This window comes from Nonomuraea sp. MG754425 (assembly GCF_021699195.1).
Taxonomy (GTDB): domain Bacteria; phylum Actinomycetota; class Actinomycetes; order Streptosporangiales; family Streptosporangiaceae; genus Nonomuraea.
This window is the reverse complement of the sequence record NZ_SSXE01000054.1, coordinates 1-49,324: the sequence shown is the minus strand read 5'-3', so window position 1 is coordinate 49,324 and position 49,324 is coordinate 1. Positions and strand designations below refer to the sequence as shown.

Genomic DNA, 49,324 nt, shown 5'->3' with positions numbered 1-49,324 from the left:
TCCCCGCCCCGCCCCGGCTCAGCGCCGGCGGCGGTTCCGGGCGGCGTTCCCGGGCCGCTCACCCTCGGGCCCGGCTCATGCGCCGGCGGCGCGCCCCGGCCGCTCACCCGCCCGGCACTTCCCGCCACGGTCCCGCCCGGCGTCCGCCGGGCCGGTCACCCGTCCAGGTGGACGACGGTTCGCTCGGTCGCCGACCGGCGGGCCGCCTCGATGACCGCCAGCACGCCGACCGCGCTCCCCGGATCGACCGGCGGCGGCGCGCCCTCGCGCAGCGCCGCCGCCACGCCCCGGTAGAAGTCGAGGTAGGCCCCCGGCTCGGTCCGGACGATCTCCCGCTCGCCCTCCGCGCCCAGCGCGCCCCAGCGGTCCTCCTCGTCGTCGCCGAAGCCCGGCGAATCGGGCGTCATCCCGGCCCGCAGCCGCTCCTCCTGCACGTCCATCCCGTACTTCACGAAGCCGGAGGTGGAGCCCAGCACGCGGAAGCGGGGGCCGAGCCGGGCGGCCATCGCGCTGACCCACAGGTGCGACCGCGCGCCGCCCGCGTGCGTGAGCGCCACGAACGTGTCGTCGTCGGACGCCACCCCCTCGCGCCGCACGTCGCTCTCGCAGTAGACCTCGCGCACCGGCCCGAGCAGTTGCACGGCCTGGTCGATGAGGTGGCTGCCCAGGTCGTACAGCAGCCCGCCGACCTCCTCGGGGCCGCCGGCCTCCCGCCAGCCGCCCTTCGGCACCGGCCGCCAGCGCTCGAAGCGCGACTCGAAGCGCAGCACCTCGCCCAGCCGTCCTTCGCCGACCAGCCGTCGCACGGTGCGGAAGTCGCCGTCCCAGCGCCGGTTGTGGAAGACGGTCAGCAGCAGCCCCCGCTCCCCGGCCAGCCGCACCAGCTCGCGCCCCTCCTCGGCGGTCCTGGCCAGCGGCTTGTCCACGACGACGGGCAGGCCCTGGTCGAGCGCGGCGGCGGCGGTGGCCACGTGGGTCCTGTTGGGCGAGGCGACCACGACGAGGTCGCACCGTTCCCACAGGCTCCGCACGTCGCCCACCGCCGCGGCGCCGTACCGGCCGGACACCTCGGCCTGGCGATCGGGATTCCGGGTGACGACGGCCGCCAGGGACAGGCCCGGGGTGGCGTGGATGAGCGGGGCGTGGAAGTAGGCCCCCGCGGGGCCGTAACCGACGAGGCCCACCCGGATCTCACTCATCGGCCCAGCGTAGCGGGACCGCCCGGCGGGGCCGCCTATTCGTCGTCGCGTTCGGCGAGGAAGCGCTCGAACTGGGCGGCCAGTTCGTCGCCCGTCGGCATCGGGGTGGTCTCGGCCATCAGGTTCTCCCGCTCCGAGCCCGCGGCGAACGCGTCGTACTGCTGCTCCAGGCCGGTGATCGCGGTGGACAGCTCGCTGGAGGCGCGGATCTGCTCCTCGATCTCGGTCGTGGTGCGCCGGGCGGCCTCGCGCAGCGCGTCCATCGGGAACACCAGCCCCGTGGCGCGCGTGACGGCCTCCAGCCCGGTCACCGCGGCGGTCGGGTACTCGGCCTGCGAGAGGTAGTGCGGCACGTGCACCGCGTAGCCCAGCGCGTCGTGCCCCTGCGCCCCGAGCCGCAGCTCCAGCAGCGCGGCGACGCTCCCGGGCACCTGGACCCGGCCGAACACGCTGCTCTGCGTGTTGACCAGCTCCGGCCTGCTGGCGTGCATCGTGATGCCGAGCGGACGGGTGTGCGGGACCGCCATGGGGATGCCGTGCAGCGTCACCATCCTGCTCACCTTCAGCCGCTCCACCAGCGCCGCCACGGCCTTGGAGAACAACTCCCACTCCCGGTCGGGCTCGGGCCCGCTCATCACCAGGAACGGCGTCCCCGTCGAGTCCTTCGCGGCGTGGACGGCCAGCTCCGGGCTCTCGCACTCCACCCACTTGTCGGTGTCGAACGTCATGATGGGCCGTCGCGACCGGTAGTCGAGCAGCCGGTCCACGTCGAACGTCGCCACGACCCGGTGCTCCAGCTCGGCCAGCAGGTGGCCAAGCGCGAGACGTCCGGCCGAGCCCGCGTCGACGAAACCATCGAAGTGGTACAGCAACACCGGATCGGGCAGCTCGGGCGCGTCGTCTGCGAGCTCGTAGAGATCCTTCGGGTCGAACACGGTTGAAAGCCTTTCCCTAGGTACTCTTCACCAGAACCTACGGCGCGTCGCAACGATTCCGTGCACGGCACCTTATCGAGGCGCGCGGCGCTCCATGGAGCGGATCCGGGGCTCCGGGCGCCCGCCGCCACGGTATCCGGCCTGGCAGGAGTGGGTGTGGGCGGCCCACGGCGGGCCCGGGACACCGGTGCGCCCGTCCGGCGGCGAAGGTGACAGTTTGCTGAGGCCGGCGGCTCATTGCCCTTGACGCCCGGACCGCACGCGGGCGGGCGGCAGGCGGCGGCGGTCCCGGCCGCCCGGATGATCACTGCCGGGCCCCACGCGCGGGCGCCGGTGTTCGAAAACAAGTCCGCCATGGTCAGAGGGCTGCCGGACGTCCGGCGGCGGCCCGTCCGCCGGATGGCCCGCCGCCGTGGCCCGCGCGTGAATGTTCGCGATGGACTAGTTCTCCGGCGCTTGCCGCAAAGTGCTTCATAGTCTGAAATAAGTATTAAAGGGATGGAAGTTGCCGAGTGTGGCCTTTCAGTCACTCCATCGTCATGCTGGGATACGTGGCTACTTCTGCGCACTCCTTCAGTAGGCGACCGCTCCACATCCCTCCGCTGCCATGTCCGTTCCCGAATGAGATCAACGTTCATGCCTCGGAGGTCGACGCGGAGAGCCACGCATGGCTGGCCGCCTCGAACATGCTCCAGAGCGCCGAGACCGTCGAGCACTTCCGGCGCTCGAAGATCGGCCTGCTCGCGGCACGGACCAACCCCACCGTGCCGCGTGACAGCCTCCGCCTGATCAACGACTGGTACAACTGGCTCTTCGCCTTCGACGACGCGTTCTGCGAAGGCGAGCTGATGGGGCACCGGGCCTCCGCGCTCGCCCGCGCCCTGCCGCCGCTGCTCGACATCCTGGAAGGGCGCAGGGAGCCGGGGGCCGGCGACCCGTTCGGCCTCGCGCTCAAGGAAGTGCTGTCCCGCATCTCCGCGTCCGCCACCCCCGCGCAGGTGGACCGGTGGCGGATCACCGTGAAGGAATACCTGTTCGCCCAGATCTGGGAGGCCGCCAACCGCGAGGTCGATCTCATCCCGACCCCCGAGGACTACACCCTGATGCGCCGCATCACCGGGGCCACCTACACCTGCTTCGCCCTCATCGACGCCGGCGGCGGCTACCGCCTGGAAGCCGAGGAGTGGCACCACCCCGACGTCCGCGCCCTGTCCGACCTGGCCTGCGACCTCATCGGCTGGGACAACGACCTCCTGTCGTACGCCAAGGAGCGCGACAACGACAAAGCCCGTCACAACCTGGTCACCGTGCTGGCCACGCACCGCCCCCTCACCCTGCAGAGCGCGCTGCGCGAGGTCGCGCGGATGCACAACGACTCGATGGCGGCCTTCGTCGCCCGGCGCGCGGCGCTGGAGCAGTGGGCGCCGCTCCCGGTCCGCAAGTACGTGCGCGGCCTCGAACACTGGGTACGGGGCCACATCGAGTTCTCCCTCGGCAGCGCGCGTTACGTGCACGCCTGGCCTGACGGCACCCAGTGGCCCCAGGCCGTGTGACGCCGCCGCGTCATCAGCTCTCGTCAGGGGCGTCCGGGTCGTCGAGCGCGAGCCCGGACGCCTCGTCGAGGTCGAGCCTGGCGCCCTCCTCGAAGGCGTTCTTGTAGGCCAGCTCGCCCAGCCGCTGCCGGCAGTCGCGCATGCACAGGTCGTGATCCTCGGTCAGCCAGGGCGCGCCGAGCTGCGGCAGCCCCGCCGTCTTCCAGTTCTGCTGCAACGCCCCGAGCAACTGGGCGGCCAGCATGGGCCGCTCGGACCTGACGAAGATGCGCACCGCGGTCTCCAGCGCCAGCAGCGTGCCGAGCGTGTCGTGGAAGTGCCGCTTGATCCGCAGCGCCTCCCGGACGTTCTGCAGCGCCTCGTCGGTGCGGCCGGTCACGAGCCGGGTGTCCGCCAGCGCCCACTGCGCGTGGGAGCTGACCCACAGCTCGCCGCGCTCCTTGCACACCTGCAGGCAGTCCTGCAGCAGCGACTCGGCCTCGTACAGCTCGCCCTGCGCCGTCAGCACGATCGACAACTCGACGATCGCGGGCAGCAGGCCGGGGTTGAGCTCACGGTTCTCGGTGTTGAACTCGATCGCCACGCCCAGCAGCGCGCTGGCCTTCTGCAGGTCGCCCTGGAGCAGCGCCGCCGTGCCCTGCATCTTGGAGGCCAGGATGACGGCCCGGGAGTCGCCCACCCTGACCGCCTCGTTGCTGCACTTCTCGGCCGCCTGCAACGCGCCCGCGCTGTCGCCCTGGGCGCTCCTGACGTAGGACAGCACCCACAGCGCCTTGCAGCGCTCCTTGCTCACGGTGGGGTTGGCCTCCAGCGCCCGTTCGAGGTACAGCCGCCCCTCACGGGCGAACCCGCAGCACACCCACATGAACCAGAGCGACGACAGCAGGGTCAGCGCGAGCGCCGACCTGCCCGGCGCGGCGAGCGCGTGCTCCAGCGCCTGCCGGACGTTGTCGTGCTCCTGCCGCATCCGGACGAACCAGTAGATCTGCCGCGGCCCCGACCAGGCGTCCTCGCTGCGCTGGGCCAGGCTCAGGTAGTACTCCAGGTGCCGCTGGCGCATCTGCTCCTTCTGGCCGAGCTTCTCCAGCCACTCCTCGCCGTACTCGGCCAGGGTGTCGATCAGCTTGTAGCGCACGCCCGCGTGGTTGCTCCTGATCAGCAGGATCGACTTCTCCACCAGCCCCGTGACGAGGTCGGTGATGTCCTCGGACGGCAGCCGCCCGTCGGAGCAGACGAACCGGGCCGCGTCGAGCTCGAAGTCGCCCGCGAACACCGACAACCGCGCCCACAACAACCGCTCGGCGGGCTCGCACAGCTCGTGGCTCCAGCCGATGGCCGCCCGCAGTGTCTGGTGACGGGGCAGCGCCGTACGGCTGGCGCCGGCCAGCAGGCTGAACCGGTCGGCCAGTAACCCGAGGATCTGCTCCACCGACAGCGCCCGCAGCCGCACCGCGGCCAGCTCGATCGCCAGCGGGATGCCGTCGAGCCTGCGGCACAGCTCGGCCACGGGCTCGATGTTGCTCTCGTCGAGGACGAAGTCGGGCACGCTGGCCCCGGCCCTGGCCGCGAAGAGCTGCACGGACTCGTTGGTGAACAGGCTCTCGGCCGGATCGTCGCCGGGCACCTGCAGCGGCGGCACGGGCACCACGTGCTCGTACGGCAGGTGCAGCGACTGGCGGCTGGTGGCCAGCACCTTCAGGTTGGGCGCCGCCTCCAGCAACTCGTGCACCAGCTCGGCGCAGCCCTGCACGAGGTGCTCGCAGGTGTCGATGATGAGCAGCATGTCGCGCTCGCCCACCCACTCCGACAAGGACTCCGACTCGGTCCGCGAGGACTGGTCGGCGATGCCGAGCGCGGCGGCGATGGTGTGCTTGACCATGCCCGCGTCCTGGAGGCGGGCCAGATCGGCGAACCAGACGCCGTCGGGGTAGTGGACGCGCACCTGGTGCGCCAGCCGCAGCACGGTGCGCGACTTCCCCACGCCGCCGATGCCGGTGACCGTCACCAGGCGCGACTCGGCGAGGTGCCGTTTGAGGTTGGCGAGCAGACGCGTACGGCCGACGAAGCTGGTCAGCTCCGCCGGCAGATTGCCTTCTCGCCGCCAGCCTGTCGGGGTGGGCATGAGCGGCCTCACGGGGGGTAGGCGACATCTGCCTTCGTATCGTACCGCCGTGGTCGCAGCCTGTCCTCGGTCCGGCGGACACGCTCGATGCGGGTTCGCCCGGCTGGGTACCATGGTCGTCGTGGATGACTTGCTGCCCGAACAGAGCGCCGACGACACCGACCTCGCCTGGGGCGACTGGCGCGAGGCCGACGCCGACTCCTTCTACCTGGAGAACCGGCCGCCGCACTGGGACTAGCCGCCCGGAGCACCGGCTTAAGATCCCCGCATGGCCGACCTCGAACCCGTGCTGCGTCCAGCCACCCCAGCCGACTACGACGCCGTCGCCGCCGTGATCGACGACTGGTGGGGCCGGCCGATCCTGGCGTCCCTGCCCAGGCTCTTCCTCGACCACTTCCACCGCACGAGCCTGATCGCCGAAGGGCCCGGCGGCCATCTGGCGGGCTTTTTGATCGGGATCCTGTCGCCGTCGCTGCCGCACGAGGCGTACATCCACTTCGTCGGCGTCTCGCCGGGCGCCAGGAAGAGCGGGCTGGCCCGCACCATGTACGAGCGCTTCTTCGACCTGGCCCGGGACGACGGCCGCCGCGTCGTCAAGGCCGTCACCGCGCCGGTGAACGCCACCTCCATCGCCTTCCACAGCCGCATGGGCTTCGAGGCGGACGGCCCGCTGCCCGGCTACAACGGCCCCGGCACGACCCTGGTCACCTTCACGCGGACGTTGTGACCTCGGCCGCGGCCGTCCGCGCCCGCGTCAGCGCGGTGCGCTCGGCCGCCACGAGGCGCTGGCAGCGCGCGACCTCCGCCTCCACCCGCTCCGCGTCCCAGTCCAGCACGTCGGCCATCAGCCGGGCGATCATCGGGGCCGCCGCGTGCGCCAGCTCGCCCGACTCGATGAGCATCCTGGTCCTGCGGGCCACGATGTCCTCGGCGTGCAGGGCGCCCTCGTGGGTGACGGCGTAGCGGACCTCCGCCTTCAGCCACGGGCCCGGCGCGATCAGCGGCTCCCCGAGCGCCGGGTCCGCGCGGACCAGCGCCAGCACCTCCAGGGCCAGGTTCCCGTAGCGGCGCACCAGGTAGGCCACGGTCTCCACGTCGAGGTCGTGGTCCTCGGCGATGCGGCGTACGGACCGTTCGAACGCGGGCAGCCCGTCGGCGCCCAGCAGCGGCAGCCGCTCGGTGACCGACTCCGGCACGTCGTAGCCCTCCAGCGCGGCGTCCACCACGTCCTTGGCCATGATCCGGTACGTGGTGTACTTCCCGCCCGCGATCGCGGCCAGGCCCGGCAGCGGCACGTCCACCACGTGCTCACGCGACAACTTCGTGGTGGACGAGGTCTCGTCGGCCGCCACCAGCGGACGCAGCCCCACATAGAGCCCGACCACGTCATCCCTGGTCAGCGGCCTGGCCAGGACCGAGTTGGCGCGGTCGAGCAGGTAGTCGACGTCCTCGCCCGTTGCTCTCGGCTCGGCGCGGTCGCCGTCCCAGTCGGTGTCCGTCGTGCCGACGATCCACCGCTTCCCGGTCCACGGGATGATGAACAGCACGCTCTTCTCCGTACGGATGATCATGCCGGTCCGCGAGTCGATCGCCTCGCCCGGCACCATGATGTGCACGCCCTTCGACATCCGCACCTTGAAGCCCGGCTCCGCCGCCCCCGGCAGCGCGGTCACCGGGTCGGTCCAGACCCCGGCGCAGACCACCACCGTGTCCGCGGCGACGTCCAGTTCGTGGCCGCTCTCCTCGTCGCGCACCCGCGCGCCGACCACCCGTTCGCCGAGCTCGTCCCGCAACATCGCCACCGCCGTGGCCCTGGTCGCGATCACCGCGCCGTGCGCGGCGGCCGTGCGGGCCAGGGTGAGGGTGAAGCGGGCGTCGTCCACCTGCGCGTCGTAGTAGATCATCGCGCCCGTCAGCACGTCGGTACGCAGGCCCGGCGCCATCCGGCGGGCCTCCTTGATCGACAGGTTGCGGTGCCTCGGCATCGGGCGGCGCATGCCTTCCAGGGCGTCGTACAGGGTGAGCCCGGCGGCCACGTACGGCTGCTCGACCACCTTGCGGCGCAGCGGATACAGGAACGTGACCGGCCTGACCAGGTGCGGCGCCAGCCGTGAGACCAGCAGGTCGCGCTCCTTGAGCGCCTCCCTGACCAGCTTGAAGTCGAACTGTTCCAGATAGCGCAGCCCGCCGTGGATCAGCTTGCTGGACCTGCTCGACGTGCCCGACGCCAGGTCGCGGCTCTCCACGAGCGCCACCCGCAGCCCGCGCGAGGCGGCGTCCAGCGCGGCGCCCGCCCCCGTCACGCCCCCGCCGATCACCAGCACGTCGAAAGTCTGCCCGCGCAGCCGCTCGACGGTCCCGCGGCGGTCCCTGGCGTCGAGCGCGCCGTTCAGCCCCACGCCATTACTTTCCGCAACATATGACACACAATCCGTGTTCGTTCCCTGGATGGGGGAATGCACACAACGCTGCGCATCAAGGAGGTGGCCGGTGGCCGTAAGTCCCGAACGGAGAAGACTGAACGGCGAACTCATCGCCGAATTCGCGGGAACCATGGTGCTCGTCCTGTTCGGCGCCGGGGTCGTCGCGCAGGTCATCGCGGGCGGGCTCGGCGACCACGACAGCATCGCCTGGGCCTGGGGCATCGGCGTGATGCTCGGCGTCTACGTCGCCGGACGCACCACCGGAGCGCACCTCAACCCCGCCGTCACGCTCGGGTTCGCCCTCTTCAGGGGCTTCCCGTGGCCCAAGGTCCTCCCGTACGTGGTCGCGCAGACCGCCGGAGCCTTCGTCGCCGCCCTCCTGGTGCGCTGGAACTACACCGAGGTGCTGGCCATGGCCGACCCCGGGCACACCATCAAGACCCAGATCGTCTTCTCCACCCTGCCCGGCAACGGCACCCTGCCGGTGGACATGTGGGGCGGGCTGCGCGACCAGATCATCGGCACCGCGATCCTGCTCTTCGTCATCTTCGCCCTGTCCGACACGGCCAACATGGCGCCCAGCGCGAACCTCGGGCCGTTCATCATCGGCCTGCTCGTCGTCGGGATCGGCATGTCCTTCGGCACCGACGCCGGCTACGCCATCAACCCGGCGCGCGACTTCGGGCCGCGCCTGGCCAGCTTCTTCACCGGCTACAGCGGCGCGTGGCGCGACCAGTACGGCGATCTGTACTGGTGGGTCCCCATCGTCGGCCCGCTGATCGGCGGCGCCCTCGGGGCCGGCCTCTACCAGGCGTGCATCGCCCGCTTCCTTCCGCAGGGCGAGGACCGCGACACCGTGAAGCCGTCCGACTGAGGACGCCGAGGAGAGAGCAGAGCGCCATGCCGGACTTCGTCGGAGCCGTCGACCAGGGCACCACCAGCACCCGCTTCATGATCTTCGATCACGACGGCGCCGAGATCGCCAAGTTCCAGCTCGAACACCAGCAGATCCTGCCCAGGGCCGGCTGGGTCGAGCACAACCCGATCGAGATCTGGACCAGGACCACCGCCGTCATCGAGACCACGCTGCAACGCGCCGGCCTCCACGACAGCGACCTCGCCGCCATCGGCCTCACCAACCAGCGCGAGACCACGGTGGTGTGGAACCCGCGCACCGGACGTCCGTACTGCAACGCGATCGTGTGGCAGGACACCCGCACCGACCGCATCGCCGCCGCCCTCGACCAGGACGGCCGCGGCCAGGTCATCCGCGACCGGACCGGGCTGCGTCCCGACGCCTACTTCTCCGGCGGCAAGATCCAGTGGATCCTCGAGAACGTCCCCGGCGTCCGCGAGGCCGTGGACCGCGGCGAGGCCGTCTTCGGCAACACCGACACCTGGACCCTGTGGAACCTCACCGGCGGCGTCAACGGCGGCGTGCACATCACCGACGTCACCAACGCCAGCCGCACCATGCTGATGAACCTCGACACCCTCGACTGGGACGACGAACTGCTGTCCTTCTTCGACATCCCCCGCGCCATGCTCCCCGAGATCCGCCCCTCGGCCGACCCCGCCGGCTACGGACTCACCCGTCGGCAGGGGCCGTTCGGCGGCGAGGTGCCCATCACCGCCATCCTGGGCGACCAGCAGGCCGCCACCGTCGGCCAGGTCTGCTTCGCGCCCGGCGAGGCCAAGAACACCTACGGCACCGGCAACTTCCTGCTGCTCAACACCGGCACCGACCGCGTACGCTCCGAGAGCGGCCTGCTCACCACCGTGGCCTACAAGTTCGGCGACCAGCCCGCGGTCTTCGCCCTGGAGGGCTCCATCGCCGTCACCGGCTCCGCCGTGCAGTGGCTGCGCGACCAGCTCCACCTCATCACCTCCGCCCCGCAGAGCGAGACCCTGGCCCGGCAGGTGACCGACTCCGGAGGCATCTACTTCGTGCCCGCCTTCTCCGGGCTGTTCGCTCCGTACTGGCGTGCCGACGCGCGCGGCGCCATCGTCGGGCTGTCCCGCTACAACACCGACGCCCACCTCGCCCGCGCCGCGCTGGAGGCCATCTGCTACCAGAGCCGCGACGTGGTCGAGGCGATGCAGCGCGACTCGGGGGTCGTCCTGGACGTGCTCAAGGTGGACGGCGGGGTCACCTCGAACGACCTGTGCATGCAACTCCAGTCCGACATCCTCGGTGTCCCGGTCAGCCGCCCGGTCGTCGCGGAGACCACCGCGCTCGGGGCCGCCTACGCCGCCGGGCTCGCCGTCGGCTACTGGAAGGACACCGCCGAACTCCGCGCCCACTGGGCCGAGTCGCACCGCTGGAACCCCACGTGGGACGAGGAACGGCGGGAGAAGGGGTATGCGGGCTGGAAAAAGGCCGTCACCAAGTCCTTCGACTGGATCACCGCCTGACCGCCACCCCACACGCCCCGCGACCGGCCCGGTAAGTGCCCTCCACCCGACATGACGGGCGGAGGAGGGACGGGTCGTTCCTCCCTCCACCCTCAAGCGACGGCACCGTGTCGGCGGGGCGGCTGCTCCCTCACCATGCGCAGCGGGGCGGGAGGCGGTTCTTCCCTCCACCCCCAAAAAAGGACAGCACCACGTGCGATGGGGGAGGGGCGGGCGTTCGTGCCCACCCCTCAAGGACGGCACCAGGTGCGGTGCGGGGTCAGCTCACCACGTCCTTTCGGCGGAAGCGTCGGAAGGCGATCGCGATCAGGATCGCCGCATACGTGACCGACACCGACGCGCCCTTGGCCATCCCGCTCCAGTCCAGTTCGGGAGCCAGGGCGTCCAGCCAGGCGTTGTTCCAGAACGTCGGCAGGAACTCCCGCAGCACCCCCAGCGCCTCCACCGCCTGCAGGATGCTGCACACGATCCACAGCCCGACCGCCCCGCCCACGGCCCCGAGCGGGGAGTCGGTCATGGTGGAGACGAGGAAGGCCAGCGCCGCGACCACGAGCTGGCTGACCAGCGCGTACCCGATCACGATCCCGAAGCGCGGCAACACGTCGAGAGCGGGGATGGTCTCACCCGTGCCGGGCACCGTGATGTCGTCCCAGCCGAACGCCAGCGTGCCCGCGAGCAGCGCCATCAGCGGCAGGCAGATCACCGCCGCCGCCGAGTAGCCGAGCGCCACGATCAGCTTCTGCCGCAGCAGCCGGTCACGCGGGACCGGCGCGGCCAGCAGGTAACGCAGCGACGACCAGTTGGCCTCGCTCGCCACGGTGTCGCCGCAGAAGAGCGCGACCGCCACCACGAGCAGGAAACTCGCCGACACCGACAGGGCGAACGCGGCGAAGTTCAGGCCGCTCTGCGTGGCCAGGTCGGAGATCCGCAGCGTGGCCTGCCCCTGCCCGCTCGACTGCGGCCCGATCTGGAACGCGATCACCAGCACCCACGGCAACGCCAGCAGCAGCGCGAACATGCCCAGCGTGCGCCGCCGCTTGAACTGCCTGACGATCTCCACCCGCAACGGCAGCGTACGGTGCGGCGCGTAGCCGGTCGCGGTGCTCATGCCTTCTCTCCGATGAGGTCGAGGAACACGTCTTCCAGGCGCGGCCCCTGCCCGTTGCCGGGCGCGGCCGAGCCGAGCAGCAGCGACACGGGGCCGGTCGAGACCAGCCGACCGCGCTGCATGACCACGACATGGCTGCACGCCTGTTCCACCTCGGCCAGCATGTGGCTGGACACGATCACGGTACGGCCGTCGCGCGCGTACCGTTTGAGCACCTCGCGCATCTCCCGGATCTGGGGCGGGTCGAGCCCGTTGGTGGGCTCGTCGAGCACGAGCAGGTCGGGCAGCCCGAGCATGGCCTGGGCGATGGCCAGCCGCTGGCGCATACCCTGCGAGTACGTGCGGACGGCCCGTTCGAGCGCCTTGCCCAGATTCGCGATCTTCAGCGCCTCGTCGAAGTGCGCGTCCTCCCGGGGACGGCCCGTCGCGGCCCAGTACAGCTCGATGTTGTCGTGCCCGGACAGGTGCGGCAGGAACCCCGGCCCCTCGACGAACGACCCGAGCCTCGACAACACGGGCGCGCCCGGGGTCACCGGCTCGCCGAAGATGCGGATCTCCCCGGCGTCCGGCTGGATGAGGCCCATCATCATCCGCATCGTCGTCGTCTTGCCCGCGCCGTTGGGGCCGAGCAGCCCCAGGACCTGGCCCCGCTCGACCCGGAACGACAGGTCGTCGACGGCCAGTTCGCCGTTCCGGTACGCCTTCGTCAGGCCGCTGATCTCCAGCGGCACCTCCGCGCCGCCGCTCTCACCGGTGCGCTTCGGGCCGCCGTTGACGCCACCGGTGGTGCTCGTGGAGACGCCGTCGGGGGACGCGGGCGCGGGCCCACCACCCACCGGCAGCGGTTCGGCGGCCGTGAGCTCGGCGACGCCTCCCGGCGACAGAGCTCCGGCATCACCGTTCGCGACAGCGCCCTCCACCGGCCGGGGTTCGGCGGCGACCCCGGCAACGCCTCCGGCCGACCCCGAGCCGGTGGCGATCTCGGCGGCGATCTCCGCGACGCCTCCGACCAGCCGGGGTTCGACGGCGACCCCGGCGACGCCTCCGACCAGCCGGGGTTCGGTGGCGTTCGCCGACGTGCCCGCCCCCGGCTCGGGGTCGGCGGTGCTTGCCGACGTGCCTGCCACCGGCCCTGGGTCGGCGGCGTTCCTGGCGCCTGCGCTCGCCACGTCGTGGACCCTGGTGGCCGGGGCGGTGCGCAGGCGGGGGCGGGCCGAAGTGCGGCCCGTGGCGAGCAGGACGGCGGCGATCAGCACGGCGGCCAGCGGCATCGCCCACACCCACCACGCCACCCCGGTCGGCGCGGCGGCCAGCGTCGAGACGACGGGCACGGTCAGGGCGGAGGAGGCCAGCGAGACCTGGTACGCGGCAGACTCCGCAGGAGTGGCGAAGCCCATGTCGGTCGTGGTCACGACCAGGCGGAGCCGGTGCCCCACGGCGAAGCGGTGGTCGACGGCGGGCAGGCTGACCGTAGCCTCCGCGCTGCCCACGCCGTCGGGGATCGTCACCCGGAAGGGTGCCACCAGCCCGGCGGGCAACGTGGGCATCTGGGTGTCGTCGGCGACGTCGTAGAGCTTCGCGAACAGCGTCGCCTCGCCCTTGCCTGACACCTTGACCTTGACGGTGGAACTGCCCGTGAGCTGCAGCGGCGTGGTGAGCGGGCCGGACTCGAAGGTGGCCCCCTGGCCCGGCATGTCGATCGAGACCCCGGGGCTGTTCTGGCCGCCCAGCAGCCCGCCGATGCCCGGCACGGTGGAGATCGAGGCCGGGGCGCCGCCGGGCGGGTTGACGATGTTCTGCTCGGGGCCGCCGAGTTCGACGGTGCTGGTGCCGGTGCCCGCCAGGCCGGGGTAGGAGTCGGCCTCCGGGTGGAGCTGGATGCGCTGGCGGGTGCCGGGGTCGCGCCCGCCGTCGCGTGTCACGGTGAACGCGCTCACCGGCGGCGCGGCCTGCCCGGAGCCCTCGCCGTCGAGGTAGCGGGCGAACCAGGCCGCGGTCTGGTCGAAGAGCCAGTCGGCCTCGCCGTTGCCGCCGTCGTGCCCGCCGTCGAACCAGGCCAGGCTGACCGGCGTGCCCGCCGCGGCGATCGCCTTGGCGTTGGCGTCGGCGTGGCCGAGCGGGAACAGCGAGTCGCGCTGGCCCTGGATGAGCAGGGTCGGAGCCTTGATCCGGTTCGCCACGGTGATCGGGCTGGACGCGCGCAGCAGCGCGATGGCCTCCGGCGTGGCCCGGCCGTTTTCGGCGACCTGCTGGTACATGTCGCAGATCGCGGGCAGGAACCTGCCGCACCGCGCCTGCTGCGCCGTCGGCGGGCCCGCCTGCGCCGCCTCCCCGCGGCCCAGCAGCGACGCGACGTCGAGGGACGCGCCCCGCCCGAAGAAGATGCCGGCCCACATGCGCTTGAAGACCCCGCTCGCGGCGGCGCCGGAGCCGCCGTCGGTGGCGGCGTCGGTGGGAGTGGCAGTGGCAGTGGCGTCGGTGGTGGCGGCGTTGGGGAACAGGGCGTCCGCCAGGTCGGACCAGGTGATCTGCGGGACGATCGCGTCGACCCGCTGGTCGAAGGCCGCCGTCAGCAACGCGATGGCCCCGCCGTACGAGCCGCCCGCGATGCCCACGCGCGGGTCGCCGGGGGCGTCGAGCCGGACCTCGGGGCGCTTGGCCAGCCAGTCGATGAGCTGCTTGACGTCCTTGACCTCGTAGTCGGGCGAGTTGAGCGCGATCTGCCCGGTGGAGCGGCCGAAGCCGCGAGCCGACCAGGTCAGCACGGCGTAACCCTGCTGGGCGAGGCGGACCGCCTGGTCGCGCACGCTCTGCTTGCTGCCGCCGAAACCGTGGGCGAGCAACACGGCCGGCGCCTGCCCGCCGTCGGGCGGCGGGAAGAAGGTCGTATCGAGCTCAACCCGTTGGTCGTCGGCTGGTCCGTCGACGACGGTTATCTGCTGGTCCTGGCCCCGCACCTCCGGAGCCGACGGCCACACGAGCCACGTCGTCACCCCGATGAGGACGAGTGCCGCAACCAGGGCGGCCACACGCTTCATGCGGTGAGCCTACTTTCCGCACCTGAGAGATCGCTGAGACGGCACTCACGCCGGGACCTGCTGAAAGGTGCTCGTCGAGGTGAACTGGTGGATCATGGGATCGCCGCGCCGGGCGGAGCCCGCCGATCATGAGGCGACCCGGTGCGCGGCGGGGGCGCCGGAGAGCGCCCGAGCCACGGTGAGGCTGTCCTCGTAGATGTGGTAGCGCGTGATCAGGCCGTCGGTGACCGTGAGATGCAGGGCGAACGGCGAGGCGTAGGACCGCCCGGTGGCCGCGACGGTCTGCGCGAGGTCGCCGAGCACCACGGCGTCGTCGCCGTCGACCAGGATCCGGGCGACGGTGGTGCCGTTGAGCTCGGGTACGTGGTGCGCGGCCAGCATGCCGAAGTGCTCCGCCACGTCATGACGGCTCGAACGGGGCCGGATCCACGGCACCGACGGATGCCCCTCGGCGGGCCAGTTGAAGCGCCACTCGCTCTCCTCGGCGAACAACTCGGCGATGCGCTCGACGTCGCCCGCACCGATCCGGCGCAGCAACTCGTGCACGGTGTCGTAAGTCGTCATGACCTGTCCTCGAAGTCGGGTTCGGGTGCACAGGTGAGTCTCCTCGAGTCGGTGTGCGCTTGGCGATTACCTCTGAGATAGGGCGGCCAGGTCAGGCCAGCAGGGCGTAGACCGTGGTGGCGTGCGCGGCGGCCTCGGCGCTGCCCTCGGCCGTGAGGGTGATCTCGGTGAAGGCCAGCGACCTGCCCAGCTTCGTGATGCGTACGTCGAGCAGGACATCCTTGCCCACCACCGGCCGCTGGAACGTCGTGGACTGCTGCACCGTGGTCATCGGGACGAACCCGCCGCGCGCCGAGGACACGGCCAGCACCGTGGCGGTGTCGGCCGCCGCCATCATGGCCTGGCCGCACAACCCGCCGCCCGCTCTGGCCAGGTCGTCGGACCAGGGGAGCCGCACGATCGCGTGGCGTTCGCCCACCTCCTCCACCCGGAGGCCGAGCTGTTTGATCCAGGGGGCGAAGTATTCCTGGAGAATCGCCTCTGCTTCTTCTGGGGTCACGCGCTCATGATGCACGCTGGGCACAGCGGGAAACGGCCGCGCGAAGAGTCTGTGGACAACTCGCCGCGACCCGCCCCCGGCTGTGGAAAACCCCGGGCATGCGTCCTGAGCAACCGCCCAAGGCAACCGCCCTGGGCAGACGCTCCGGGCGAATTGCCCGGTCACCAGAAGGCGGGAGACGGCATGACGACGACGGACGGCGACGCCCACCGCGCGGCCGTGGAGATCTTCTTCCCGTCCACCTACGACACGGCCGTCCCGTACGACCTGTTCGCCCGGCTCAGGGCAGAGTCGCCGGTCCGCTGGATCCCCGAGCCGCCCGTCGGCCCGTGGCGGGCCGGCCCCGGCTACTGGGCGGTGTTCCGGCACGCCGACGTCAAGCACGTGCTCCGCACCCCGGAGGACTTCTCCTCCCACCTCGGCGCCACCCAGATCCGCGACCCCGACACCCCTGCCGACCTGGGCTTCGTCCAGGTCCAGATGCTGAACATGGACCCGCCGGACCATTCGCGGCTGCGCCGGATCGTCGCGGCGGCGTTCACCCCGCGCGCCGTCCGGGCGCTGGAGCGGACGATCGCGGAGCGGGCGGCGGCGCTGTTCGAGGAGGGCGCGTGCGACTTCGTCGAGGTGGCCGCCGACCTGCCCGTCTGGACGCTGGCCCACGTCATGGGCGTGCCCGCGCAGGACAAACGGCTGCTGTACGACTGGGCGTCACGCGTGATCGGCTACCAGGACGACGACTACGCGGGCCTGTCCACGGCGGACGTCGAGCAGCTCACCCCCGCCGGCCGGCTGGCGCTCGCCGTCAGGCCCGATCCGGGGCCGGGCGTCAACCCGCGATCGAGGGCCGCGCTGTCGGACATGTTCGCCTATGCCCACGCACTGGCCGAGACCCCCGCGGACGGCGAGTCGATCATGACGGCCATGCGCGCGGGCGGCCTGACGGAGGCCGAGTTCGAGAACATGTTCTTCCTCTTCGCCGTCGCCGGGAACGAGACCCTGCGCAACGGCATCCCCGGCGGCCTGCTCACCCTCCTCCAGCACCCGGACGAGCTGGCCCGCCTGCGCGCCGACCCGTCCCTGCTGGACTCCGCGATCGAGGAGATGCTCCGCTTCTGGCCGCCGGTCATGCACTTCAGGCGGACGGCGACGCGTGACCTCACCCTCGCCGGCCGGCCGGTCCGCGCGGGCGACAAGGTCGTGGTCTACCACGCCTCCGCCAACCGCGACCCGTCCGTCTTCCCCGGCCCGGACCGCTTCGACATCGCCCGCACCCCGAACGACCACGTCAGCTTCGGCTTCGGCCCGCACGTCTGCCTCGGCGCCCACCTGGCCAGGGCTCAGTTCCGCGCCCTGTTCGGGGAACTGCTGGCCTGGGACGTCGAGCTCGCCGGCAGCCCCCGGCGGCTCACCTCCAACTTCCAGAACGGCCTCAAGCACCTGCCGGTACGCCTGCGCCGCCGGTCCTGACCGCGCCACGCGGGACGGAAACGTCGATGCGCCGCCGCCGGCCGCCTGTCTACGATCACCCGCATGAACGACTACCTGCGGATCAACCAGGCGAACTGGAACGCGCGCGTCCCCATCCACGTCGCCAGCGACTTCTACGACGTGGCGGGTTTCCAGGCGGGCCGCTGCTCGCTGCGCGCGTTCGAGCTCGAAGAGGTGGGCGACGTGGCCGGCCGCAGCCTGGCGCATCTGCAGTGTCACTTCGGCCTCGACACGCTCTCGTGGGCCAGGCTCGGCGCCGAGGTGACCGGCCTCGACTTCTCCGGGGCCGCCGTCGAGCAGGCCGGGGCCATCGCCGCCGACTGCGGGATCCCGGCCAGGTTCGTGGCGGCCGACGTGTACGACGCGCCCGAGGCGCTCGGCGGGACGTACGACATCGTCTACACCGGCCTCGGCGCGCTGGTCTGGCTGCCCGACCTCGACCGCTGGGCCCGCACGGTCGCCGCCCTGCTGAACCCGGGAGGCTTCCTCTACCTCGCGGAGTTCCACCCGTTCGCCGACCTGCTCGACGACGAGACCGGCACCAGGGTCGTCCACGACTACTTCGACCGCGACCCTCAGGTCTGGACCCTCCCGTACACCTACACCGGCGGCGACGTCCTGGAGCACCAGACCTCCGTGGAGTTCCGGCACGGGCTCGGCGACATCGTCACCGCGATCGCGGCGGCCGGGCTGCGCGTCGAGTTCCTGCACGAGCACGATCACACGCTGTTCCGCCGCTTCGACACCATGACCGACGAGGAGGAACGCGGCACGTATCGCATGCCCGCGGGGCAGCCCCGCAGACCTCTCATGTTCTCGCTGCGGGCTTCGGCCGGGCAGGATGCCATCCCGATCACGGGCCGGTGGCGTGGATGACCGTAAGATTCTCTGCCGTGAAGTCTCCAGCATCGTTCAAGAGGGCCACCGCCTGGGCCCTGCCCTACTGGACCCGCGGCGAGGCGGGCCGCGAGACGCCGCAGGACCTGTTCCGGGTGCTCTACTTCGGCTGGCTGGCGGCGTTCACGCTCAAGGTGCTCGGCTCGGCCTGGGACGTCTCGTGGCACTTCAAGTGGCTGCGCGACGACCTCGCCCCGCCCCACCTGCTCAACTCCGCGGGCACGGCCATCGTCGTCGCCCTGGTCGTCATCCACGGCTACACCGGCTACGGCGTGGACAGGGCCGCGCTGCGGCTCATCCAGTGGGGCACCGGGATCTTCCTCGTCGCGGTGCCGCTCGACCTGATCAACCACCGCGTCAACGGGCTCGACATCACCTCGTGGAGCCCGTCGCACATCATGCTCTACCTTGGAACGTTCTTCATGATCGCGGGCGTGGTCCGCGGCTGGTTCATGGGAGCGCCGCCGGGACGCGAGCGGACGGTCGTGCTCGGCGCGTTCCTCGCCTTCTTCCTGGAGAACATGCACTTCCCCGAGCAGCACCAGGAGTACGGCATCCTGTCGCTCGGCGCGTACGACAACGGCGCGACGTACGCCGAGCCGATCCTGCTGCGGTTCGCGGCCGACCAGATGCAGCAGCCCATCGACCGGACGATGATGGCCGCGTTCACCCTGCCCGTGCCCGACTACCTCTACCCGGTCTACGCGGTGGTGGCGGTGCTGTCGGTGCTGGTCGCGGCCCGGTTGCTGATCGGCAGGTTCGGGGCGGCCACCCTGGTCGCCGGCTCGTACGTGGCCTTCAGGGTGCTGATCTGGCCGCTGCTGACCTTCACCGGGTTCCCGCCGTCGGCGGTGCCGCTCTTCATGGTGGTCGCCGGGCTGCTGGTGGACGTGGCCTTCCTGGTGCGGGTGCCGGTCGTGCGCGCGCTGCTCGGGGCCGCCGCGGTTACGGCCGCCACGTACGGGGCCCTGGCGCTCCAGAGCGCGGTCATGGGGTCCGTGTACGGCGCGATCAAGGGCCAGGACGGCCTGCTGGGAGCGCCCCCGCAGGTCATGGCGTCCGCGGTGTGGGCCGGGATCGGCCTGCTGGCGGTCTGGCTGGCGATCGAGTGGGCCGTGGGCCGGCGCGCGCGCCGGCCGGTCGAGGAGCCCGCGCCGCTTCCCGTGGCCGCCCCCGCCACGCCGTAGGCCCTCTCAGGCGATCGAGGCGCGGGTGATCGCCACCGCCACCCCGTACGCCAGTCCCATCACGGCGACCTCGGCCACCGCCCAGCCCACCAGGGCGGTGGCCGCGCCGCGGCGGATGACGGGCAGCAGCCGGAACCGGATGTGCGCCGCCAGCGGCACCAGCAGCGCGACCAGCGCCGTCTTGACCACGACCAGCACGCCGTAGTGGCTGGTCACGATCGCCTCCGGCAGGCTCACGCCGGGTGTCAGCGCCATCGTGCCCAGCCCGGTGATCAGGCCGGACAGCGCCACCAGCAGCAGGCACACGGTGGCGATCCTGGAGAAGCGCGGCAGCGCCACGGCCAGCAGGTGGCGGTGCGGCGCCACGAAGACGGCGGTGGCCATCAGCCCGCCGGTCCACGCCGCCGCGCCCATGACGTGGATCTCCATCGAGATCATGATGGGGTCGTGCCAGACCGAGTTCACCGCGTGCCCGGTGACGGGGATCGGCAGCAGCCCGAACAGCGCCACGATCACCCGCAGCTCGGCCGGGACCTTCTCGCCGAACCGCACCGCCATCAGCCCGATCCCGGCCGCCGCCAGCGCGCACGCCGCGCTGAACAGCAGCCCCTGACCGGTGCCGACGCTCCCGACGTAGCCGGCGATCATCCCGAACGTCGGCACGGCGCCGGGGTTCAGCTCGGCGGTCTGGAAGACGATCGTGAGCAGCGCGCAGATCGCCCAGGCCCAGGCGGCCAGCACGGCCAGCGGGCGCACCCTGAGCAGCACCGGCTCCGTACGCTCGGGACGGTCGAAGCCGAGCAGCTTGGGCAGCAGGCTGAGCCCGACGACCGCGACGGCGGCCACGTCGAGCAGCACCCGTACGATCGGCAGGCCGACCGACACGACCACCCCCGGCATGGGGACGCCGGGCACGGACTCCTGGGCGGTGAACGAACTGGCCGCCACGGCCGCGACGACCGCGCACACCCCGAACGCACCGGCGACCAGCCGCCCCCCGACACGCGGACGGGCGAGGGGCGGGGCGACGACGGTCACGCGCGGGTCCCCTCGCCACGAACCACTGACCCCTCGTCGGCGTCGTCCTCGGCCGCCTCCGGAGCCCCCGCCGCCGCGGCGTTCCCGCCGGGGGCGGTGCGGCGCAGGGCGACCGCCGTGCCCGCGGCGAGCACCAGCAGCGCCCCCACGATCCACACCACGGCCATCCCGGCCCCGCCGTTGGCCGCCGCCTCGGCGGCGTCGGCGCTGGAGCCGTCCGCCGCCTCCGCCGTCGCGGACGCGGACTGGGCCGCCACCCCGGACGCGCCCGCGGCCAGGCTGAAGCCGATCTTCCCCGTGACGGGATGCCCGTCGGCCGACAGGATCCGGTACCCGACCACGTACGACCCGCCCGCCGGCAGCGGCTTGACCTGCACCGAGACCCGCTCGGCCGCCACCACGGCGCTTCCGTCGGCCCAGGACGACCCGTCGGCCCCGGTCACGCCCACCTGCGCGTACCCCTGCCGCACCGCCTGGTCGAACACCAGCGTCACCTGCGAGGGCGAGGCCGTCAGCGTGGCCCCGTCCTGCGGGTCGCTGCTGATCAGCACGTTGTGCGCCTGGGCCGGGGAGTACGAGACCCCCACCACGGCGAACGCGAGCAGCAGGACCGTGAGTAGCCGCCTCACAGAGCAGAACCTTCCGTAAAACCCGTTGTGAACCCCTACATGGTGCCACTCGTGGCTGCCCGGCCGGCAGGCGGCATCAGGGTCATCGAGGGGCTGACGGCGCGGCGGCCTCCCAGATGCCCATGATCCGCCAGATCCACCGGGTGAACGGGTTGACCAGCCCGATCTCGGCGCACAGCTCGCGCGTCTTGCCGACCGCGTCGCGGATCTCCTGGCGCGCGGCGGGGTGGCGCAGGTAGACCTCGGCCACCACGTTCGCGGGGATCCGGAAGCGGCGGATCATCGGGCCGGGCGGCGCGAGCATGATGCGGGCCATGACGCCGAGGATGATCGGTGAGGCGATCCCGAGCAGCAGCCGGCGGTGGGCGGGCATGCGCGGGACCCGGTTGCGCAGGTAGTGCCGGGCGAAGGAGATGTGCCTGGCCTCCTCCGCGATGTGGATGCGCATGATCGTCTCTTCCAGCGGGTGGTGCACCCGGCCGTCCCTGAGCAGCCTGCGCTGGACGTGGTCGATCGGGTCCTCGCCGCCCAGCACGAACACGAAGAACAGCTCGGTCGAGATCAGCGGGATCCAGGGGGCCACCTGCGCGACCGCGGACAGCGGCCCCGGCATACCGCGGATGGGCAGCCCGGTGCGGTTGACGAACTCCTGGAACATCATCCCGTGATGTCCCTCTTCGATGGTCTCGTGGTAGACGTACCGGAACTCGGGGGAGCCGTTCGGCAAGCGGTAGGCGTAGTTGAGCAGCCCGCGCTTGAGCAGGTTCTCGAACTGCAGCCCGATCTTCATGGCCGTGGCCACCCGCCACAGCCCGATCCGGGCGCGTACCTCGGGCGGGCGGCTGAGGTACCAGGGGTGGCCGCCCAGCCGGTCCACCCCGGACAGCTCCCAGCGCGGGTCGGCCGGGTCGACCTGGAATTCCGGGTCGTCCCACGGGATGTCGCGGTACGGCTCCCAGTGCTTGTCCACCGACGCCTTCGAGAGGCGTTCGATGACCGCGCGGTACGCGCTCCGGTTCGCGACCCGCTCGTCGCGTTCTCTGGCGGCGGTAGAGCTCGGTGCGGTCGTCATCGCGTGCGCTCCTCTCCTCGCCCAGTAATTGTACGAAGAATCCAATAAGACTGGGAAGAGGGAGAGGCGCGGCTTTCAGAGCTTGTCCGCGGGCACCCCCAGTTCGTTCGCCGCCGCCGAGCGGATCAGCACGTTGACCCTGCGCCGTGACAACACCTTGGGATGCGCGTGCGTCTGGACCGCCAGCCCGTCGATGAGCGCGAACAGCCGCCACGTCGTCGAGTCGGGGTCGGGGCACTCGAACTCGCCGCAGGCCACGCCGGCCTCGATGATGCCGCGCATGAGCGTGCGGCCTCTGGCGTCGATCCGCCGCGAGGTCTCCTCCAGTTCCGGGGTGCGCATCGCCTCGGACCAGGCGTCGATCCACAGCCGCCAGCCCTCGGTGGGGATCGCGGGCGAGCAGAGCCGCAGCAGCGAGCGCAGGCGCTCGATCGGGGTGCCCCCCGCGTGCTCGACGTCCGTCAGCGCGTTCAAGTGCAGCCGGGCCGCGTAGCCGAACGCCTGCGCGAACAGTCGCTCCTTGGTCTCGAAGTGGTAGAAGAGCAGCGCCTGGCTCACCCCGGCGGCCCTGGCGATGTCCAGGGTCCTGGTGTGGCCGAAGCCCTGCTCCGCGATCACCTCGCAGGCCGTTCTGAGCAAATCTTCGCGCCGTAATCGGCTGAAACCTGTTGTCACAGCGAGTAACTCTAACTTCTGATCACTATTATTTATCGGACAAAACGGACGTGAGCTGTTCTGGTATGAGGAACGCCGTACGATCCCGTTCCTGTCTTTACCGACAGTCACGTTGATCATGGTAACTCGGCGACCGAACGCGCTTCGGTGGGGGTTCCTCGAATCCGCCGCAGTAATCCCTTACCGGTATCTGAACGGACGAAACGGGCGGTGTGCGTACAGAGCAATGCTCTGTACGTCCCCGGGCGCGCTGACTAGAGTAAGTGAGCACTGATTGCCGAGGAGTCGATGTGAACCTGGATGAGTATCGGCGTGCGGCCGGAGAGTGGCTGCGGGAGAACGTTCCGACCGACGACTACCCGGAGGCCGACGCGATCGCCCGGGCCAAGGAATTCATGGCCAAGCTCCACGACGCCGGCTACTCCGGCATCACGTGGGCGAAACAGTGGGGCGGCCAGGGGCTGACCCAGGCGGAGGATCGCGCGTTCGCCGAGGCGGCCCGCGACTACACCCTGCCCACCTACGTCTTCTCGATCGGCCTGGGCATGACCGGGCCCACGATCGCCGACAGGGGCACCGACGCCCAGCGCGAGCGGTTCCTGCGCCCGCTGCTGCGCGGCGAGGAGATCTGGTGCCAGCTCTTCTCCGAACCCGGCGCCGGCAGCGACGTGGCCAGCCTCCAGACCAGGGCGGTGCCCGACGGCGACCACTGGGTGATCAACGGCCAGAAGGTGTGGACCTCCGTCGCCCACCACGCCGACTGGGGCCTGCTGCTGACCCGCACCGACGTGGACGTGCCCAAGCACAAGGGCCTGACCATGTTCGTGGTGGACATGCACCACCCCGGCGTGACCGTCAGGCCGTTGCGGGACATGTCCGGCAAGGCCAACTTCAACGAGGTCTTCTTCGACAACGTCACCATCCCCGACGAGCACCGCGTGGGCGAGGTCAACGACGGCTGGAGCGTGGCCGTCACGACGCTGCTGCACGAGCGGCTGTCGATCTCGGCGGGCGTCGGCATGGGCGGCCAGAAGGACAACCCGGCCTCGCTGGAGGCGCTGCGCCGGGTGCTCGACACCGACGACCCGCTGGTCCGCGACGAACTCGTCGAACTGCACATCCGCAGCCGCGCGCTGGCGCTGTTCAACCAGCGGCTGGCCCAGGAGACCAAGGCCGGCATCTTCCCCGGCGCGCGCGGCAGCGCCGCCAAGCTGCTGCTGGCCGAGCTGACCCTCTACCAGGCCGACCTGGCCACCCGGCTGGTCGGCCCCGAAGCCGTGCTGGCCGACCAGCCCCTCGCCCGCGCGATCTCGATGGCCCCCGGCATGGCGCTGGGCGGCGGCACCAACGAGATCATGCGCAACATCGTCGGCGACCGCGTGCTCGGCCTGCCGCCGGAGCCCCGGGTGGACAAGACCGTGCCGTTCAAGGACCTGAAGGTGGGGACGCAGGCGTGAAGCTCGTACTCAGCCAGGAACAGCAGGAGCTGCGCGCCGCCGTGCGTGACTTCCTGCGCACCGCCTCGCCGCTGCCCAAGGCCCGCGACGGCTACGACCCGCAGGTGTACGCCCGCCTCAACGGCGAACTCGGCCTGTCGGGCCTGGTCGTCCCCGAGGAGTACGGCGGCGCGGGCGCCGGGATGTCCGAGCTGGCCGTCGCGCTGGAGGAGACCGGCGCCGCGCTGCTGCCGGGACCGTTCCTGGCCACCGCGTTCACCGCGCTCGCGCTGAGCCTGGTGCCCGACAAGGAGCTGCAGACCGGCATCGCCGAGGGCCGGATCACGGCCACGCTCGACGACACCGAGCTGACCCACGACGGCGGCACGGCGAGCGGCACGCTGACGCAGGTGCTGTCCGGCGCGGACGCCGACGTCCTGGTGGCCCCCGCGCGCGGCGACGGGAGCACGGTCATGGTGGCCGTCGAGCTGGCCGGGCCCGGCGTGACCAGGACCGCGCTGGAGACGCTCGACGTCACCCGGGGCCAGGCCACGATCGTGCTGGACGGCGCGCCCGCGCGCGTGCTCGGCCCCGCCCCGGAGACGGGGATCTTCGACCGGCTGTGCGTGGCGCTGGCCGCCGAGCAGCTCGGCGTCATGCGGGCCGCGCTCGACGCCATCGTCGCCTACGCCAAGATCCGGGTGGCCTTCGGCCGCTACATCGGCTCCTACCAGGGCGTCAAGCACAAGCTGGCCGACATGCACCTCAAGCTCGAACAGGCCGAGTCCATCGTCAGGTACGCCGCCTGGGCCGCCGACGAGTCGCCCGGCGAACTGCCCGAGGCCGCCGCGCTCGCCCAGGCGTACGTCGGCCGCGCCTGCTTCGAAGTGGCCCGCGACCACTTGCTCCTGCACGGCGGTATCGGTTACACCTGGGAGCACGACGCTCATCTGTTCTACAAGAGGGCCAAGGCGGACGAAGTGCTGCTGGGCCCGCCGCGGATCCACCGCGCCAGACTCGCCCAACTGCTGGAGTTGTGATGGACATCAGCGAGCTGCCGAGTTTCTACGCCATCGCCGCCGCCGACCCCGGCCGTCTCGCGGTGATCGACACCGACGGCGCCCGTGTCTCGTACGGCGACCTGCTCACCCGCGTCAACCAGGTCTCGCACGGGCTTCGCGCCCGCGGGCTCGGCACCGGCGACGTGGCGGCGGGCGTGCTGCCCAACGGGGTGGACGCGCTGGTCATGGTGATGGCGACCGGGCAGATCGGGGTCTACTACGTGCCGGTCAACTGGCACCTGACCGACTCCGAGATCGCCTACATCCTGGCCGACTGCGACGCCAAGGTCGTCGTCGCCGGCCCCGGCCAGTCCGTCCCCGGCGCGGAGACCGGGACGGCCGGGCTGGCCGAGGGGCAGCCCGCTGACGCGCCCGCCGACCGCACCTCCGGGGCTGTCATGTGGTACACCTCCGGCACCACCGGCTTCCCCAAGGGCGTGCAGCGCCCGCTGCCGGGGGCCGAGCCGGAGGCGCTCGTGCCGCTGTACACGTGGTTCTTCGGCGAGGTCGTCGATCTCAAGGCGGGCGACGAGGTCCACCTGGTCACCTCGCCGATGTACCACTCCGCGCCGTGCGCGCACGCCCAGTTCGCGCTGCACCTCGGGCACACCGTGGTGATCACGCCCAGGTTCGACCCGGTGAACATCCTGGAGCTCGTCGAGCGGCACCGGGTGTCCAACGCGATGATGGTGCCGACCATGTTCCACCGGATGTTGCAGCTCCCGGAGGACGTCAAGGCCAAGTACGACGTGTCGAGCCTGCGCCAGGTCATCCACACCGCCGCCGCCTGCCCGGTCTCCGTCAAGCGGCAGATCATGGACTGGTGGGGCCCGGTGCTGTACGAGTACTACGGCTCGACCGAGTCCACCATCGCCTTCTCCGTCAAGCCCCACGACTGGCTGGCCAGGCCCGGCACCGTCGGCCGGCCCGCCCCCACCTTCGAGGCCAGGATCTGCGACGAGTCCGGCGCGGAGCTGCCCCCGGGCGAGCCCGGCCTGATCTACGTCAAGTCCAGCATGGGGACGTTCGAGTACCGCAAGGACCCGGCGAAGACGGCCGCCAGCATGCTGGGGGAGTGGTACACGCCGGGCGACATCGGCTACTTCGACGCCGACGGGTACCTGTTCCTGTGCGACCGGCGTACCGACCTGATCGTCTCCGGCGGGGTGAACATCTATCCCGCCGAGATCGAGGCCGCGCTGCTGGAACATCCCGCGGTCGCCGACGTGGCCGTCATCGGGGTGCCCGACGAGGAATGGGGTCACACGGTGGTCGCCGTCGTGCAGCCCGCCGAGGACGTCACGGCGGGCCCGGAGCTCACCGCGGCGCTGCTGGAGCACTGCGGGCCGCGCATCGCCAGGTTCAAGCAGCCGAGACTGATCGAGTACCGCGCCGAGCTGCCGCGCACCCCCACCGGCAAGCTGTCGCGTACCAGAGTGCGCGAGTCCTACCTGGCCGGGAACACCAGCTCCTCGGTGTAACGCCCGCCGTCGCCCAGGTAGAAGCGGGTGGCGAGGGTGCGCTCGGCCGTGTCGAACACCGTGCTCCACAAGGTGCGGAACGGCACGGCCGGCTCCTCGGCCGGGCGCACCGCGAGCAGGCTCTCGCGCACGTCCGCGGCCGACATGGTGACGCCCTTGCTGCGCTCGTACAGCGTGCGCAGCCGGCCGTAGGAGGCGAGGCTGGCCTCGGTGTCCGCCGGCAGGTTCATCGGGTCCGGGTGACGGTGCAGCAGGTGGTTGGTGACGCAGAGCGGGCCGTCGCCGAACTCGACGATGTGCTCGACGCCGTCCTTGCCCCGCTCCCACACGAACGCCTGCCCGTGCGCGTCGGCGACCAGGTAGTGCAGGGGCAGGCCGTGGTCGTACTGCTTGGCGGCCAGCAGCGCCTGCTTGGCCTGCTCCGCGTTCTCGCAGGTGTCGATCAGGAAGCGGGGGAGCTGCACGCTGTTGACCCCCACCTGCGGGGGGAAGTTCTCCGGCGGTTCGGCGGACTCGAAGTCGGCGATCAGCAGCATGACCGCCAGCCCGGCCGAGTTGATGCCGTCCATGCAGCCGTCCAGCGCGGACATCGTGATCACCGTGGAGGCCGGCCCCTCGTCGGGGATCGTGGTGATCACGTAGGGGCGGGAGGCCATGGGCAGCTCGTTCGGCCGCGGCGGGGCGCCCGCCATCTCGCTGGCGGTCGTCCGGAAGAAGTCGTAGTTGCGGCCCACCCGGCCGTGCCCGTCCGCCGCGGCCGACGGCGGGATCCACAGGGCCGAGCAGGCGAACCCCTCGGGGACGTAGCCCTGGTCGTCGAGGGCCAGCTCGTCCTGGTCGGGGTCGAGGCCGAGCACCGACGCCGCGCCGTCCATGCGGGCGTGGTGCTGCGGCCAGTGGCGCTCGAACCACGCCCTGCGGGCCCGGCCCACCGTCGGGTCGATCGGCGCGGGGGACCAGCCGAGCCGGCGGGCCTCCTCGGTGAGCGCCCTGCCGATCTCGTACTGGCCGCCGGTGAGCGTCAGGTGGGTGACGAGCTGGAAGTCGTCCTTGCCTCCGGCGACATGCGTCATGTTCTTCATGGCCCGAGCCTGGCCCCGGCCGCTGACCACCGGCTTACCGGCCGCTGACCGCTCGCCGGTACCGCTCCGCCAGCCGCAGCACGTGCTCGGCCAGCTCCGGCGGGTCGAGCACCTCGAAGTCCACGCCCAGGAACCCGAGCCACGCCGCCATCCCGCCGAGGTCGTCGCCGCCCAGCTCCAGCCGGCAGGTACGGTCGTCCACCGGCTCCGCCTCCAGGCCCAGCGGCAGCGCCCGCACGTCCGCGGCCGGGGCGTGCAGCAGCACCGTCGCCCGGTGCCGCCACATCGCCGTGCTCAGGCCCTTCTCCACGTACGCCGCCACGTCGCCGTCGCCGGGCAGTTCGCGCGGCGTGAAGCGGGGGCCCGCCGGCGTCCGCGGGCGCACCCGGTCGACCCTGAACGTGCGCCAGTCGTCGCGCTCCACGTCGTAACCCACCAGGTACCAGCGGCCGCGCCGGTGCACCAGACGGTACGGCTCCACGTTCCGCACGGTCGGCTCGCCCTCGTGGGCGGTGTAGTCGAAGCGCAGCCGCTCGTGGTCGCGGGCCGCGTTCGCGATCGTGGTCAGCACCTCGGGCGGCACGGAGGGCTGGTTGCCGGGGATCTGCACCGTGTAGGCGTTGAGCGCGCTCACCCGCCGCCGCAGCCGCGACGGCAGCACCTGCTCCAGCTTGGCCAGGGCACGCACCGAGGTCTCCTCGATGCCCTCGACGCCGCCCCCGGCCGCGCGGCCCAGCCCGACCGCGACCGCCACGGCCTCCTCGTCGTCGAGCAGCAACGGCGGCAGCGCCGCGCCCGCGCCCAGCCGGTAGCCGCCCGCCACGCCGGGGGAGGCGTGCACCGGGTAGCCGAGCGAGCGCAGGCGCTCGACGTCGTTGCGGATCGTCCTGGTCGAGACCCCGAGCCGGGCCGACAGCTCGGGGCCGGACCAGTCGCGTTGCGCCTGGAACAGGGAGAGCAGCTTGAGCAGGCGGGCCGAGGTCTCCAGCATGGCCACCAGTGTGCCCGCTGCCGCCCGGCCGCGACGCCGCGCCCCCGCCTCGGACGTCAGCCGCCGCCGAGCAGCTTCTGCGCCTGCTGGATGACCACGATCACGGTCAGCGTGCCGAAGAACGCGACCGACCAGATCAGCGCCCCCAGCCGGAACGAGCGCACCTTGATGGCCGCGGGCAGCGCCCGCCGGTTGAGGATGATCAGCAGGATCGAGTACACGAACATCATCACGGCCGCGAAGCAGGCCGAGAACACCAGCAGGATGAGCGGCTGGTCGAGCCCCGCCAGCAGGATGCCGGTGCCGATCAGCGCCATCGCCCAGACCGTGACGAAGTACACCCGGTTCACCGAGACGGCCTTGTCCCGCAGGTAGACCGTCTTGATCGTGTCGGAGGCCAGGCGGGCGGTGTAGTCGACGATGCCCATGGCCGAGGCGAACAGCGCCAGCGCCCCGACCACCCAGAACAGCACCCCGAACCAGGTGCCCACGACGTCCTGCAACACCTGCCCCTCGACCTGGAGGAACCCGATGCCGTTCGCCAGCCCGGGACGGCCGAACACGGTGGAGTACGCCAGCATCGACATGAGCGCGATCGTCACGAACGACACCACGGCGAACGTCCACGCCTGCTCGACGTTGGCGAAGCGCCACCACTGCCGCCAGCGCGCCAGGTTCTCCTTCGTCGGCGCGAACTGGAAGCCGGTCGAGGAGGCCGCCTCCTCGTGGCCGGTGACGGGGCTGACCAGACGGGGGACGTACTGGCCCATGCCGAAGCCCTTGTCACGGATCCAGTTGCTCTGGCACAGGTTCTGGCCGCCGCCCGCGCCCGCGTACGCGATGGCGCCCATGAGCACCGCGAAGTCCAGCGGCGGCACCGGGAACCTGGCCCCGACGGACAGGCCCTTGCCCAGCTCCAGCCAGCTCTCGGCGTTGATCGCCACCGCGACCGCGACCACGGCCAGCGTCGCCACCAGGGCGATCTTCACGAAGATGACCCGCTCCAGCAGGACGTAGATCACCGGAGCCAGGGTCAGGCCGAGCGCGATCACCACCAGCATGCCGATCGCGATCCACCGCACCGACCCCTCGCCGGAGCCGGTCAGGTACGTCACCATGGTCGCGGACGTGGTCACCCAGCCCGGCCAGAGGTTCGAGCAGAGCGTCATCACCACGAAGAACAGACCCCAGTGTTTCCACATGCGGCTGAACCCGGTCAGCGCGGTCTCGCCGGTGGCGAGGGTGTACCGCTCGATCTCCATGTTCAGGAACCACTGGGTGATGATGCCGATCGCGGCTCCCCAGATGAAGACGAGGCCGACCTGCGAGGCGATGTACGGCCAGAGGATGAATTCTCCCGACGCCAGCCCCACTCCGGCCCCGACCAGGCCGGGGCCGATGATGCGCCAGGTGGAGCGGGGCGGTTCGGGCAGGTCGCGGACGGCGACCGACGGTAGGACTCGCGCAGGAACGGTGGGGGTGAATTCCGCCATGCGGATCTCCTTGTTCTGCTTGCCTTCCCGTCACATTACAGAGATCCGTAACACCTGTGGAATAGCTGGTTGACGATCACCACGTACTCGCCGCGCTCGGTGAACCCGGCCACCCGCCCCCCGGCCGCCATGGCCGCGCCGAGGGTCTCCCGTACGGCCGTCCGCCAGGCCCGCGCCGCCTCGGGGTGCTCCCGCCGCAGCCGCTCGACGTCGCGCGGCGTCCCCACCGTCAGCACCGGGCCGCCACCGCCGGACACGACCGGCCGGCCGTCCGCGCCCTCCCGCACCAGCGGGTACGCCGGCCCGGACCGGCCGTCCTCCGCGTCGGTCGCGCCGGCGACGGGCCACACCGCCAGCAGCCGGTCGGAGGCGTCCCCCTCGTTGATCGCGTCGGCCATCACCCCGTAGAAGTCCGTCAGGTACTCCTCCGGCCGCGCCCCCAGCTTGACCAGGTTGAAGCGGGCGTTGCGGCGGACGAGGGGGTCGAACGTCCAGGTGATCCGCTCCAGCCCGCGCTCCCGGGCCCAGGCCCGCTGGTGCAGCTTCAGCGCGTAGCCGACGCCACGCCCGATGATCGCCCCGGTCACGTGCGAGTGCAGCGTCCCGCCCGCCGCCAGGAACCCCACGGACGCCCCCACGAGCACGCCCTCGGCGAACGCCCCGGCGACGTAGTTGCCCGAGTGCGCGAACCCGGCCATCAGCTCCACGGACGCCGGCACGTTCGCCGGCTTCGGGTGCCAGATCTCGTCGAAGAGGCGGTAGACCTGCTGGAACTCGCCGACCTCGCGCAACTCCCTGATCGCCACGCCGGCGCGGGCCGCCGCCCGCTCATCCTCACCTGCCATGCCCCCATTTACCCACGCCGCCCCGCGTCGCGACGCGGGGGCACGTCTATGACCTGCGAAGACAGCTCTGCGTCACCACATGCTCACGCTGAGGTGGCCGTGCCGCGCCTGGTCACCGGCGACAGGCCGACGGTAGTCATGATGCGTGCGCCGTCCCACGCCGGGACGCCCGTTGACCTGGGAGGATCTCATGCCGGTAGTGCTGACCACCGCTCGCAGGCTGGCCGCGCTCGGGCTGTGCGCGGCCGCGAGCCTGGCCGCGTTCGCGACGCCGCCCGCCCACGCCGCCCCCGCGGGCGCGGTGCTCTACATCACCGTCACCCCCGTCAGCGACGGCGCGTACTCGATGCGGCTGACCTGCGACCCGGACGGCGGCCTGCACCCGTACCCGGTGGACGCCTGCGACGCGATCCGCTCGGTGGACGGCGACCTGTTCGCCCTGAACTACAACCCAGGGCCGTGCCCGAGGAACTACGACCCGGTGCGGGTCGAGGTGCGCGGCCACTGGTACGGCCAGCCGATCTCCTTCGACGAGAAGTTCTCCAACCGGTGCGTGATGGAGCGCACGCTCGGCCCCGTCACCGGGTAGCCCGCCAGGGCGGCCCGCCCGGGGAGCGTCCCCGGGCGGGCCGCCCCGGTCATGGCCGCTCCACCTGGCCGACCGCCTCGATCAGCGCCCGCAGCAGGGCCGTACGTCCGGGCATCTCGGAGACCACGACGTGCTCGTGGTCCGCGTGCGCCCCGCCCCCCACGGCCCCCAGGCCGTCGAGCGTCGGGCAGCCCACCCCGGCCGTGAAGTTGCCGTCGGACGCGCCGCCCACCGAGGCCGCGGTCAGCGGCTCCAGGCCCAGCCCCGGCGCCAGCTCCTGGGCCAGGGCGAACAGGCGGGCCGACATCGAGCCCTCCAGCGGCGGCCGGTTGGGGCCGCCGAGCACCTCCAGGCGGGTGCCCGGCACCACCGGCCGCAGCGCCCGGATCGCCGCGTCCACCCTGGTCTGCTCCGACACCAGCGCCGCCCGCACGTCCACGCCCACCGAGGCGGCGGCGGGCACCGTGTTGACCGACGTGCCGCCCGACAACATCGTCGGCGTGACCGTGGTCGCGCCGGAGCCCAGGCCGGCGATGGCCAGGATCTGGTGGGCCAGCTCGACGCCCGCGTTGGCGCCCTTCTCCGGTTCGAGGCCCGCGTGCGCGGCCTTGCCGTGCACCCTGACGGTGTAGTTGGAGGTGCCCTTGCGGACCGTCTTCAACGCCCCGCCGTCGGCGCTGGCCTCCATGACGAACGTGGCGGCCAGCCCGCGCGCGGTGTCCTGGATCAGGCCGGAGGAGGTGGCCGAGCCCAGCTCCTCGTCGCCGGTGACCAGCAGCGTGACGCCGTCGAGCGAGCCGAGCCCGGCCAGGGCGTGGAACGTCTGCACCAGCCCGGCCTTCATGTCGAACACGCCCGGCCCGCGCGCCACCCCGTCCACCACCGACCACGGGTGCGTGGCGAGCGTGCCGATGGGCCAGACGGTGTCGTGGTGGCACAGCAGCAGGATCTTCGGCGTGCCGAACGACCAGCGCAGGTGCGTGACGCCGTCGATCACCACGAACTCCGGCCGCGTGCCCAGGTGGCGGGCTCCCATCGCGGCCACCACCTCCGCGCTGCGGGCCACGGCCGCCAGGTCACTGGAGAACGACTCGCACAGGACGAGCTCCTCCAGGTCTTCGAGCATCCCGGCGGCGGCCTGCCGGGCGGTGTCGTCGGTCGTGCTCACGCTGGTCGTCCCCCGCGAGTCGTCGTTCGGCTGGTCGTGCTCGGCCGGTCGTGGCCGGTCATGCGAGGAGTTCCCCGAAGAGCCGGTGCACGTTGCCGCCGATGATCCGCGTGACGTCCTTGTCCGGCAGCCCGCGCGCGAGCAGCCCCTCCGTCACCATCGGCAGCCCGGCCGGGCCCTCCAGACCGGGGACGGCCTGCCTCGGATCGACGCCCCTGGTGTGCAGGTCCTCGCAGCACGGCGGCGTCAGGTCGTCCATCACCTCGCGGATGAAGTCGGGGCCGAGACCCACGTGCTCGACGCCGGCGACGGACACGACGTGCTCGATGTGGTCGAGCAGGCGCTCGAGCGTCATGTCCGCCACGCGCTCGGCGAGGAACGGGGCGAAGAAGTTGACGCAGACCACGCCCCCGGTGGCGGCGACGCCGCGCAACTGGTCGTCGGTGAGATTGCGGTGGTGGTCGCGCAGGGCGCGGGCGGCCGAGTGGGTGGCGATGACCGGCCTGGTGGCCAGCTCCAGCACGTGGGCGACGCCGGAGGCGCCCAGGTGGGAGACGTCGAAGACGATGCCCAGGCGCTCCATCTCCCGCAGGGCGGCGACACCGTGGGAGGTCAGGCCGCTGCCCGTGGCGTCCTCGCCGCTGCCGTCGGCCAGCGGGGTGCGGCCGAAGTGCGCGATGGCGGCCACCCGCACGCCCAGGCGGTGCACGGTCGAGATCAGCTCGACGCTGGCGTCCAGGCCGGGCATGCTCTCCAGCGCGAGCACCAGGGCGATCAGCCCGTCGTCGAGCGCCCGGTCGATGTCGGCGGCGTCGAGGCACAGACGTACGCGGTCGGCGTTGCCCTCGGCCAGCACGTGGGCGCACTCGATCATGCGCAGCGTCTGCCGCAGCGCGCCCTCGGGGAGGTACTGGTCGTCGATGAAGACGGGCAGCACCTGGAGGTCGACGCCTCCGTCGAGAAGCTGCGGCAGCCACCGCTGCCTGAAGAACGAGGCCCACTGCCCCGGCGGCCGGGCGGAGACCGCCATCAGCAGATCGTTGTGCGTGTCGGCCACCACGGCGCGCCGATGCAGGGGAAGCGTCATGTCAGGACGTTATCGCGAGCCCCGGACCTGCTCCAACGCCCGCCCACCGGACGGTCCGGCTACCGAGGCCCGGCCACGCGGTACGCCGAGCGCGGCGGCCTGGCCGTGAGCCTGCGGTACAGCGTGGTGGGCCCCGGCCAGTTGTTGGTGACGCGGCCCGACGCCGTCTTGTACCAGCTCTGGCAGCCCGCGCCCCACACCATCCTGGCCATCGCCGCGTCGAGCCGCTCGCGCCAGGCCGCCATCGCCTCGGGACGCACCTCGATGGGGCCGCCGGCGGCCAGCCGTGGCAGGCAGGCCATGATGTGCCGCACCTGGCACTCGATCATGAAGACGATCGAGTTGTGGCCCAGGTTCGTGTTCGGGCCGTACAGCAGGAACATGTTCGGGAAACCGGGCACCGAGATCCCCAGGTACGCCTCGGCGCCGCCGGCCCACTGCCGCTCCAGCGTGCGGCCCTCGCGCCCGACGACCTCCATCGGGGCCAGGAACTCGGTGCTCTGGAAGCCGGTGGCGTACACGATCGTGTCCACCTTGTACGGGCCCTCGGTGGTCTCGACGCCCTTGGGCGTGATCCGGACGATCTTGTCGGTCACCAGCGACACGTCCGGTCTGCTCAGCGCCGGGTAGAAGCCGCTGTCGATGACGACCCGCTTGCAGCCGGGCGGATAGTCGGGCGTCAGCCTGGCCCGCAGCTTCGGATCGGGCACCTGGTCGCGCAGGTGCCCCAGCGCCCGCTTGCGCAGCAGGCCCGTGCTCCAGCCCTGGGAGAGCGCCGGATACAGGGTGCTCTCGGCGTAGCGGTAGATCCACTCCCGGTAGGCTCGCCGCAGCCCGGGGACGAAGCGCAGGACGAGCCGCGTCAGCGGCGCGAACGTGGCGTCCGGCTTCGGGATCACCCAGTTGGGCGTGCGCTGGAAGACGTACAGGTGCTCGGCCCGCTCCGCGACCCGCGGGATGAGCTGGGCCGCCGACGAGCCGTTCCCGATCACGGCGACGCGCCGGCCGGTGAGGTCGTGGCCGTGGTCCCAGCGGGCGGAGTGGAAGGAGACCCCCTCGAACTCGGCCATGCCGGGGATGTCCGGCAGCCGGGGACGGTTGAGCTGTCCCGCCCCCATGACCAGCACGTCGAAGCTCTCGGTCGCGCCGTCGCCGGCCGTGCTGACCTGCCAGTGGGTGCCGTCGAAGACCGCCCGCCGCACTTCCGTGCCGAAGCGGATTCTCTCCCTGACGTGGTATTTGTCCGCGCAGTGCTGGAGGTAGCCGAGAATTTCGGGTTGTTCGGGATAGCGGCGGGTCCAGCTCGTGTACTTCTCGAACGAGTACGAGTAGAGCTGCGAGGGAATGTCACACCCCGCGCCCGGGTAGCTGTTGTCCCGCCAGGTGCCGCCGAGCTCACCGGCCTTCTCGAAGACCGTGTACGAGCGTATTCCCGCCCGTTCGAGCTGGATCGCCATGCACAGTCCGCCGAAGCCCGATCCGATGATCGCGACTCTTGGTGCCATGCCGCCCTCCGAACAAAGTCAGGATTCACTTACATTACGCCGAACCCCCATCCGGTGACACCCCCGAGCGTGCCCGCCGCGAGGCGCCCCGTGGGCCGGTAGTCTGCGCAGGTGGCTGCTGTGACGTTGACAGACGTGATCGAAGTGCTCGAGGCGGCCTACCCGCCCGCCCGGGCCGAGTCGTGGGACGCGGTGGGGCTCGTCAGCGGCGACCCGGCCCAGCCCGTGCGCCGGGTGCTGTTCGCGGTCGATCCGGTCGCCGCCGTGGCGCAGGAGGCGCTCGACTGGGGCGCCGACCTGATCGTCACCCATCACCCCCTCTACCTGCGCGGCACCACCACCGTGGCCGCGACCACGCCCAAGGGCCGTCTCGTCCACACCCTGATCAAGAACGACGTCGCCCTCTACACCGCCCACACCAACGCCGACGTCGCCAACCCCGGCGTCTCCGACGCCCTGGCCAGGGCCGTGGGGCTGACCGGCGACCTGGTCCCGCTCCAGCCGTTCCCCGACGACCCCTGGCGCGGGCTCGGACGCGTCGGCGAACTGCCGGAGCGCACGACGCTGGGGGAGTTCGCGGCGCTGGCGGCCAAGGGGCTGCCGCACACGCCGTCGGGGATCCGGGTGGCCGGCGACCTGTCCCGCCCCGTCTCGCGCGTGGCCGTCAGCGGCGGCGCGGGCGACTCCCTGCTCGGCGGGGCCGCCGCCGCGGGCGTCGACGTGTTCCTCACCGCCGACCTGAGGCATCATCCCGCCAGCGAGTTCGTGGAGTCGGGCGGGCCCGCCCTGATCGACGCCGCGCACTGGGCGACCGAGTGGCCCTGGCTCGACAGCGCGGCGTCCATCCTGCGCGAGAGTGGCGTTACCGTTGAAACGCGCGTCTCCGCCGCGGTCACCGATGCTTGGACAAGAGGATATTGATCATGAAAGCAGCCCCTGAGGCCCAGAAGCGACTGCTCGATTTGGCAGAGCTCGACTCCGTGATTGATCGGCTGGCCCACCGCCGCCGCACTCTGCCCGAGCTGGCCGAGATCGACGAGCGTTCCAAGCTGTTCGCCAAGCTCGCCACCCAGGTGATCGAGGCCGAGACCGAGTCCGGCGACCTCGCCCGCGAGCAGGCCAAGGCCGAGAGCGACGTCGACGCCGTGCGCACCCGGGCCGACCGCGACCAGAAGCGCCTCGACTCCGGAGCCGTGACCTCCCCCCGCGACCTTTCCAGCCTGCAGTCCGAGATCACCTCGCTGAACAAGCGGCAGGGCGACCTGGAAGAGGTCGTGCTGGAGATCATGGAGCGCCGGGAGGCCGCCGACGCCAAGGCGGGCGACCTGGTGACGCAGCGCGACGAGGTGCGCGCCGCCCTGTCCACCGCCGAAGACCGCCGCGACGCCGCCCTCACCGAGATCGACAAGGAGTCGGGCGAGGTGCGCGGCCGGCGCGCGGACACCACCGGCGACATCCCCGCCGACCTGCTCAAGCTCTACGAGAAGCTCAGGGAGCAGTACGGCGTCGGCGCCGCCATGCTGCACGGCGGCCGATGCCAGGGCTGCAAGGTGGCCCTGTCCATCGCCGAGATGAACCGCATCAAGGGCGCGCCGCACGACGAGGTGCTCAGGTGCGAGGAGTGCCGCCGGATCCTCGTACGTACGGCAGAGTCGGGCCTGTGACCTCGTACGTCATCGAGGCCGACGGCGGCTCGCGCGGCAACCCCGGGCCGGCCGGCTACGGCGCGGTCGTCAAGGACGCCTCCGACGACCAGGTGCTGGCGGAGGCGGCCGAGGCGATCGGTGTGGCGACCAACAACGTAGCCGAGTACCGCGGCCTGATCGCCGGTCTCAGGGCGGTGCTCGACGTGGGCGGCGACGGGGCGCGGGTGGCCGTCCGGATGGACTCCAAGCTGGTCGTCGAGCAGATGGCGGGCCGCTGGAAGATCAAGAACGAGGGCCTGCGGCCGCTGGCCGCCGAGGCCGGCGCGCTCGTCAGGCGGCTGCGCGTCACGGAGTGGACGTGGATCCCCCGCGAGCGCAACTCGCACGCCGACCGCCTGGCCAACGAGGCCATGGACGCCGCCGCCAAGGGCCTGACCTGGAAGGCGGGCGGCGCGCAGGAGGGCGGCCCGGCGGCCGGTCGCGGGGCCGCGCGCACCGCACCCGCCGGCCGTCAGACAGACCTCCTCGACGCGGGCGACCAGTTGTCCGCCCCGACGGCCGCGGTCGCCACCGCCCAGCAGACCGCCCGGGTCACGGGCGCGGGCAAGGGCACCGGCTGGGCCCCGCCTGCCCGCGTCGCCACCTCCCTGCTCCTGCTCCGGCACGGCGAGACCCCGCTGTCCCTCGAACGCAGGTTCTCCGGCCTCGGCGACGCCGAACTCACGGCGGCCGGTCTGGCCCAGGCCGCGGCGGCGGCGGAGCGGCTGTCGCGCGAGCCGTACCGTCCTGATGTGATCGTCACCTCCCCGCTCACCCGCGCCCGGCAGACCGCGCAGGCCGTCGCCGAGCGGACGGGCGTGGAGATCGAGGTGCTCGAACACCTCAGAGAGGCCGATTTCGGCGACTGGGAGGGCCACACGTTCACGGAGGTGCAGCGCCGCTGGCCCGCCGAACTGGCCACGTGGCTGGCCGACCCCGACGTCGCCCCGCCCGGCGGCGAGAGCTTCGCCCAGACCGCGCACCGGGTGCGGGCGGCCAGGGAACTGCTGGTCGAACGCTATGAGGGCAAGACCGTGCTCGCGGTCTCCCACGTGACGCCCATCAAGCTGCTGCTCAGAGAGGCCCTGCTGGCCCCGCTTGAGTCCCTCTACCGCATGCACCTCGACCTCGCCTGCCTGTCGCTGATCGAGTACTACGCCGACGGCCCGGCCGTGGTGAAGACCTTCAACGACATCTCGCACCTGCGCTGACCGGGGCCGTGCCGGGCGCCGCCAGTGAGCCGCCCGGCACGACCGCCGCCTGCCACCGCCCCCCTCAGGCGCTGACCCGGCCATTCCAGCGAATCGATCTTGCCGATGAGTGGGGAACGGCTTGAGATTTGATACAGTCCACCAGACGAGTCGGCCGGGCGACCGCGTCGGGCCACACCAGGCCCGCCGAGGAAGGTCCGGGCTCCACAGGGCAGGGTGGTCGGTAACGCCGACCCGGGGTGACCCGCGGGACAGTGCCACAGAAAGCAGACCGCCTTCCGGCCTGGCCGGGAGGTAAGGGTGAAAGGGTGGTGTAAGAGACCACCAGCGCCCACGGTGACGTGGGCGGCTAGGTAAACCCCACCCGGAGCAAGGTCAAGAAGGGACGCTCTCCGGAGCGTTTCGCGCGCGACGTTCGAGGGCTGCCCGCCCGAGCCGCGCGGGTAGACCGCTCGAGGCCGCCGGCAACGACGGCCCTAGATGGATGGTCGCCCCTTCATCACGAAGGACAGAACCCGGCCTACAGGCCGACTCGTCACTAAAAGTCCATCTACCAGGCATAGCATCCAGCGAGTGATCGCCAGTTCCGCCGTAGTTCCGCTAGCGGAATTGATCATGTTCTCGATGGCCCCACGGCCCAGGTCCTCATCGCTCGGAAATAGATGCCGGTAGATATCCATTGTTTCGGCGATAGTCGCGTGCCCTGGGCGGAGTTGGATGACCTTAGGGTTAAGGTTCGCAGCGATGAGCGTAGAGGCGCAAAAATGCCTCAAGTCGTGGAACCTGGTTCCCTTAGGGAGTTCGGCTTTCTCTACGGCCCTTCTCCTCCCATGTCTCGGAGTCGCGCTCGACCCCACAACGGGCTTTTTGGGGGATGGGCCGTGCCTTACCGGCCGCCTCAGGCTCCCTCAGGGCCGCGTGGCCGTACTACGCTGGCTGATATGGAGCATCTGGGCGACCGTTTGGCCAGCTTGCGGCGGCTCGCTGATCTGACGCAGGAAGAATTAGCGGAACTCTCCGGCGTGTCTGTCGATGTGGTGCGAAAGCTGGAGCAGCGACGCAAGCACAGTGCGCGATTGCCGACCCTACACGCGCTTGCGAAAGGGCTCGGGACGGAGGTCTCGGCCCTTGTCGGCGACCCGCCCGCCGTTCCGTCGAATGGACACGCGGAATCACCCCAATTGGTGGCCCTTCGACGGGCGATCATGCCTCCGTTGTTCGCTCCGCCTCCCGAGCGCGACGCGGCGGAATCACTGTCCCTGCCACTGCTCCGGAGCGAGATCTCCGAGGGGTGGACGCTTTATCACAGTGCGGAGTTCGACCGGCTTGCCGATGTGCTTCCGGGGATGATCGAGGATGCTCGGCTGATCGCCTCTATCGGATCTCCGGAGCAACGCGCACAGGGCGAAGGAAGTCTGAGCAAGGCCTTGCAATTGGCGGGTCATCTCGCTATCCGGCTAGGGAAAACCGATCTCGCACTGTCGAGCCTTGAGCGCGCCGCAATGGCGGCGCAGAACTCGGGTGATCCGCTGTTTGCCCCGATGGTTTACGGCTCTGTCGCATGGGCCTATCAGCGTCAAAACCGTCTCGATGATGCGGAGCACCTTGCGGAGCGAGCAGCCGATGCGGTGGAACGCGAAACCGGCATGAAGACTGCTGCGGGCCTGCGGGTCTGGGGTGGCCTGGTCATGTCGGCAGCGACCAGCGCGGCGCGGTCGGGAAGCTACGACCGGGCAACCGAGATGATGACCACGGCTGAACAGTGGGCCAAACGGTTGTCCAGCTTGCCACCGGTCGAGGACAGTCGCGCGGTATCAGTATTCAACCGGTCATCAGTGCGGATTGAGCGGGTTAGGCTCGCGGTACAACATGCACGCCCCGACGAAGCTCTGCATCTTGCCAAGGGCCTACGGTTGAGTGGAGACGTTCCGCCGTCGTGGCGTACATGGTTCTTGTTGGATGTGGCGCGGGCTTATACCGACCTCGGGGACGCTTCCAGCGCCGTGAGAACCTTGGAAGCGCTCAAGGGTGCTGCCCCGGGATGGATGCGGCATCACGTACTTGCCGTCACGATCATTCGTGATTTGTATGCGGGTCCGATCCAACCACCTGGATTGCGGAAGCTTGCCGAGTACGTGGGGGTACGTCCTTAGCCCCTGCGCTTGGCATCGCGAAAGTAGGACGTTCCGTCCCTGCTGTGAACGCCTCTCGCCTGCTTCGCTGAGGACCGTGCGCGCGCGGTCAGCCATGGCGAACTTCGGCTGGAGCTGATCACGGACGGCGAGGATTGGGCAATCCGCAAGAGCGGAAACCTGCTGTGTGAGGGTTGCCACCGAGAGATCGCCTATGTCTGGGACGTACTCATGAAGGCGATCTTTGGGCCGGACAACCGTCATGAATCAAGATGAGCTGAACAGGCTGATCTACGGGGTTGATCCGGAGTGCTCGATCCCGACACGCGACGGAAGCGGCAACGGTGCGAGGAGGTGCCGTGCGGGTCTGGTCGGATGATGTGAGCCCCCGAGAGTTGAACCTCAGGCCCGGCCGGACACCTTTTCATGATCGAGACCTTGGCCGGGGTAAAGGGAGGTGAAAAGGCGGTCCAGGAGGCTCACTTCGCAGGTGCGGGTCAGCTTGCGAGGAAGTCGAAATGGAAGGCCGCGATCACCAGGAGCAGGCTGGTTATTCTCACGAACTGGACGAACACGCCGTGCTCGGTCAGCTTGACCACCCTGGCGATCGCCCCGAGCGGACGCCCCTTTCCTTTGATGAAACTGTCGAGAATGTACGCGCCGATCGCCAGCCCGACAGGAACGAGCACGAGGGTCAGCAATCCGAGATCTCGCGGAAGAATCGAGGTGGCGACAAACGGAAGGGCGAACGGCAGCACCAGGCACAGGACGGCGACCGTCACCATCAGAATCGACTCGGTCGGTTTCCGCAGGGTGGCGAGCCATTCCTGCAGGCGCTTCGTCCCGACGATGTCGGTGAGGATGGCCAGACCGCCGAGCAGCGCCGCGACCTTGGCCATCCGCGCCCACCAGTAGATCTCCAGCCCCCACAGGACACGCGATTTGATGTCCACGCCGTCCGACCAGAGCGACCACGCCTCGAGATAACCGATCACCTGCGATGCCATGGCGGGATGTTACGCCTCGGAGAACCCGCTTGCGCCGCCCGGGCAGCGCGGGCCACTGTAGCGGTATGGACTCCGCGGCCCTGGTCGGGCTGGTGGTCGCGCTCGGGCTCGGTGTGCCGCAGCTCTATTTCGCCTACCGGCAGGTCCGCCTGGCCGAGGAACAACGGCGCAGGCAGGACGCCATGGAGGGCGAGAAAGAGGCTCGGGAAGAAGCGGCGGCCCCGCCGCCGGCCGATTCCCGGAAACCGCCTGCGGCCGCCGCCGAGCCGCTCCTTGCGGCGACGCCGGAAAGAGAGCCGGACACCCCCGCCGCTAGCGCTCCGCTTTTCTCGGACAACGCGGCGAGGGTAGGCGAGGACACCGCGTCGGAAGCAGCGCCCCTCTGGGCGTTGGGCGTGCAGGCATTCCTGGGCGCGATCGTCGTCTACAACGTGGTGGATCTCGAAGGTTTCATGAACACCTGGCCCACCACACCCCGCGCGGAATGGGCCAGTGCGCTGTGGACGTACGCCGCCATGCAACTGATCGTGAGCGTGGTGGCCGGCGCGTCGGCGTTCAAATGGTTCGTGACGAGGAAACGCGCTTTCTGGGACCGGGGGCGGGAATTGTTGTACCTGGCGATCGCCGCCCTCGGCCTGCCGCTGATCGCGGCCTTGGTGATCGTCCGCCACGACGTGATGTGGTAGCTACCGCCGGGCGTACCCGAGGACGTGCGTCAGCCGCGGCACGCCGGGCTGCGGCGCGAAGCCGAACCGGTCCGACTCCACCACCTCGAACCCGGCCCGCCGGATCGCCCCGAGCGTGTCCCGGTTCGGCCGGCAGCCGCCCGCCAGCCGCCGCCACACCGGCGTGACGACGTCCGCCAGCAGGCCGAACGCCGGGTTCGGCGAGCGTACGTGCTCGTAGAAGCGCAGTTGCCCGCCGGGCCTGAGCACCCGCGCGATCTCCGCCAGCGCCCGCGGTTGCGACGGCACCGAGCACAGCACCAGCGACACCACCGCGACGTCGAAGGAGCCGTCGTCGGCGGGCAGCGCCTCCGCGTGTCCGGGCAGCACCGTCACCGGCACCGGAGCCGACCCGGCCTGCTTCATGGCGAGCCGGCGCAGGGTGTCCTCCGGCTCGACGGCCACGACCTCCGTCACCGCCGCCGGGTAGTGGGCGAAGTTGCGGCCGTTGCCGGCCCCGACCTCGATCACCCGCCCCTCGGCCCCCTCCAGCAGCAGCCGCCGGTGCTCGTACGCGCCCCGCTGGTCCACGAGCTCTGCCACCCGTGCGTAGGCCTGCGCGAAGCGGGGATGCTGGAAATCGGACTGTCGCGACATCGGACCCTCTCAGAACGGTTCCCTCCAGCATGCCTCCAATGCTCAGTCCATGGCGTCGAACGTCCTGGCAGGCGTCGCGGGGCGCAGCGGCGGCACCATGTGCACCCGTGCCGAGCCGATGTCGAAGAACAGCCCCACCAGCTCCAGCGTGCCCGCCCGCACCTGCTCGTCCACCTTCCGGTAGGTGCGCAGGTTCTCGAGCTGCTGCTGCACGTTGACCCGGCACAACACGTCGAGCGCCCCGCCGTGCAGCCGGTCACCCTCGGTCTCGATGAACGTGGCCAGGCTGTGGCTCCCGTGCCGCAGCCACCTGCGCAACCCCGGCAGGCTGCCCGCCTGCACCCCGCCGCTCAGCACCCCGGCCATCGCCCCGCAGCCCGAGTGCCCGCACACCGTGATCGTGCGCACGCCCAGCACCTGCGTCGCGTACTCGACCGCCGCCACCACCGAGTCGTCGCGCGGCTCGGAGCCCCTGCGCGGCACCAGGTTGCCGATGTTGCGCACGGTGAACAGGTCACCCGGCCCGCTCGCGGTGATCAGGCTGGGCACGATCCTGGAGTCGGCGCACGTGATGAACAGGTGCGACGGCTGCTGCTTGCGGGCCAGCTCGGTGAAGATCGGCCGCACCAGCGGCGCGGTGTGCCGGTGGTACTCGCGCGCCCCGGCCGTGAGCAGGCACTCCGGCGTTCCGTCCGGGGTGGTGGTGGCCGGCTCGTCACGGTGGCGGCGCTGCGCCCACGGCAGCCACCAGCGGTCCGGCACCTTCGGCGGCGACTTGGCGGGGAACGTGCGCGCCCCGCTGGCCGCCAGCGTGTACCACTCGTCGTGCAGTTCGTCGATGGCGACCGTGCCGCCCATCCGCTCGTGGTCCAGCCGCCAGGAGTGGAGGGCCTCGAAGGCGCCGTTGTCCATGAAGTCGATGTTCAGGTCGAGGTCCACGGCCGCGCCGGTGGGGATCGTCCGCAGCTCGTGGGTCAGCCGGGGCACCCCCAGGAACGTCAGCGACCCCGAGATCGTGACGTGCAGGCGGCCGTCGCGGTCCTCCCGCTTGAGCACCGTCACCCAGGTCAGGCGGCGCAGCGCGAGCAGCGCGGCCAGCGCCAGCCCCGCCAGTATCCCTTCGGCCAGCCCGAGCAGGATCACGGCGGCCATCGTCATCACGTACACCGGCACCTCGCCGTGCCCGTGCACCTTCTTGACGTGGCCCAGGTTCACCATCTGCACGCCGATGAACACCAGCAGCGCCGCCAGCGCCTCCAGCGGGATCAGCGTGATCGACCAGCCGAACCCGACCGCGAACACCAGCACCCACACCCCGTGCAGGATCGTCGACCAGCGGCTGCGCGCGCCCGCCTGCACGTTCGCCGTGCTCCGCACGATCACCCCGGCGACGGGCAGGCCGCCGAGCGCGCCGGCGACCATGTTCGCCACGCCCTGGCCGGTCAGCTCCTGGTCCAGATCCGCCCGGCGACCGCCGTGCATCCCGTCGATCGCCACCGAGCACAGCAGTGACTCGCACCCGGCCAGCAGCGCCACCAGCAACACCGAGGCCACCACGAGATGCCAGTCGCCCTGCGGCAGCACCGGGAAGGCCCACCCGGTCAGGCTCTCGGACAGGTCCACCCGCGTCACGTCCCAGCCGAAGGCCCACGCTGTCACCGCCGCGATGGCCAGCGCGGGCAGCGGCGCGGGCACCGCCTTCAGCCGCTTGGGCAGCCGGGTCCACAACGCCAGCACCAGGATCGTGAGGATGCCGACCGCCACCTTGTGTCCGTGCAGGTCGGCGATCTGACCGGGCAGCTCCAGCACGTTCGCGACGGCGGACTGCTGGGGGCTGCCGCCGAGCACGACGTGCAGTTGCGCGAGGGCGATGAGGATGCCGACGGCCGCCAGCATGCCGTGGATGACGGCCGGTGACACCGCCAGCGCCGCCCTGGCCGCCTTGAACACCCCCAGCACGAGCTGGACGGCCCCCGCCAGCAACGTGATCATGCACGTGGCGCGCCAGCCGTAGGTGTGCACCAGATTCACGACCACGAGCGACAGGCCCGCGGCCGGACCGCTCACCTGCACCGCCGAGCCGCCCAGCGCCCCGGCCACGATGCCGCCCACCACGGCGGCGATCAACCCGGCGGCCAGCGGCGCGCCGGAGGCCATCGCGATGCCCAGCGAAAGGGGCACCGCGACGAGGAAGACCACGAGCGAGGCGGGCAGATCGTATCGGAGGGTGCTCGCCCGGCTACTGAGCGTGTCGCGGAACATGGAGCAAACTCTATTGCTCCGTCGTCCTCGCTTTAGTGGGGCATCGCGCTGGTTTTACCCATTAATGGGTACTGGAGATCACCGGTAGTAGTCGTGCGGATAGTCCTGCTCCGGGCCCCTTCGGTGGCTGCCGGAGCCGGTGCCGTGCGGCTGCGGGGGCTGGCCCGGCCAGCCCGCAGGAGCGCCGCCGCCCGCCGAGGGGGCCTCGGGCCACCCCGCGGGAGTGGTGGTGATGTCGCCGGTCTCGTACGCGCCCGCAGCGAACGGAGAGGCCGCCTGCGGCGACGTGGGGGCCGCCAGCAGGTCGTAGTTGGACACGGGGCCGGACGCCGCGTGGGGGCCCGACGCGGCCCGGGAGGCGGCGTTGTTGGACACGGCCCGTCCGGGGACCGTCGGCGTGCCGGAGGCGGGGGAGGGGCCGGTGAGCGGGTCGGAGTCGTCGGCCACGGCCCAGCCGGAGCGCACCTCGTACGAGGCCGGGTAGGACGAGCGCGCGGCGGGCTGCTCGAACGCGGGCCACGAGGTCGCCCCCGGGTAGGGGGCGTCGGGCGCGGGGGCCGGGTCGTCGAGGATGTCGGGGGAGGCCGCCCAGGAGCCGGACGTGGTGCTCGCGGGCCGCTGGGTCCAGGTGGTCTCCAGCGGGTCGGCGGCGCCGCCCCCGTAGGCGGGGAACGGGTCGCTCGTCGGCGCGCCGTGGATGGGCGCGGCGGGGGCCACGGGGAAGCTGCCGCTGGAGGTCGGGCTCACCGCGGGGAAGGAGCCGCTGCCGCCGGCGGCCGGGTAGGCGCTGTTGGACGAGACCGCGTTCGACGAGGGAAGGGGGGACGCGGCGGCGGTGGCGTTGGAGGAGACGGGCGTGGGCCGGGGCGAGGGATCCGGCTCGGGACGCGTGGGGGCGGGCACCGGCTGGGCGCCCGCGCCGAGGATGCTCAACACGTCGGCGGTCGGCGCCGCGAACGTCATGGTGCGCTGGTCGGCCAGTTCGGCCTGGGAGGGGGTGCGCTTCTGGGGCTCGACGAGGTCGGCGAGACCGGCCGTGGCGGCGGCGGGCTGGCGCTGCGGCAGCGGGGCCTGGATGGTGGTCGCCTCGGGGTCGACGTTCGCGGCGGCCGCCGCGGGGCGCGGCCTGGCGCGCTGGGAGCGCTTGGCGGGCCGCTCCGTCGGGCGCTCGGCCGTGCGCTCGGTCGGGCGTTCTGCCGGCCGCTCCGCCGTGCGCTCCATCGGGCGCTCGGCCTCGGCGGCGGGACGCTCAGGACGTTCGGAACGCTCGACCGGGCGGGAGGCGCCCTTCCTGGCGGCCACGGTGCCCCCGGCGCCGAATCCGCCCTCGTCCGCGTCGCTGCGGATGTTGGCCCAGAACTGCTCGTCGTCGGCGTCGGCGTCGTTGGTCCGGGTGCCCCACTCGTCGACGCCGCGCTTGCCACGCTGACCGGTGCGAACCGATTTCGGCTTGGGCGCGTCGAGCGGGGTCAGGTCAGGACTGAAATTGGCCATGCGCGGCTCGTGCGCCGCGAACTGGTCCGTGGAGCGGGTCTGGGTCTGCTCCTCCTTCTCGGCCATCTCCTTCAGCCGCTCAGGAGGAAGCGAGCTCTCCCTGTTGTTCATGGAGCGCATGCCCAGTGCCACGACGACGAGCACGAGGAGCACGACAGCGACCAAGCTCACAACGACCGCGATCATTGCACCACCCTCAAAGCCATGGCCTCCCTCTGACACCGATGAGATCGCGCGGCCATCAACGCGATCTGCCCCCTTTGATCACCAGTGCCTAACAATTGGATCTGATTGTGTCGGACCACTATGAGAGTTGTCACACCCTACGTGAAGAATTGGTACACCGGCACTACTTGTCGTGTTCGGCCCCTCACTGGATGTCCACCACCGTGAGACGACCGCGGGCAATGGTCTGATCGGCGATCTTCTTGAGGATCTCGGGGAGCGGGGCGCCCGTCGGCAGACCGACCTTGCCGTTCAGCGTGTAGACCGTGAACCGGTAGCTGGCCGCGTCCTCGCAAGGCGGTTCGTAACCCACCTTGCCGCTGGTCACCTTCGCCTGCCCGGTGCCCTCTGGGGGGTCGGCGGCGGCGTTGGGGCCCAGTTCGGTCGTGGTCGCCGGGATGTCGTAGAGCACCCAGTGCACGGCCGATCTGGCGGACGTGTGGCTGTCGACCACGATGGCGATCGACTTGGCCTCGGACAGCGGTTGACTGGACCAGCGCAGCGGCGGGCTGCCCTGGTCGCTCTTGCAGGAGTATTCGGCGGGAAGCGGCTTGCCCTCGCGCAGTTCCGGGCTGGTGACGTTGACCTCCGCGATGTCCTGCGCCTGGGATCTGCCGATGAAGCTGAGGCTGGCGCAACCCGACAAGGAGAACGCGACGACCGTCGCCGTCACACTGACGGCGAGGTGTCGCACGCGTGATGCCGTACTACACAGCCCCATGCCGGACGATGCTACGCGGCTCACGGCGGTGCGCAGACCGTTTCTCGATGGTCGGTCGCTGGTAAAGGATCCGAAAAGCGCAAGATTGATGGCATTCGCGTAGTGAGCTTGACCACATCAGCGGCCTCTGGAACGTTCCCGATCCCTGGACCGGCCCCACCGGGGCAGCCTCGCTCGCCTGCTGCTTCGCGCCTGGGAGGGGCGCTCCGGCCGCCTCGACAAAACGGACATTGCTTTCGGACGGGCACCGCCGCGAAAAATCAGGTGCGCCAGCTCGCGAAACCGGGTAGCGGGCCGCCGGTCAGGTCGTGTCGTGCCGATCGCGCAGGATCTGCACGCCGTCGCCGTCGAGTTCGGCGCAGTACGCCGAGCGTCCGGTCGTGGCCATCACCAGTGCCAGGGTGCCGCCGGACACCAGCGGGCCGGAGCCCGTGCTGAAGGGGCCGTCGGTGGCGGCGAGGCGCAGGCCGGCGATCCGTTTCCGGGCGGCGACGACCAGGTCGGAGCCCCGGTAGTACTCCGCCACCCGGGTGAGGGTGCCGATCGGGTACTCGTGGCGAATGCCCAGCGCCGCCGGATGTCCTCGCCGTGCACGATCGTCTCCCCCAGCATCGCGATGACCGGCAGAGGCGGTTTGGTGGTGCTCGTGACGACGCGTCGTCAGGACGGTCGAAAGTGCGGACTTCCGTCAGGGAGCGAAATCATCGCTGATGAGGGAAATTTCCAGCCAGTCCGTCCGCTCGGCGGGCGTCGCCGGGCCTGCTGGAGGCGGTTCGGGGGGTGCGGACGGCGGCTGCCACGTCGCGTGAGGGCGCTCGCGCTGTGGTGCGGTCACACGCTGGCCGGGCCTGGCTGGCACGAACGTGGCGCCGCCGACGTGGCCAAGCTCGACAGCCTGCGGCCGGGCCGCCACCGAGCATGGCACCGGGCCCGCGTCCGGTCCCGGCGGACACGCCGGGACGGCCGGCGGATCTTTACCGACGGCCCTGGACCGGACGGCATCCGTGTCCCCCCGGCGGCGATCTTTGTCGGCCCGCTGGCAGATCGCCTGCCGGGTTCGCACCATAAGCTGGCCTTGTGACGTCATCCGGCCCGCTGCGTGACCCGGCGAACCGCGTCTCGCCCAAGGCCATCCGGCTCTGGTTGCTCGAGTCGCTGGTCGCCTTCGTGTTCCTGCTGGGCGGCTCGCTGCTGGTGTCGCGGTGGTTCGACGGCAGCCAGTGGTGGTGGGTGCCCGGGTGGCTGTCCCGCGACGCGTGGCTGCTGCCCGTCGGGGTCGTGGTGGTGACGCTGCCGTTCCTGGTGGCCGAGCCGTTCGTCCGGTACTTCGTCCATCGCTGGGAGCTTTCCGGCGACGTCGTCTACGCCCGGTCGGGGTTCCTGACCAGGGAATGGGTGTTCGTGCCCGTGAGCCGCATCCAGACGGTCGACAAGGGGCAGGGGTGGTTCGAGCGGCTGCTCGGGCTGGCCACGCTGGAGATCAGGACGGCCTCCCACGCGGGATCCTCGACGATCAAGGGGCTCGACTACCGGGTGGCGGCCGAACTGGCGGAGCGGCTCGCGCACCGGGCCGAAGAGCTCCGGGACGACGCGACGTGACCTCCGTCCCCGCAGTCCCGGCTCCCGGCCGCGAGGAGGCCCGAGGACCGGCCCCCACGACCCGCCACCGCCGGGGCCCGGCG

The 49,324-nt window shown here is 71.3% G+C and carries 41 protein-coding genes, 1 other RNA gene and 2 pseudogenes; 18 read left to right on the top strand and 26 right to left on the bottom strand.

Annotation, left to right across the window (positions count from 1 at the left end; translation table 11 throughout):
* Positions 1 to 155: 155 nt before the first annotated feature.
* Together FAF44_RS20360 and FAF44_RS20355 are read right to left on the bottom strand one after the other, a co-directional pair.
* Entirely contained in the window at positions 156 to 1,199 is a 1,044-nt protein-coding gene (locus tag FAF44_RS20360; protein WP_237104795.1) for a Gfo/Idh/MocA family oxidoreductase, read from the bottom strand.
* Between the two features lie 35 nt (positions 1,200 to 1,234).
* Positions 1,235 to 2,134 carry a proteasome assembly chaperone family protein gene (locus FAF44_RS20355; protein WP_237104794.1) on the bottom strand — a complete coding sequence of 300 codons (900 nt, stop codon included), beginning with the start codon at positions 2,132 to 2,134 and terminating at the stop codon, positions 1,235 to 1,237.
* 686 nt (positions 2,135 to 2,820) lie between these two features.
* On the opposite strand from FAF44_RS20355, the gene FAF44_RS20350 reads away from it, so the two are divergent.
* Positions 2,821 to 3,687: a hypothetical protein gene (locus tag FAF44_RS20350; RefSeq protein ID WP_237104793.1), complete on the top strand. Its 867-nt coding sequence runs from the start codon at positions 2,821 to 2,823 to the stop codon at positions 3,685 to 3,687.
* Between the two features lie 13 nt (positions 3,688 to 3,700).
* Here FAF44_RS20350 and FAF44_RS20345 read toward each other — a convergent pair whose 3' ends face one another.
* Positions 3,701 to 5,809 (bottom strand): tetratricopeptide repeat protein, encoded by a 2,109-nt coding sequence (locus FAF44_RS20345; RefSeq protein ID WP_237104792.1) that lies wholly within the window; start codon positions 5,807 to 5,809, stop codon positions 3,701 to 3,703.
* 268 nt (positions 5,810 to 6,077) lie between these two features.
* Here FAF44_RS20345 and FAF44_RS20340 point away from each other — a divergent pair, with 268 nt between their 5' ends.
* Positions 6,078 to 6,536, top strand: coding sequence for a GNAT family N-acetyltransferase (locus FAF44_RS20340; RefSeq protein WP_237104791.1), 459 nt, complete (start codon positions 6,078 to 6,080; stop codon positions 6,534 to 6,536).
* Here FAF44_RS20340 and FAF44_RS20335 read toward each other — a convergent pair.
* Positions 6,520 to 8,208 carry a glycerol-3-phosphate dehydrogenase/oxidase gene (locus FAF44_RS20335; RefSeq protein WP_237104790.1) on the bottom strand — a complete coding sequence of 563 codons (1,689 nt, stop codon included), beginning with the start codon at positions 8,206 to 8,208 and terminating at the stop codon, positions 6,520 to 6,522. The two genes, FAF44_RS20340 and FAF44_RS20335, sit on opposite strands and share 17 nt — an antisense overlap.
* A gap of 91 nt (positions 8,209 to 8,299) precedes the next feature.
* Here FAF44_RS20335 and FAF44_RS20330 point away from each other — a divergent pair, with 91 nt between their 5' ends.
* Positions 8,300 to 9,106, top strand: a complete 807-nt coding sequence (locus tag FAF44_RS20330; protein ID WP_237104789.1) for an MIP/aquaporin family protein — start codon at positions 8,300 to 8,302, stop codon at positions 9,104 to 9,106.
* Between the two features lie 26 nt (positions 9,107 to 9,132).
* A complete protein-coding gene (gene glpK, locus FAF44_RS20325; RefSeq protein ID WP_237104788.1) occupies positions 9,133 to 10,647 on the top strand; it encodes a glycerol kinase GlpK in 1,515 nt (504 codons plus the stop codon).
* 259 nt (positions 10,648 to 10,906) lie between these two features.
* On the opposite strand, the gene FAF44_RS20320 is transcribed toward glpK, so the two are convergent.
* The 4 genes from FAF44_RS20320 to FAF44_RS55835 form a co-directional block, all read right to left on the bottom strand.
* The gene (locus FAF44_RS20320; RefSeq protein ID WP_237104787.1) at positions 10,907 to 11,755 is read right to left on the bottom strand and encodes an ABC transporter permease; all 849 of its coding nucleotides are present in this window, start codon (positions 11,753 to 11,755) and stop codon (positions 10,907 to 10,909) included.
* Positions 11,752 to 14,793 (bottom strand): CocE/NonD family hydrolase, encoded by a 3,042-nt coding sequence (locus tag FAF44_RS20315; RefSeq protein WP_237104786.1) that lies wholly within the window; start codon positions 14,791 to 14,793, stop codon positions 11,752 to 11,754. The genes FAF44_RS20320 and FAF44_RS20315 overlap by 4 nt, the downstream gene beginning before the upstream one ends.
* A gap of 126 nt (positions 14,794 to 14,919) precedes the next feature.
* The gene (locus FAF44_RS20310; RefSeq protein WP_237104785.1) at positions 14,920 to 15,357 is read right to left on the bottom strand and encodes a nuclear transport factor 2 family protein; all 438 of its coding nucleotides are present in this window, start codon (positions 15,355 to 15,357) and stop codon (positions 14,920 to 14,922) included.
* A 91-nt stretch (positions 15,358 to 15,448) separates the two neighbouring features.
* Positions 15,449 to 15,856 carry a PaaI family thioesterase gene (locus FAF44_RS55835; RefSeq protein ID WP_237104784.1) on the bottom strand — a complete coding sequence of 136 codons (408 nt, stop codon included), beginning with the start codon at positions 15,854 to 15,856 and terminating at the stop codon, positions 15,449 to 15,451.
* 183 nt (positions 15,857 to 16,039) lie between these two features.
* On the opposite strand from FAF44_RS55835, the gene FAF44_RS20300 reads away from it, so the two are divergent.
* The 3 genes from FAF44_RS20300 (at position 16,040) to FAF44_RS20290 (ending at position 19,431) form a co-directional block, all read left to right on the top strand.
* A complete protein-coding gene (locus FAF44_RS20300) occupies positions 16,040 to 17,326 on the top strand; it encodes a cytochrome P450 (RefSeq protein ID WP_237104783.1) in 1,287 nt (428 codons plus the stop codon).
* 63 nt (positions 17,327 to 17,389) lie between these two features.
* On the top strand, positions 17,390 to 18,223 hold the full coding sequence (locus tag FAF44_RS20295) for a bifunctional 2-polyprenyl-6-hydroxyphenol methylase/3-demethylubiquinol 3-O-methyltransferase UbiG (protein ID WP_237104782.1): 834 nt from the start codon (positions 17,390 to 17,392) through the stop codon (positions 18,221 to 18,223).
* A gap of 17 nt (positions 18,224 to 18,240) precedes the next feature.
* Positions 18,241 to 19,431: a hypothetical protein gene (locus tag FAF44_RS20290; protein ID WP_237104781.1), complete on the top strand. Its 1,191-nt coding sequence runs from the start codon at positions 18,241 to 18,243 to the stop codon at positions 19,429 to 19,431.
* 6 nt (positions 19,432 to 19,437) lie between these two features.
* On the opposite strand, the gene FAF44_RS20285 is transcribed toward FAF44_RS20290, so the two are convergent.
* From FAF44_RS20285 to FAF44_RS20270, 4 genes are all read right to left on the bottom strand, one after another.
* Positions 19,438 to 20,469, bottom strand: coding sequence for a copper resistance D family protein (locus FAF44_RS20285; protein WP_237104780.1), 1,032 nt, complete (start codon positions 20,467 to 20,469; stop codon positions 19,438 to 19,440).
* Positions 20,466 to 21,098, bottom strand: a complete 633-nt coding sequence (locus FAF44_RS20280) for a copper resistance CopC family protein (protein WP_237104779.1) — start codon at positions 21,096 to 21,098, stop codon at positions 20,466 to 20,468. Before FAF44_RS20280 ends, FAF44_RS20285 begins: the two co-directional genes overlap by 4 nt.
* Before the next feature lie 82 nt (positions 21,099 to 21,180).
* A complete protein-coding gene (locus FAF44_RS20275; protein ID WP_237104778.1) occupies positions 21,181 to 22,170 on the bottom strand; it encodes a diiron oxygenase in 990 nt (329 codons plus the stop codon).
* 75 nt (positions 22,171 to 22,245) lie between these two features.
* Positions 22,246 to 22,809: a TetR/AcrR family transcriptional regulator gene (locus FAF44_RS20270; protein ID WP_237104777.1), complete on the bottom strand. Its 564-nt coding sequence runs from the start codon at positions 22,807 to 22,809 to the stop codon at positions 22,246 to 22,248.
* A 326-nt stretch (positions 22,810 to 23,135) separates the two neighbouring features.
* On the opposite strand from FAF44_RS20270, the gene FAF44_RS20265 reads away from it, so the two are divergent.
* The 3 genes from FAF44_RS20265 to FAF44_RS20255 are packed head-to-tail and all read left to right on the top strand — an operon-like array spanning position 23,136 to position 26,823.
* A complete protein-coding gene (locus FAF44_RS20265) occupies positions 23,136 to 24,302 on the top strand; it encodes an acyl-CoA dehydrogenase family protein (RefSeq protein ID WP_237104776.1) in 1,167 nt (388 codons plus the stop codon).
* Positions 24,299 to 25,321: an acyl-CoA dehydrogenase family protein gene (locus tag FAF44_RS55830; protein ID WP_237104775.1), complete on the top strand. Its 1,023-nt coding sequence runs from the start codon at positions 24,299 to 24,301 to the stop codon at positions 25,319 to 25,321. Before FAF44_RS20265 ends, FAF44_RS55830 begins: the two co-directional genes overlap by 4 nt.
* Positions 25,321 to 26,823, top strand: a complete 1,503-nt coding sequence (locus FAF44_RS20255; protein WP_237104774.1) for an AMP-binding protein — start codon at positions 25,321 to 25,323, stop codon at positions 26,821 to 26,823. Before FAF44_RS55830 ends, FAF44_RS20255 begins: the two co-directional genes overlap by 1 nt.
* Here the strand turns inward: FAF44_RS20255 and FAF44_RS20250 are convergent.
* The 4 genes from FAF44_RS20250 to FAF44_RS20235 are packed head-to-tail and all read right to left on the bottom strand — an operon-like array spanning position 26,790 to position 31,234.
* The gene (locus FAF44_RS20250; RefSeq protein WP_237104773.1) at positions 26,790 to 27,905 is read right to left on the bottom strand and encodes a C45 family autoproteolytic acyltransferase/hydolase; all 1,116 of its coding nucleotides are present in this window, start codon (positions 27,903 to 27,905) and stop codon (positions 26,790 to 26,792) included. The two genes, FAF44_RS20255 and FAF44_RS20250, sit on opposite strands and share 34 nt — an antisense overlap.
* Positions 27,906 to 27,939: 34 nt before the next feature.
* Complete coding sequence (locus FAF44_RS20245) at positions 27,940 to 28,896, bottom strand: YafY family protein (RefSeq protein ID WP_237104772.1); 957 nt, start codon at positions 28,894 to 28,896, stop codon at positions 27,940 to 27,942.
* A gap of 56 nt (positions 28,897 to 28,952) precedes the next feature.
* Positions 28,953 to 30,389 carry an Nramp family divalent metal transporter gene (locus FAF44_RS20240; protein WP_237104771.1) on the bottom strand — a complete coding sequence of 479 codons (1,437 nt, stop codon included), beginning with the start codon at positions 30,387 to 30,389 and terminating at the stop codon, positions 28,953 to 28,955.
* Positions 30,390 to 30,424: 35 nt separating this feature from the next.
* Positions 30,425 to 31,234, bottom strand: a complete 810-nt coding sequence (locus tag FAF44_RS20235; protein WP_237104770.1) for a GNAT family N-acetyltransferase — start codon at positions 31,232 to 31,234, stop codon at positions 30,425 to 30,427.
* A gap of 190 nt (positions 31,235 to 31,424) precedes the next feature.
* On the opposite strand from FAF44_RS20235, the gene FAF44_RS20230 reads away from it, so the two are divergent.
* Positions 31,425 to 31,823, top strand: a complete 399-nt coding sequence (locus tag FAF44_RS20230) for an SSI family serine proteinase inhibitor (protein WP_237104769.1) — start codon at positions 31,425 to 31,427, stop codon at positions 31,821 to 31,823.
* Between the two features lie 49 nt (positions 31,824 to 31,872).
* Here the strand turns inward: FAF44_RS20230 and FAF44_RS20225 are convergent, their stop codons facing one another.
* From FAF44_RS20225 to FAF44_RS20215, 3 genes are read right to left on the bottom strand one after another with little or no spacing between them, the layout of a single operon-like run.
* Entirely contained in the window at positions 31,873 to 32,991 is a 1,119-nt protein-coding gene (locus tag FAF44_RS20225) for a M20 family metallopeptidase (RefSeq protein ID WP_237104768.1), read from the bottom strand.
* Positions 32,992 to 33,049: 58 nt separating this feature from the next.
* Positions 33,050 to 34,078, bottom strand: a complete 1,029-nt coding sequence (locus FAF44_RS20220; RefSeq protein ID WP_237104767.1) for a dipeptidase — start codon at positions 34,076 to 34,078, stop codon at positions 33,050 to 33,052.
* 59 nt (positions 34,079 to 34,137) lie between these two features.
* On the bottom strand, positions 34,138 to 35,583 hold the full coding sequence (locus FAF44_RS20215; protein WP_237104766.1) for an NAD(P)/FAD-dependent oxidoreductase: 1,446 nt from the start codon (positions 35,581 to 35,583) through the stop codon (positions 34,138 to 34,140).
* 120 nt (positions 35,584 to 35,703) lie between these two features.
* Between FAF44_RS20215 and FAF44_RS20210 the strand changes: the two genes are divergently transcribed.
* The 4 genes from FAF44_RS20210 to rnpB all read left to right on the top strand — a co-directional run bounded on the left by FAF44_RS20210 (position 35,704) and on the right by rnpB (position 39,018).
* Positions 35,704 to 36,504 carry a Nif3-like dinuclear metal center hexameric protein gene (locus FAF44_RS20210; RefSeq protein WP_308193347.1) on the top strand — a complete coding sequence of 267 codons (801 nt, stop codon included), beginning with the start codon at positions 35,704 to 35,706 and terminating at the stop codon, positions 36,502 to 36,504.
* A gap of 2 nt (positions 36,505 to 36,506) precedes the next feature.
* A complete protein-coding gene (locus tag FAF44_RS20205) occupies positions 36,507 to 37,247 on the top strand; it encodes a zinc ribbon domain-containing protein (RefSeq protein WP_237104765.1) in 741 nt (246 codons plus the stop codon).
* Entirely contained in the window at positions 37,244 to 38,479 is a 1,236-nt protein-coding gene (locus FAF44_RS20200) for a bifunctional RNase H/acid phosphatase (protein ID WP_237104764.1), read from the top strand. Before FAF44_RS20205 ends, FAF44_RS20200 begins: the two co-directional genes overlap by 4 nt.
* A gap of 146 nt (positions 38,480 to 38,625) precedes the next feature.
* An RNA gene (gene rnpB / locus FAF44_RS20195) (RNase P RNA component class A) lies at positions 38,626 to 39,018 on the top strand.
* Between the two features lie 129 nt (positions 39,019 to 39,147).
* On the opposite strand, the pseudogene FAF44_RS56395 reads toward rnpB, so the two are convergent.
* Positions 39,148 to 39,336 (bottom strand): annotated as a pseudogene (locus tag FAF44_RS56395) (tyrosine-type recombinase/integrase); the annotation flags it as partial.
* Positions 39,337 to 39,420: 84 nt separating this feature from the next.
* Here FAF44_RS56395 and FAF44_RS20190 point away from each other — a divergent pair.
* Positions 39,421 to 40,632: a helix-turn-helix transcriptional regulator gene (locus FAF44_RS20190; RefSeq protein ID WP_237104763.1), complete on the top strand. Its 1,212-nt coding sequence runs from the start codon at positions 39,421 to 39,423 to the stop codon at positions 40,630 to 40,632.
* A 476-nt stretch (positions 40,633 to 41,108) separates the two neighbouring features.
* Here the strand turns inward: FAF44_RS20190 and FAF44_RS20185 are convergent, their stop codons facing one another.
* Positions 41,109 to 41,618: a hypothetical protein gene (locus FAF44_RS20185; protein WP_237104762.1), complete on the bottom strand. Its 510-nt coding sequence runs from the start codon at positions 41,616 to 41,618 to the stop codon at positions 41,109 to 41,111.
* A gap of 65 nt (positions 41,619 to 41,683) precedes the next feature.
* On the opposite strand from FAF44_RS20185, the gene FAF44_RS20180 reads away from it, so the two are divergent.
* Complete coding sequence (locus FAF44_RS20180; protein ID WP_237104761.1) at positions 41,684 to 42,304, top strand: hypothetical protein; 621 nt, start codon at positions 41,684 to 41,686, stop codon at positions 42,302 to 42,304.
* On the opposite strand, the gene FAF44_RS20175 is transcribed toward FAF44_RS20180, so the two are convergent.
* The 5 genes and pseudogenes from FAF44_RS20175 to FAF44_RS20155 all read right to left on the bottom strand — a co-directional run.
* Positions 42,305 to 42,940 (bottom strand): class I SAM-dependent methyltransferase, encoded by a 636-nt coding sequence (locus tag FAF44_RS20175; protein ID WP_237104760.1) that lies wholly within the window; start codon positions 42,938 to 42,940, stop codon positions 42,305 to 42,307.
* Positions 42,941 to 42,982: 42 nt separating this feature from the next.
* Positions 42,983 to 45,202, bottom strand: coding sequence for a bifunctional SulP family inorganic anion transporter/carbonic anhydrase (locus FAF44_RS20170; protein WP_237104759.1), 2,220 nt, complete (start codon positions 45,200 to 45,202; stop codon positions 42,983 to 42,985).
* A gap of 78 nt (positions 45,203 to 45,280) precedes the next feature.
* Positions 45,281 to 46,882: a hypothetical protein gene (locus FAF44_RS20165; protein ID WP_237104758.1), complete on the bottom strand. Its 1,602-nt coding sequence runs from the start codon at positions 46,880 to 46,882 to the stop codon at positions 45,281 to 45,283.
* A gap of 184 nt (positions 46,883 to 47,066) precedes the next feature.
* Positions 47,067 to 47,615, bottom strand: coding sequence for a YbhB/YbcL family Raf kinase inhibitor-like protein (locus FAF44_RS20160; RefSeq protein WP_237104757.1), 549 nt, complete (start codon positions 47,613 to 47,615; stop codon positions 47,067 to 47,069).
* 328 nt (positions 47,616 to 47,943) lie between these two features.
* Positions 47,944 to 48,302 (bottom strand): annotated as a pseudogene (locus FAF44_RS20155) (hypothetical protein); the annotation flags it as partial.
* A gap of 417 nt (positions 48,303 to 48,719) precedes the next feature.
* Here FAF44_RS20155 and FAF44_RS20150 point away from each other — a divergent pair.
* Positions 48,720 to 49,241: a PH domain-containing protein gene (locus FAF44_RS20150; RefSeq protein WP_237104756.1), complete on the top strand. Its 522-nt coding sequence runs from the start codon at positions 48,720 to 48,722 to the stop codon at positions 49,239 to 49,241.
* Positions 49,242 to 49,324: the final 83 nt, after the last annotated feature.

Bases quoted from the DNA above. Each gene is read 5' to 3' on its own strand.
- FAF44_RS20250 (WP_237104773.1), bottom strand. From the start codon at position 27,905: ATGAAGAACATGACGCATGTCGCCGGAGGCAAGGACGACTTCCAGCTC.
- FAF44_RS20170 (WP_237104759.1), bottom strand. From the start codon at position 45,202: ATGTTCCGCGACACGCTCAGTAGCCGGGCGAGCACCCTCCGATACGAT.
- FAF44_RS20235 (WP_237104770.1), bottom strand. From the start codon at position 31,234: ATGGCAGGTGAGGATGAGCGGGCGGCGGCCCGCGCCGGCGTGGCGATC.
- glpK (WP_237104788.1), top strand. From the start codon at position 9,133: ATGCCGGACTTCGTCGGAGCCGTCGACCAGGGCACCACCAGCACCCGC.
- FAF44_RS20190 (WP_237104763.1), top strand. From the start codon at position 39,421: ATGGAGCATCTGGGCGACCGTTTGGCCAGCTTGCGGCGGCTCGCTGAT.
- FAF44_RS20345 (WP_237104792.1), bottom strand. From the start codon at position 5,809: ATGCCCACCCCGACAGGCTGGCGGCGAGAAGGCAATCTGCCGGCGGAG.
- FAF44_RS20275 (WP_237104778.1), bottom strand. From the start codon at position 22,170: ATGACGACCGCACCGAGCTCTACCGCCGCCAGAGAACGCGACGAGCGG.
- FAF44_RS20220 (WP_237104767.1), bottom strand. From the start codon at position 34,078: ATGACGCTTCCCCTGCATCGGCGCGCCGTGGTGGCCGACACGCACAAC.
- FAF44_RS20340 (WP_237104791.1), top strand. From the start codon at position 6,078: ATGGCCGACCTCGAACCCGTGCTGCGTCCAGCCACCCCAGCCGACTAC.
- FAF44_RS20360 (WP_237104795.1), bottom strand. From the start codon at position 1,199: ATGAGTGAGATCCGGGTGGGCCTCGTCGGTTACGGCCCCGCGGGGGCC.
- FAF44_RS20310 (WP_237104785.1), bottom strand. From the start codon at position 15,357: ATGACGACTTACGACACCGTGCACGAGTTGCTGCGCCGGATCGGTGCG.
- FAF44_RS20240 (WP_237104771.1), bottom strand. From the start codon at position 30,389: ATGGCGGAATTCACCCCCACCGTTCCTGCGCGAGTCCTACCGTCGGTC.
- FAF44_RS20295 (WP_237104782.1), top strand. From the start codon at position 17,390: ATGAACGACTACCTGCGGATCAACCAGGCGAACTGGAACGCGCGCGTC.
- FAF44_RS20315 (WP_237104786.1), bottom strand. From the start codon at position 14,793: ATGAAGCGTGTGGCCGCCCTGGTTGCGGCACTCGTCCTCATCGGGGTG.
- FAF44_RS20205 (WP_237104765.1), top strand. From the start codon at position 36,507: ATGAAAGCAGCCCCTGAGGCCCAGAAGCGACTGCTCGATTTGGCAGAG.
- FAF44_RS20165 (WP_237104758.1), bottom strand. From the start codon at position 46,882: ATGATCGCGGTCGTTGTGAGCTTGGTCGCTGTCGTGCTCCTCGTGCTC.
- FAF44_RS20175 (WP_237104760.1), bottom strand. From the start codon at position 42,940: ATGTCGCGACAGTCCGATTTCCAGCATCCCCGCTTCGCGCAGGCCTAC.
- FAF44_RS20350 (WP_237104793.1), top strand. From the start codon at position 2,821: ATGCTCCAGAGCGCCGAGACCGTCGAGCACTTCCGGCGCTCGAAGATC.
- FAF44_RS20230 (WP_237104769.1), top strand. From the start codon at position 31,425: ATGCCGGTAGTGCTGACCACCGCTCGCAGGCTGGCCGCGCTCGGGCTG.
- FAF44_RS20185 (WP_237104762.1), bottom strand. From the start codon at position 41,618: ATGGCATCGCAGGTGATCGGTTATCTCGAGGCGTGGTCGCTCTGGTCG.
- FAF44_RS20255 (WP_237104774.1), top strand. From the start codon at position 25,321: ATGGACATCAGCGAGCTGCCGAGTTTCTACGCCATCGCCGCCGCCGAC.
- FAF44_RS20215 (WP_237104766.1), bottom strand. From the start codon at position 35,583: ATGGCACCAAGAGTCGCGATCATCGGATCGGGCTTCGGCGGACTGTGC.
- FAF44_RS20180 (WP_237104761.1), top strand. From the start codon at position 41,684: ATGGACTCCGCGGCCCTGGTCGGGCTGGTGGTCGCGCTCGGGCTCGGT.
- FAF44_RS20320 (WP_237104787.1), bottom strand. From the start codon at position 11,755: ATGAGCACCGCGACCGGCTACGCGCCGCACCGTACGCTGCCGTTGCGG.
- FAF44_RS20245 (WP_237104772.1), bottom strand. From the start codon at position 28,896: ATGCTGGAGACCTCGGCCCGCCTGCTCAAGCTGCTCTCCCTGTTCCAG.
- FAF44_RS20300 (WP_237104783.1), top strand. From the start codon at position 16,040: ATGACGACGACGGACGGCGACGCCCACCGCGCGGCCGTGGAGATCTTC.